This window comes from Novosphingobium sp. BL-S-24 (assembly GCF_055521575.1).
In genome coordinates, this window is record NZ_CM145488.1 from 1579884 (window position 1) to 1636176 (window position 56293).

Annotated in this window: 52 protein-coding genes and 2 tRNA genes (2 of these 54 only partly in view); 26 read left to right on the forward strand and 28 right to left on the reverse strand. The window is 64.1% G+C overall.

Annotated features, from left to right (window positions below):
* A protein-coding gene (locus ACZ1JM_RS12870) for a sensor histidine kinase (protein WP_465132788.1) crosses the window boundary here: on the forward strand, positions 1 to 1316 show its 3' portion. The gene continues 28 nt to the left of window position 1, outside the view; 1316 of the gene's 1344 nt are visible here — the last part of the coding sequence; its start codon lies off the left edge, out of view; the stop codon is at positions 1314 to 1316.
* Positions 1317 to 1352: 36 nt separating this feature from the next.
* Here the strand turns inward: ACZ1JM_RS12870 and ACZ1JM_RS12875 are convergent.
* Positions 1353 to 1426: transfer RNA gene (locus ACZ1JM_RS12875), tRNA-Gly, on the reverse strand.
* Positions 1427 to 1669: 243 nt separating this feature from the next.
* Here ACZ1JM_RS12875 and ACZ1JM_RS12880 point away from each other — a divergent pair.
* Positions 1670 to 3028, forward strand: a complete 1359-nt coding sequence (locus ACZ1JM_RS12880; RefSeq protein ID WP_465132789.1) for a malonyl-CoA decarboxylase domain-containing protein — start codon at positions 1670 to 1672, stop codon at positions 3026 to 3028.
* Positions 3029 to 3169: 141 nt separating this feature from the next.
* On the opposite strand, the gene ACZ1JM_RS12885 is transcribed toward ACZ1JM_RS12880, so the two are convergent.
* The 4 genes from ACZ1JM_RS12885 to petA form a co-directional block, all read right to left on the reverse strand.
* Entirely contained in the window at positions 3170 to 3706 is a 537-nt protein-coding gene (locus ACZ1JM_RS12885) for an adenine phosphoribosyltransferase (protein ID WP_465132790.1), read from the reverse strand.
* Positions 3707 to 3805: 99 nt separating this feature from the next.
* Positions 3806 to 4645, reverse strand: a complete 840-nt coding sequence (locus ACZ1JM_RS12890; protein ID WP_465132791.1) for a cytochrome c1 — start codon at positions 4643 to 4645, stop codon at positions 3806 to 3808.
* A gap of 28 nt (positions 4646 to 4673) precedes the next feature.
* Positions 4674 to 5963: a cytochrome b gene (locus ACZ1JM_RS12895; protein WP_465132792.1), complete on the reverse strand. Its 1290-nt coding sequence runs from the start codon at positions 5961 to 5963 to the stop codon at positions 4674 to 4676.
* A gap of 23 nt (positions 5964 to 5986) precedes the next feature.
* On the reverse strand, positions 5987 to 6520 hold the full coding sequence (petA, locus tag ACZ1JM_RS12900; RefSeq protein WP_465135064.1) for a ubiquinol-cytochrome c reductase iron-sulfur subunit: 534 nt from the start codon (positions 6518 to 6520) through the stop codon (positions 5987 to 5989).
* Positions 6521 to 6728: 208 nt separating this feature from the next.
* On the opposite strand from petA, the gene ACZ1JM_RS12905 reads away from it, so the two are divergent.
* The gene (locus tag ACZ1JM_RS12905; protein WP_465132793.1) at positions 6729 to 6950 is read left to right on the forward strand and encodes a hypothetical protein; all 222 of its coding nucleotides are present in this window, start codon (positions 6729 to 6731) and stop codon (positions 6948 to 6950) included.
* 51 nt (positions 6951 to 7001) lie between these two features.
* On the opposite strand, the gene ACZ1JM_RS12910 is transcribed toward ACZ1JM_RS12905, so the two are convergent.
* The 3 genes from ACZ1JM_RS12910 to pepN all read right to left on the reverse strand — a co-directional run bounded on the left by ACZ1JM_RS12910 (position 7002) and on the right by pepN (position 11250).
* Entirely contained in the window at positions 7002 to 7613 is a 612-nt protein-coding gene (locus tag ACZ1JM_RS12910; RefSeq protein ID WP_465132794.1) for an outer membrane protein, read from the reverse strand.
* A gap of 219 nt (positions 7614 to 7832) precedes the next feature.
* The gene (gene pgeF / locus ACZ1JM_RS12915; protein WP_465132795.1) at positions 7833 to 8603 is read right to left on the reverse strand and encodes a peptidoglycan editing factor PgeF; all 771 of its coding nucleotides are present in this window, start codon (positions 8601 to 8603) and stop codon (positions 7833 to 7835) included.
* The gene (gene pepN, locus ACZ1JM_RS12920) at positions 8596 to 11250 is read right to left on the reverse strand and encodes an aminopeptidase N (protein WP_465132796.1); all 2655 of its coding nucleotides are present in this window, start codon (positions 11248 to 11250) and stop codon (positions 8596 to 8598) included. Before pepN ends, pgeF begins: the two co-directional genes overlap by 8 nt.
* A gap of 118 nt (positions 11251 to 11368) precedes the next feature.
* Here pepN and ACZ1JM_RS12925 point away from each other — a divergent pair, with 118 nt between their 5' ends.
* Positions 11369 to 12214 (forward strand): Rossmann-fold NAD(P)-binding domain-containing protein, encoded by an 846-nt coding sequence (locus tag ACZ1JM_RS12925; RefSeq protein WP_465132797.1) that lies wholly within the window; start codon positions 11369 to 11371, stop codon positions 12212 to 12214.
* On the opposite strand, the gene ACZ1JM_RS12930 is transcribed toward ACZ1JM_RS12925, so the two are convergent.
* Together ACZ1JM_RS12930 and ACZ1JM_RS12935 are read right to left on the reverse strand one after the other, a co-directional pair.
* Positions 12124 to 13047 carry a DMT family transporter gene (locus tag ACZ1JM_RS12930; protein ID WP_465132798.1) on the reverse strand — a complete coding sequence of 308 codons (924 nt, stop codon included), beginning with the start codon at positions 13045 to 13047 and terminating at the stop codon, positions 12124 to 12126. The two genes, ACZ1JM_RS12925 and ACZ1JM_RS12930, sit on opposite strands and share 91 nt — an antisense overlap.
* Positions 13044 to 14039 carry a threonine aldolase family protein gene (locus ACZ1JM_RS12935; protein WP_465132799.1) on the reverse strand — a complete coding sequence of 332 codons (996 nt, stop codon included), beginning with the start codon at positions 14037 to 14039 and terminating at the stop codon, positions 13044 to 13046. Before ACZ1JM_RS12935 ends, ACZ1JM_RS12930 begins: the two co-directional genes overlap by 4 nt.
* Positions 14040 to 14110: 71 nt before the next feature.
* Between ACZ1JM_RS12935 and ACZ1JM_RS12940 the strand changes: the two genes are divergently transcribed.
* Entirely contained in the window at positions 14111 to 14401 is a 291-nt protein-coding gene (locus tag ACZ1JM_RS12940) for a GNAT family N-acetyltransferase (protein WP_465132800.1), read from the forward strand.
* Positions 14402 to 14546: 145 nt separating this feature from the next.
* On the opposite strand, the gene ACZ1JM_RS12945 is transcribed toward ACZ1JM_RS12940, so the two are convergent.
* Positions 14547 to 15791 (reverse strand): M20 metallopeptidase family protein, encoded by a 1245-nt coding sequence (locus ACZ1JM_RS12945; RefSeq protein WP_465132801.1) that lies wholly within the window; start codon positions 15789 to 15791, stop codon positions 14547 to 14549.
* A gap of 40 nt (positions 15792 to 15831) precedes the next feature.
* Complete coding sequence (locus ACZ1JM_RS12950; RefSeq protein ID WP_465132802.1) at positions 15832 to 17187, reverse strand: lipopolysaccharide biosynthesis protein; 1356 nt, start codon at positions 17185 to 17187, stop codon at positions 15832 to 15834.
* 163 nt (positions 17188 to 17350) lie between these two features.
* Here ACZ1JM_RS12950 and ACZ1JM_RS12955 point away from each other — a divergent pair, with 163 nt between their 5' ends.
* The gene (locus tag ACZ1JM_RS12955; protein WP_465132803.1) at positions 17351 to 18109 is read left to right on the forward strand and encodes a phosphocholine cytidylyltransferase family protein; all 759 of its coding nucleotides are present in this window, start codon (positions 17351 to 17353) and stop codon (positions 18107 to 18109) included.
* Positions 18110 to 18119: 10 nt separating this feature from the next.
* On the opposite strand, the gene ACZ1JM_RS12960 is transcribed toward ACZ1JM_RS12955, so the two are convergent.
* Positions 18120 to 18548: an HIT family protein gene (locus ACZ1JM_RS12960; RefSeq protein WP_465132804.1), complete on the reverse strand. Its 429-nt coding sequence runs from the start codon at positions 18546 to 18548 to the stop codon at positions 18120 to 18122.
* A gap of 4 nt (positions 18549 to 18552) precedes the next feature.
* Positions 18553 to 19686, reverse strand: coding sequence for a CDP-alcohol phosphatidyltransferase family protein (locus ACZ1JM_RS12965; protein ID WP_465132805.1), 1134 nt, complete (start codon positions 19684 to 19686; stop codon positions 18553 to 18555).
* Between the two features lie 151 nt (positions 19687 to 19837).
* Between ACZ1JM_RS12965 and ACZ1JM_RS12970 the strand changes: the two genes are divergently transcribed.
* From ACZ1JM_RS12970 to ACZ1JM_RS12980, 3 genes are all read left to right on the forward strand, one after another.
* Positions 19838 to 20881 (forward strand): diacylglycerol kinase family protein, encoded by a 1044-nt coding sequence (locus tag ACZ1JM_RS12970; protein WP_465132806.1) that lies wholly within the window; start codon positions 19838 to 19840, stop codon positions 20879 to 20881.
* 63 nt (positions 20882 to 20944) lie between these two features.
* A complete protein-coding gene (locus tag ACZ1JM_RS12975; RefSeq protein WP_465132807.1) occupies positions 20945 to 21862 on the forward strand; it encodes a hypothetical protein in 918 nt (305 codons plus the stop codon).
* Entirely contained in the window at positions 21859 to 22611 is a 753-nt protein-coding gene (locus ACZ1JM_RS12980; RefSeq protein ID WP_465132808.1) for an NTP transferase domain-containing protein, read from the forward strand. The genes ACZ1JM_RS12975 and ACZ1JM_RS12980 overlap by 4 nt, the downstream gene beginning before the upstream one ends.
* A 6-nt stretch (positions 22612 to 22617) precedes the next feature.
* Here the strand turns inward: ACZ1JM_RS12980 and ACZ1JM_RS12985 are convergent, their stop codons facing one another.
* Positions 22618 to 23157 carry a DUF2141 domain-containing protein gene (locus ACZ1JM_RS12985; protein WP_465132809.1) on the reverse strand — a complete coding sequence of 180 codons (540 nt, stop codon included), beginning with the start codon at positions 23155 to 23157 and terminating at the stop codon, positions 22618 to 22620.
* Between the two features lie 288 nt (positions 23158 to 23445).
* Here ACZ1JM_RS12985 and rpe point away from each other — a divergent pair, with 288 nt between their 5' ends.
* The 7 genes from rpe (at position 23446) to dxs (ending at position 31630) form a co-directional block, all read left to right on the forward strand.
* A complete protein-coding gene (gene rpe / locus ACZ1JM_RS12990; RefSeq protein ID WP_465132810.1) occupies positions 23446 to 24108 on the forward strand; it encodes a ribulose-phosphate 3-epimerase in 663 nt (220 codons plus the stop codon).
* Position 24109: 1 nt separating this feature from the next.
* Entirely contained in the window at positions 24110 to 26035 is a 1926-nt protein-coding gene (locus ACZ1JM_RS12995) for a heparinase II/III family protein (protein WP_465132811.1), read from the forward strand.
* Positions 26036 to 26484: 449 nt separating this feature from the next.
* Positions 26485 to 28077 (forward strand): bifunctional phosphoribosylaminoimidazolecarboxamide formyltransferase/IMP cyclohydrolase, encoded by a 1593-nt coding sequence (purH, locus tag ACZ1JM_RS13000; RefSeq protein WP_465132812.1) that lies wholly within the window; start codon positions 26485 to 26487, stop codon positions 28075 to 28077.
* Between the two features lie 41 nt (positions 28078 to 28118).
* Complete coding sequence (locus tag ACZ1JM_RS13005; protein ID WP_465132813.1) at positions 28119 to 28718, forward strand: hypothetical protein; 600 nt, start codon at positions 28119 to 28121, stop codon at positions 28716 to 28718.
* A 172-nt stretch (positions 28719 to 28890) separates the two neighbouring features.
* The gene (locus ACZ1JM_RS13010) at positions 28891 to 29040 is read left to right on the forward strand and encodes a hypothetical protein (RefSeq protein WP_465132814.1); all 150 of its coding nucleotides are present in this window, start codon (positions 28891 to 28893) and stop codon (positions 29038 to 29040) included.
* 71 nt (positions 29041 to 29111) lie between these two features.
* Entirely contained in the window at positions 29112 to 29573 is a 462-nt protein-coding gene (locus ACZ1JM_RS13015) for a Fur family transcriptional regulator (protein ID WP_465135065.1), read from the forward strand.
* 134 nt (positions 29574 to 29707) lie between these two features.
* Entirely contained in the window at positions 29708 to 31630 is a 1923-nt protein-coding gene (gene dxs / locus ACZ1JM_RS13020; RefSeq protein ID WP_465132815.1) for a 1-deoxy-D-xylulose-5-phosphate synthase, read from the forward strand.
* Between the two features lie 556 nt (positions 31631 to 32186).
* Here dxs and ACZ1JM_RS13025 read toward each other — a convergent pair.
* Positions 32187 to 33839: a peptide MFS transporter gene (locus tag ACZ1JM_RS13025; protein ID WP_465132816.1), complete on the reverse strand. Its 1653-nt coding sequence runs from the start codon at positions 33837 to 33839 to the stop codon at positions 32187 to 32189.
* Between the two features lie 282 nt (positions 33840 to 34121).
* Between ACZ1JM_RS13025 and ACZ1JM_RS13030 the strand changes: the two genes are divergently transcribed.
* The 3 genes from ACZ1JM_RS13030 (at position 34122) to ACZ1JM_RS13040 (ending at position 35411) form a co-directional block, all read left to right on the forward strand.
* Complete coding sequence (locus tag ACZ1JM_RS13030) at positions 34122 to 34403, forward strand: integration host factor subunit beta (RefSeq protein ID WP_465132817.1); 282 nt, start codon at positions 34122 to 34124, stop codon at positions 34401 to 34403.
* Between the two features lie 132 nt (positions 34404 to 34535).
* A tRNA-Leu gene (locus ACZ1JM_RS13035) sits at positions 34536 to 34619 on the forward strand.
* Between the two features lie 183 nt (positions 34620 to 34802).
* Positions 34803 to 35411 carry a PilZ domain-containing protein gene (locus tag ACZ1JM_RS13040; protein WP_465132818.1) on the forward strand — a complete coding sequence of 203 codons (609 nt, stop codon included), beginning with the start codon at positions 34803 to 34805 and terminating at the stop codon, positions 35409 to 35411.
* Positions 35412 to 35418: 7 nt separating this feature from the next.
* Here ACZ1JM_RS13040 and msrB read toward each other — a convergent pair whose 3' ends face one another.
* From msrB to ACZ1JM_RS13055, 3 genes are all read right to left on the reverse strand, one after another.
* Positions 35419 to 35910, reverse strand: coding sequence for a peptide-methionine (R)-S-oxide reductase MsrB (gene msrB / locus ACZ1JM_RS13045; RefSeq protein ID WP_465132819.1), 492 nt, complete (start codon positions 35908 to 35910; stop codon positions 35419 to 35421).
* A gap of 73 nt (positions 35911 to 35983) precedes the next feature.
* A complete protein-coding gene (locus ACZ1JM_RS13050) occupies positions 35984 to 37240 on the reverse strand; it encodes an ABC transporter permease (RefSeq protein WP_465132820.1) in 1257 nt (418 codons plus the stop codon).
* Positions 37240 to 38145, reverse strand: coding sequence for an ABC transporter ATP-binding protein (locus ACZ1JM_RS13055; RefSeq protein WP_465135066.1), 906 nt, complete (start codon positions 38143 to 38145; stop codon positions 37240 to 37242). The genes ACZ1JM_RS13050 and ACZ1JM_RS13055 overlap by 1 nt, the downstream gene beginning before the upstream one ends.
* A 181-nt stretch (positions 38146 to 38326) precedes the next feature.
* Between ACZ1JM_RS13055 and queG the strand changes: the two genes are divergently transcribed.
* Positions 38327 to 39391, forward strand: a complete 1065-nt coding sequence (gene queG / locus ACZ1JM_RS13060) for a tRNA epoxyqueuosine(34) reductase QueG (protein WP_465135067.1) — start codon at positions 38327 to 38329, stop codon at positions 39389 to 39391.
* On the opposite strand, the gene ACZ1JM_RS13065 is transcribed toward queG, so the two are convergent.
* The 4 genes from ACZ1JM_RS13065 to ACZ1JM_RS13080 form a co-directional block, all read right to left on the reverse strand.
* Positions 39392 to 40621 (reverse strand): NAD(P)/FAD-dependent oxidoreductase, encoded by a 1230-nt coding sequence (locus ACZ1JM_RS13065; RefSeq protein WP_465132821.1) that lies wholly within the window; start codon positions 40619 to 40621, stop codon positions 39392 to 39394.
* A 77-nt stretch (positions 40622 to 40698) separates the two neighbouring features.
* Positions 40699 to 41697, reverse strand: a complete 999-nt coding sequence (locus tag ACZ1JM_RS13070; RefSeq protein WP_465132822.1) for an LLM class flavin-dependent oxidoreductase — start codon at positions 41695 to 41697, stop codon at positions 40699 to 40701.
* Entirely contained in the window at positions 41694 to 42584 is an 891-nt protein-coding gene (locus ACZ1JM_RS13075; RefSeq protein WP_465132823.1) for a tetratricopeptide repeat protein, read from the reverse strand. Before ACZ1JM_RS13075 ends, ACZ1JM_RS13070 begins: the two co-directional genes overlap by 4 nt.
* A 3-nt stretch (positions 42585 to 42587) precedes the next feature.
* Entirely contained in the window at positions 42588 to 43352 is a 765-nt protein-coding gene (locus tag ACZ1JM_RS13080; RefSeq protein ID WP_465132824.1) for an alpha/beta fold hydrolase, read from the reverse strand.
* Positions 43353 to 43497: 145 nt separating this feature from the next.
* Between ACZ1JM_RS13080 and ACZ1JM_RS13085 the strand changes: the two genes are divergently transcribed.
* The 3 genes from ACZ1JM_RS13085 to ACZ1JM_RS13095 all read left to right on the forward strand — a co-directional run bounded on the left by ACZ1JM_RS13085 (position 43498) and on the right by ACZ1JM_RS13095 (position 47787).
* Positions 43498 to 44835 carry a glycosyl transferase gene (locus tag ACZ1JM_RS13085; protein WP_465132825.1) on the forward strand — a complete coding sequence of 446 codons (1338 nt, stop codon included), beginning with the start codon at positions 43498 to 43500 and terminating at the stop codon, positions 44833 to 44835.
* Positions 44836 to 45118: 283 nt separating this feature from the next.
* Positions 45119 to 47113 (forward strand): threonine--tRNA ligase, encoded by a 1995-nt coding sequence (gene thrS / locus ACZ1JM_RS13090; protein ID WP_465132826.1) that lies wholly within the window; start codon positions 45119 to 45121, stop codon positions 47111 to 47113.
* Complete coding sequence (locus ACZ1JM_RS13095) at positions 47110 to 47787, forward strand: spermine/spermidine synthase domain-containing protein (RefSeq protein ID WP_465132827.1); 678 nt, start codon at positions 47110 to 47112, stop codon at positions 47785 to 47787. Before thrS ends, ACZ1JM_RS13095 begins: the two co-directional genes overlap by 4 nt.
* Before the next feature lie 7 nt (positions 47788 to 47794).
* Here the strand turns inward: ACZ1JM_RS13095 and ACZ1JM_RS13100 are convergent, their stop codons facing one another.
* From ACZ1JM_RS13100 to ACZ1JM_RS13120, 5 genes are all read right to left on the reverse strand, one after another.
* Positions 47795 to 48145 carry a hypothetical protein gene (locus ACZ1JM_RS13100; protein ID WP_465132828.1) on the reverse strand — a complete coding sequence of 117 codons (351 nt, stop codon included), beginning with the start codon at positions 48143 to 48145 and terminating at the stop codon, positions 47795 to 47797.
* A gap of 38 nt (positions 48146 to 48183) precedes the next feature.
* Positions 48184 to 49071: a bestrophin family protein gene (locus ACZ1JM_RS13105; protein WP_465132829.1), complete on the reverse strand. Its 888-nt coding sequence runs from the start codon at positions 49069 to 49071 to the stop codon at positions 48184 to 48186.
* Positions 49068 to 49325 (reverse strand): hypothetical protein, encoded by a 258-nt coding sequence (locus tag ACZ1JM_RS13110; protein WP_465132830.1) that lies wholly within the window; start codon positions 49323 to 49325, stop codon positions 49068 to 49070. The genes ACZ1JM_RS13105 and ACZ1JM_RS13110 overlap by 4 nt, the downstream gene beginning before the upstream one ends.
* Positions 49326 to 49694: 369 nt before the next feature.
* Complete coding sequence (locus tag ACZ1JM_RS13115) at positions 49695 to 50702, reverse strand: agmatine deiminase family protein (RefSeq protein ID WP_465132831.1); 1008 nt, start codon at positions 50700 to 50702, stop codon at positions 49695 to 49697.
* Positions 50687 to 52399, reverse strand: coding sequence for a M28 family metallopeptidase (locus ACZ1JM_RS13120; protein ID WP_465132832.1), 1713 nt, complete (start codon positions 52397 to 52399; stop codon positions 50687 to 50689). Before ACZ1JM_RS13120 ends, ACZ1JM_RS13115 begins: the two co-directional genes overlap by 16 nt.
* Positions 52400 to 52554: 155 nt before the next feature.
* On the opposite strand from ACZ1JM_RS13120, the gene ACZ1JM_RS13125 reads away from it, so the two are divergent.
* The 3 genes in view from ACZ1JM_RS13125 to ACZ1JM_RS13135 are tightly spaced (at most 14 nt apart) and all read left to right on the forward strand, a layout consistent with a single transcriptional unit that may run on beyond the window.
* Positions 52555 to 55275: a bifunctional [glutamine synthetase] adenylyltransferase/[glutamine synthetase]-adenylyl-L-tyrosine phosphorylase gene (locus tag ACZ1JM_RS13125; protein ID WP_465132833.1), complete on the forward strand. Its 2721-nt coding sequence runs from the start codon at positions 52555 to 52557 to the stop codon at positions 55273 to 55275.
* The gene (locus ACZ1JM_RS13130) at positions 55275 to 55757 is read left to right on the forward strand and encodes a peroxiredoxin (RefSeq protein WP_465132834.1); all 483 of its coding nucleotides are present in this window, start codon (positions 55275 to 55277) and stop codon (positions 55755 to 55757) included. The genes ACZ1JM_RS13125 and ACZ1JM_RS13130 overlap by 1 nt, the downstream gene beginning before the upstream one ends.
* Positions 55758 to 55771: 14 nt before the next feature.
* Positions 55772 to 56293 carry the 5' portion of a ferritin-like domain-containing protein gene (locus ACZ1JM_RS13135; protein ID WP_465132835.1) on the forward strand. The gene runs 321 nt beyond the window's last position, so only the first 522 of its 843 coding nucleotides appear in the window; the start codon lies at positions 55772 to 55774; its stop codon lies beyond the right edge, outside the window.

The following is a 56293-nucleotide window of genomic DNA, read 5'->3' on the forward strand; positions in this document are numbered from 1 at the left end:
TGCGCATGCTGGCCCTGTCGCTGATCGCCATGGTGGTGGCGCTGGTGGTGTCGGGTTGGGCGATGACCACCGTGCTCGAACGTTTCGTCATCAGCGGCCTGGATCAACGCCTCGATGCCGAGATCGCCCTGCTCGCCAGCACCGTCGATAAAAACGGCCATGTCGATCGAAGCGAGATCGAACGCAGGCTGGGCGCATTCGAATCGGGTCGAGGCTGGCACTGGCGCATCGCCGGACCTGACGGCGCCATTGCCTCTGCCGATTTTCCGGCGCTGGCGGCAGGCCCTCCGGGGCCACCGCCGCCCCCTCCCGGGGGGCCTGAAGCGATCGCCCCCCATCCCCGCCCCCTCGACGGCGCGCGGGACCAGGATCGCGACGTTCATGCCCGCACGCTGACCATCCAGACTGGGCGCGGACCTGTGACCCTTACCGCCGCCGCACCGAAGGAACTGGTCAGCCGACCGATACTGGAGGCGCGCGTTCCACTGTTGATGATCCTCGCCTGTCTGGCGGTGCTGCTGGGCGCGGCGACCCTGATTCAGCTGCGCCTTGGACTGCAGCCGATCCGGACACTGCGCCAGCAAGTCGCGGAGATCCGGCGGGGCGCTCGGCAGAGTGTGGACGAGGATCTGGCAAGCGAGCTGCAGCCGCTGGCGCTTGAACTCAACGCGCTGGCGCAGGACAATGACCGCACCCTCACGACAGCACGGCAGTCTGCCGCCAACCTTGCCCATGCCCTGAAAACGCCGGTCGCCACGCTGGCCCTGGGCCTGCGCAATCAGCCGAAGCAGGCAGCGCAGGTCGAGCGGATCGACGCCATCATCCGGCACCATCTTGCCCGCGCTCGCCTGCAGGCCACCGATCGCCGCGTTGCGACTCCGCTTGCGTCGTTGATCGCCGATCTGCTTGCCACCGTTCAGGCGATCCACCTCGACAAAGGCCTCCTCACCGCAGCGGATATTGACAGCGGCCTGTTGGTCGCGATGGACGAACAGGATGCGCAGGAGCTGGTCGGCAACCTGCTCGACAACGCCGCCCGCCATGGGCGAACGCGGATCGGGGTGCGTGGTGGGCGCGATCCGGCAGACCCGCGCAACGTGCTCATCGAGGTTACCGACGATGGTCCCGGCATCCCGCTTGCGGAGCGCACCCGGATGACTCTTCCCGGCACGCGCCTGGACGAACAAGGGGACGGTCATGGATTCGGGCTGTCGATCGTCCGTGAACTGGCCGCGCTCTATGGCGGCTACCTCCGACTGGAAGAGGCGTCCACAGGCGGACTGCGCGCGATCCTGACCGTACCGGCTGCGATCTAGGACCTGCTGCCATCGAGGATGCGAGCGATTTCGGACTGGAGCGGGTAGCGGGAATCGAACCCGCATAGCCAGCTTGGAAGGCTGGAGCTTTACCACTAAGCTATACCCGCTCACGCAGTCGTCGTTGCGGCCAACGTGGTGTCACGGCCGCATCGTGGAAGGCCGCTTGCCACGGGCGAGGCACTCTCGTCAACGACTCTCTTTCGGGAAAATTGCGTCGACCCCGGTTGCGATCGGGCGGTTGGGACGTATCTTTTGAAGAAGCAGACCGACGAACGGATGCGCCAAATCGACGCGGGCCTACCCGCCCGCCCTTCCACGGCCCCATCCATGGCAAAGGAACGATCGTCTCCATGAACGCCCCTTCGATCCCCGCAACCGCCGAATCCGGTGCAACCTCGCGCCGACGCAATCCTCTCGACCTGCTGATGGCTACCGGCGTCGGCAAGCTGCTGCGCGGCATCGGCATCGGCCCCGGAAAGGATGGCGGGGAGAGCCTGCTCGATCTGGCGGACGCCCTGCTGTCGCTACGCGGACGCGCATCCGGCCCTGCGCTCGCGTCGGCATTCTTCGATCTATATGAGGCAAGCGATCTTGCCACGCGGCAGGACTTTCTCGGCAAGGTTCACGATCTTCACCCCGCCGACACCAAAGCGATCGACAAGGCGGTGGCGCAGTGGATCGACAGGCGTGACGAAGCATCGGCCCTGGCGCTGAACGTTGCCAGCAAGTCCCCCAGTCGCCGCCTGATCAATCAACTCAACCTCGCCCCGCAAGGCACGCAGCGGCTGATCAGCCTGCGCGAGGATCTGCTGGCCGTTCCCCGCGCCGCATCGACGCCGGGCCTTGCCGCGCTGGACCGCGAGCTCGAAAATGCCTTCACCGCCTGGTTCAACGCGGGCTTCCTTGAACTGCGGCGCATCGGCTGGGACAGCTCGGCCCTGCTGCTCGAACGCATCATCCGGTACGAGGCGGTCCACCAGATCAAGGGCTGGGACGATCTGCGCCGCCGGGTGGAGCCGGGCGACCGGCGCTGCTACGGCTTTTTCCATCCGCAAATGCCCGACGACCCGCTGATCTTCGTCGAAGTCGCGCTGACCGCCACGGTCCCCGGCGCGATCCACGAAGTGATCGCCCAGGACCGCGAAGCGATCGATCCGCGCGATGCGGCCTGCGCGATCTTCTATTCCATCAGCAATTGTCAGGTCGGATTGAAAGGCATCCCTTTCGGCAATCACCTCATCAAGCGCGTGGTCGGGCTGCTGAAGGAGGACCTGCCTCACCTCAAGACGTTCGCCACCTTGTCCCCCGTCCCGGGCTTTGCAAAGTGGCTGGCGAAGGAACAGCCGTCCGATACCGCGACCCCGAACGGCAAGGAGTTGCAGCGCCTGACGGCGCGCTATCTGGTGCAGGCCAAGGGCAAGGGCGGCCAGCCGGCTGACCCGGTGGCCCGTTTCCACCTGGGTAATGGCGCCCGGCTCGACGCCATCCACGCCAACGCAGACCTCTCACCCAATGGGCAGAAGCAATCGCACGGAGTGATGGTGAATTACCTCTACGATCTCGCCGACATCGAAGCGAACTTCTTCGCGCTGACCGAGCTTGGAACGGTCGCGACATCCAAGGCGGTGCAGTCCCTGCTGGAAGACAAGGAAGCGCCGAAGAAGGAGAAGGCGAAAGCAAAGAAGGCGTCCGTGGCGGAGCAAGGCTAGTTATGCGACGCGGAAGCGCGGAGATCAGGGCGAGCCCTGTAATGCCGTAGGCCGAACATCCTCATGGTTCCGGGAAGGATGGCCAAGGCGACCTCCCCCCCCTCATCTTCGCGCCTTCTCGTGATACCGAATGTCCGACCCTCAATGCCCCGCGAATGTGAGCAAGGCATCGCTGGGCACCCCGGCATCGCGCAGCTTCTGCGCACCCGCAAGGTCAGGCAGATCGATCGCGAACAGCGCCTGCACCACGTTCCCCCCTGCCCGGCGCAGCAGCTCGACAGATGCGAGAGCGGTGCCGCCGGTAGCGATCAGATCGTCGACAACCACGACGCGCGCGCCTGGCCGGACCGCGCCGGGATCGACTTCGAGCGTATCGGTCCCGTATTCCAGCGCATAGTCGATTGCCAGCACCGGCACCGGCAGCTTGCCGGGCTTGCGCACCGGGATGAACGGCAGCGCCAACCGCGCCGCGATCGCCGCACCGAAGATGAACCCGCGCGCCTCGATCCCGGCGATTACCTCTCCGTTGGCCGCCTTCACCCGCTCGGCCATGTGATCCACGGCGGCGGCGAAGCCTGGGCCATCGCTCATCAGCGTGGTCACGTCGCGGAACAGGATGCCGGGCTTCGGAAAATCGGGGACGGTCCGCACCAAGGCGCGCAATTCATCGAGGGTCACTGGCCCATTCTCCGTTGACGCCGGCATCGAAAAGCGAAGCGCCCCGCCATCGTGGAGATGGCGGGGCGCGATGCGTTCAACCGAAAGCCGGACGTGTCGTCAGTGCTTCTTGCCGGCCCAGATGTTCCGGTACGACATGTAGCCCAGAACCGTGGCGAACAGCAGGAACAGGGTGACGGCCAGGCCGGTCTGCTTGCGCTTTTCCAGCTTTGGCTCGGCAGTCCAGGTCAGGAACGCGGATACATCCTGCGCCATCTGATCGACAGACGCCTTGGGGTTGCCCGGCGCGTATTCGACTTGTCCTGGACCGGTCAGCGGCGGCGCCATCGCGAGGTTGAGGTTCGCGAAGTACGGGTTGTAGTGCAGGCCATCCGGGGTCTTGGAATCCGGGAACTTCTTCAGAAGTTCGGCGGGCTGCGCTTGATACCCCGTCAGCAACGAGTAGACGTAGGCCGGACCATCGTGACGCGCCTTGGTCATCAGCGATAGATCAGGCGGCACGGCGTTGTTGTTGGCAGCGCGTGCGGCGATGTCGTTGGCGAACGGCTTGGGGAAGTAGTCCGTCGGCATGCCGGGGCGCAGGTTCGCCTCACCCGTGGTAGCGTCCGTGCCCGGGACCTGGAAGCCGGCGGCGATCGCCTTTACCTGGCCTTCGGAATACCCGAGCTGCTCCAGATCGCGGAAAGCGACGTGGCTGAGCGAATGGCAGGCAGAGCAGACTTCCTTGTAGATCTGGAAGCCGCGCTGCAGCTGCTGCTTGTCGAACTTGCCGAATGCGCCATCGCTGGCGAGGTGCAGTTCCTTGGGGTGGCGGTGGAACTCGTGCTCGGCCGTGGGCGATGCCGGGTCGGTGGCCCAGGTATACAGACCCAGGCCGAACGACCACGCCAGCGCGACTGTGAAGAACAGCCCGACGAGGATCGAGAGAATGCGTGCCATGTCTTTCGTCTTCCGTTCTAGCTGTTGATCACGCGTGCGCCGAGGGGGCGAGCTGTGCGGCGTCATCCTTGCCGAGGACAGCCTCGGTGATGGAATAAGGCAGCGGCAGCGGCTTCTCGATCGCGGAAACGATCGGCAACACGATCAGGAAGTGAGCGAAGTAGTACAACGCGGCCAGCTGGCTGAACATCACGTAGGGTTCTTCAGCCGGCGCGCCGCCGCAGTAGAACAGCACCGCCATCGTCGGGATCAGGCCGAACCAGAAGAACTTCTTGTACAGCGGGCGATACGAGCCGGAACGAACCGGCGAACGATCGAGCCACGGCAGGAAGAACCACACCAGGATCGCACCGAACATGGCGAGCACGCCCATCAGCTTGGCCGGGATGATGAAGAAGTCCTGAGTGAAGGCGCGAAGGATCGCGTAGAACGGCCAGAAGTACCATTCGGGGACGATGTGCGCCGGCGTGCTCATCGGGTTGGCCGGAATGTAGTTGTCCGGGTGACCCAGCGAGTTCGGAAAGTAGAACAGCAACAGGCTGAACACGATCGCGAACACGCCGATGAACCAGCCGTCCTTCGCCACGTAATAGGGGTAGAAGGGAACGGTGTCGCTCTCTGCCTTCACTTCGACGCCCGTGGGGTTCGACGATCCGGGGATGTGGAGTGCCCAGATATGCAGGATCACCACGCCCACGATCACGAACGGCAGCAGATAGTGGAGCGAGAAGAAGCGATTGAGCGCGGCGTTGTCGGGCGCGAAACCGCCCAGCAGCCACTGCTGCAAGGGCTCACCCACGAAGGGAATCGCGCCGAACAGGCCGGTGATCACCTTGGCGCCCCAGAAGCTCATCTGCCCCCAGGGAAGCACATAGCCCATGAAGGCGGTCGCCATCATCAGCAGGAAGATCACGACGCCCAGCAGCCACACCATTTCGCGCGGCGCCTTGTACGATCCGTAATAGAACCCGCGGAAGATGTGGACGTAGATGACGATGAAGAACATCGAGGCGCCGTTGGCGTGCGCATAGCGCATCATCCAGCCCCAGTTCACGTCGCGCACGGTCATTTCGATCGTGTCGAACGCCACCGCGGTGTTGGCCGCATAGTGCATGGCCATGACGATGCCGGTGACGATCTGGATGATCAGACACAGCGCCGCCAGGAAACCGAAGTTCCAGAAGTAGTTGAGGTTGCGCGGAACCGGATAGCCGCCGCCGACCGAATTGTAGATCAGGCGCGGCAGGGGCAGCCGTTCGTCCATCCACTGCGTGAACGGGTTACCCGGCTTGTATTCGTTGGCCCAGGGAAAGCTCATGTTCGTGATCCTCTCTCTTGGCCTCAACCGATCTTGACGACGGTATCTGAAGAAAATGCGTATTCCGGAACTTCGAGGTTCTTGGGCGCGGGGCCCTTACGGATACGGGCGGCAGTGTCGTAGGACGAACCGTGGCAGGGGCAGAAGTACCCGCCGAACTCACCCTTGATCTCTCCCTCGCCGGCGCCAAGCGGCACGCAGCCCAGGTGGGTGCAGACACCCATGGTGATGAGCCAGTTTTCCTTGCCTTCCTTGGTCCGCTCGGCAAGCGTCTGCGGATCGCGCAGCGTGTCAGCCGCCACCGCGTTCGCTTCCTCGATCTCCTTGGGAGTGAGGTTGCGCACAAAAACCGGCTGTTTGCGGAAGATCGCCTTGATCGCCTGCCCCGGCTGGATCGCGGAAATGTCGATCTCGGTCGAGGAGGCCGCAAGCACGTCCGCCGAAGCCGACATCTGGCTGATCAGCGGGATGACGATCCCCACGCCCGCGACACCCGCGGCGCTCACTGCGGCGATATTGATGAAATCGCGCCGCCGCACGCCCTCTGTTTCTGCCATGTCTGCCCTTGCCTTGCTTTCGACAACCCACTGCCGGGGGACCGACAGGAAGTTGATCTTGACCAACGGTATCCTGGTTTTCCCCCGTGCCGGCGCGAGCGCCGGACACAGCCCGGCTCTCTCCCGACTTTGGCGGCCTGATATACACGAATGGCCATCGTGCCAACCGCCTTTTTGGCCGCTGGTCAACCAGCCCTAACGTGCTGAGGTGATTGGGCTGGCGACAGGATCGGATGGCTTTGCGCGCGGCCCAGGCGCTCGCGGCCCGGCCATCGACGCACGATCACGGATTACCGGCCACGTCGAGACCTGCGGCGTCATCCGCGCGCTGGCGATCATCAGGAAAAGGAAAAGCGAGCCCGGCACCCCGTTGACGATGCGGATCGTGGTGGCTGCCACTGCGCCCGGTGGCGCACGGATGGCAGCGTAGAAGGAGATCCGCCCCTCCGGACCGAAGTCCGGAAAGGGCGGTAAACCAGTATCAGAAGCGGTAGCCGAGCATCGCGGCAACCTGGTGACGCTCCGGACGAATGCCGGTGCCTTCGTAGTTGCCGTAGTCCGAGAAGCGGTATTCAACGCGGGCCAGGAAGCCCGACACGTTGGTTTCCACGCCCGCGCCCAGACGGTAGCCGTCCAGCTTGTCGCTGCCGCTGATCACGTCGACGCCATCGGTGTACGAAGCCTTGAACTTGGCGTTGGTGTAACCGCCCTTGGCGTAAACAAGCACGCCGGGGACGATTTCGCCACCCAGACGGCCGCCGACGTACAAGTCACGGCCGGTCTTGAGCGAAGCGCGGTCGCCGGTTGCGAACACGTCAGCCACGGTCTCCTTGGTGTTCGAATCGGCGTATTCGCCTTCGATACCCAGGACCACGCCGTTGATGTTCTTGTCGAAACCGATGACGCCGCCAAACAGCACGCCATCGTCGCTGCCCTTGCTGCCGTCCGGCAGTTCGACATGGACCTTGTCGTAGCCGGCCATCGCCGCAACGTAAGGACCATCGAATGCCACGCCTGCATCCTGCGCCATGGCGGGAGCGGCGACAGTCAGGCCGAGGGCGAGGGCCGAGACGGCGGTGAATTTGTTGATCATAAAAACTTCCTGTTTATTCAAATATTGCCGAAGCAGGGCCCCTTTAGCCGCCTGTCGGACAATAAAAACCGTTTTTATGTCACAAAAGGTTCATTGATGAACGCTGTGGTAAAAAGGCACCACAGTGTGTCAGCGCGGTGTCCCGATGCAATGGCTCGGTTGCTCGCAAGATTGCCGGGGCGGTGTTCGCCCGGCTCCGGCAGACCCGCCGAAGAAATTTCAGCCCAATCCGATGAGCGAAACCTGCCGTCCATACGTCGCTTCACCGGCATGAGTTGCACGGCGGAAGGAGAAGAAGCGTTGGGGCTGACCGTATGTATCCAGCCTTAACCCTTCCGCGCGAGCGATCCCGGCGCCGCGCAGCCGGGAGAGGACATAGCCTTCCAGATCGAACTGGTGATGCCCTTCCCGCCCGGCCTCGAAATGGACCGCGTTATCTTGGGATTGCGCGAGAAAACGCTCGCGAAAGCCCTCATCCACTTCATAGGACGCCTGGGAGATACATGGCCCCACGGCGGCGACGATGTCGACCCGGCGCGCTCCGAGTTGCTCCATCGCGGCGATCGTCGCGTCGGTGACGCCGGCGATCGCGCCTTTCCACCCGGCATGGGCAGCACCAATCACGCCCGCCCGTCGATCCGCGAACAGCACCGGCGCGCAATCGGCGGTGAGGATGCCCAGCAGGACGCCAGGACGGTCCGTCACCAGCGCATCGGCATGGGGACGTCCGGCGTCGGGCCATGGGTCTTCGGGGACGATCACGCAATCCGCCGAATGGACCTGATAGACGGTCGTCAGCCTGCCGCCCGGCATGATCGCGGCCGCCGCCAGTGCGCGGTTGCGTGCGATCGCTTCGGGATCATCCCCCGATCCCAGTCCGACGTTGAGCCCGGCGACGTCGCCCGTGCTCACCCCGCCGCGACGACCGAGGAAGCCATGGGGCAGATCGCCCAGCACCTCGGCCCGGTTGACTTCGACAGTGTCAGCCAAGGCTTTTGGTCACCTGTTCGCGCACGTCGCGTGAAAGCGACGGTTCGGCAGCGATGCGTTCGAGTTCGGCACGCATCAGCGCGGCGCGGCCCGCTTCGATCCGCTGCCAGCGACCCAGCGGCGGCACGAACCGCGCGGCAGTGTGGGGGTTGAGCGGATCAAGCCTGCGGATCACGTCACCGATCATGCGATACCCCTCACCACTGGCGTCATGGAAGGCGAACGGGTTCGACGCGGCGGTCATGTAGAGCGCGCGCACCCGGTTGGGATTGTTCATGGTGAAGTCGGCATGGCCCGCCAGCGCCCGGATATGTTCCAGCACGTTCGGGTGGAAGGAACCGGCCTGCAGTGAGAACCATTTGTCGATCACCAGCGCGTTGCCGGAATAACGCTGATGGAAATCGGCCAGCGCCTCGGCCCGCTGCGGTGCGTCCAGATTGCACAGGACCATCAGCGCGCCCTGCCGGTCGGTCATCGTCCGGGCGGACTGGTACTGCGCAAATGCCCGCGCCGCCCCGTCCTGCGGATCGCCCGCCGCGATCAGGGTGAGGGCCTGCGTCTTGATCTTGCGAGCGCCGCGCGCAGTCGCATCGCGGCCGTAGGGGACGGCGCTTGCGCGGTCGTGCAGGGCCTTCAACGCGACTGCACATTCACCGCCCAGCCACGCCTTCAGCGCCTGACGCTCGGCATGGATCGCGCCCGGATCGGCGACCCGGAACTGTTCGACCAAATAGGACTGAGCGGGCAGAATCATCAGTTCGCCGCGCATCAGATCGTCTAGCGCGGGATCGGCCAGGATCGCCCCGAAGGCAGTGCCGATGGCCGCACGGCCCGCCGCCCGCGCGGCATCGTCCAGCCGGCCGCCTGCCCCGGCGACAAGGTGCTGCACCATCAGCCCCTGCATCGCTTCGTACCGGGCGAAGGGATCGTCATCGTGCGCGGCCAGGAACACCAGATCCTCGTCCGGGCGGGCGAATTCGATGGCGACGGGGGCGGAAAATCCCCGGTTGATCGACAGCACCGGCGCGGCGGCGAAGCCATCGAACGTGAAGCTGTCAGTGTCCTTGTCCAGCACGATGAGCTGCTCACCGCCGTGCCTGCCCGTCTCGCGATCGAACAGGGCGATGCGCAAGGGGATAGGCATCGCCTGCTTTTCGGGCTGGCTGGGCGTGGCGGGGACAGTCTGCGTCAGTGTCAGGGTGGCGCGGCCATCGCGATGGTCAAGCTCCGCCGCGACGTTCGGCGTCCCGGCCTGCGAGTACCACAGGCGGAACTGCGCAAGGTCCAGCCCCGCGCCATCCTCTATCGCCTTGACGAAATTCTCGCACGTCGCCGCTTCGCCATCGTGGCGATCGAAATAGAGGTCGGTGCCCCGGCGAAACCGCTCCGGCCCGGCCATGGTGCGCATCATGCGGATTACCTCGGCGCCCTTGTTGTAGACGGTGGAGGTGTAGAAGTTGTTGATTTCCTGATAGGAATCGGGCCGGATCGGATGGGCGAGCGGACCGGAATCCTCGGGGAACTGGCCGGTTCGCAGCACACGCACGTCCTCGATCCGCTTCACCGCCTCGCTGCCCATCGCGGCGCTGAACAACTGGTCCCGCAGGACCGTGAAGCCTTCCTTGAGGCTAAGCTGGAACCAGTCCCGGCAGGTCACGCGGTTGCCCGACCAGTTGTGGAAGTATTCGTGCCCGATCACGCCCTCGACCGCATCATAGTCCGCATCGGTGGCAGTTTCCGGGTCCGCGAGCACGTAGCGCGTGTTGAAGACGTTGAGGCCCTTGTTCTCCATCGCGCCCATGTTGAAGTCGGCGACGGCGACGATGTTGTAGAGGTCGAGGTCGTATTCGCGGCCAAACGCCTCCTCGTCCCACTTCATCGAATTGATGAGCGAATCCATCGCGTGCTGGGTGCGGTCCTCGTCCCCCGGACGCACCCAGATGTTAAGGTCAACCTGCCGCCCGCCCATGGTGGTGAAAGTGGCGTGGTTGGCCACCAGATCGCCCGCCACCAGCGCGAAGAGATAGCTCGGCTTGGGCCAGGGATCGTGCCATTCGGCCCAGTGAGTGCCATCGGCGTCCTCACCCGTGGCGGTGCAGTTGCCGTTCGCCAGCAGGATCGGGAAGGCGGCCTTGTCCCCGCTCATGCGCACTGCATACGTGGACAGCACATCAGGGCGATCGGGGAAGAAAGTGATCCGGCGAAAGCCTTCCGCCTCGCACTGGGTGCACAGCATTCCGTTGGATGCGTACAGACCCATCAGCTGGCTGTTGGCCGCCGGGTTGACGGTCGTCTCGATCTCGAGTCGGTGGGCGTCGCCGGTCAGTTCGATCAGGAGGTCCGGCCCGTCCATGCGCCAGTCGTTGATCTCCCGCCCATCGACTTTCACGCCCTGCGCGGTGATCTGATCGCCGTTGAGGCGCAGCGTATCGGTGCCGTTGCCGGCGGGATTGCGCTGTACCGAAAGGGTTGAGACGACGCGCGTGGCCTCCGCGCTAAGGCGGAAGTCGAGCGATACCTCGGGCACCAGCCACGCGGGCGGCAGATAATCTTCGCGCCGGATGACCGGGGGCGCATTCGGCGGCGAGGCCGCGTCCGCCATTTCAGGGTTTGCATTCGGTTCGGCGGGCGTGGTGGCGATGTCCATGCTCGCATACTTAGAGCGTAAACCCGCGATTGCCAGCAGCGGGGGTGATTTCGATGTCCGCTTCGGGGCTTGGGATGCGTGCTTGCACCCGGACGCCGGGGTGCATAGGTCATTTCTCATGCGCCGCCTGTTCATCTTCGGTCTGGGCTATACCGCCCGCCACATCGCCGCCCGTTTCACCGCTGCGGGGTGGGAAGTGATCTCAACCGGCAGCCAGGGCACCCTGCCGTTCGAGGATGAGGGCAACGTGCGGCTGGCCCTTGCCGATGCGGACCATGTGCTGTCCTCCGTCCCGCCGGGGCGAGAGGCGCGAGGCGAGCCGGTCGATCCGGTGCTGGACCGCTACGGCGATGCGCTGGCCGGCAAGGCGATGTCGTATCTCTCCTCCACCGGGGTCTACGGCGATACCGGCGGCGCGTGGGTGGACGAAAGCGCGCCCACCGGCACCGGTCGGCGCACCGCCCGGGCAGAAGCGGACGCGGCGTGGCTGGCGCGCGGGGCGCGGGTTTATCGCCTGCCGGGGATCTATGGCCCGGGCCGCTCTATCTTCGACCGGCTGGCAGAGGGCCGTGCCCACCGCATCGACCTGCCCGATCAGGTGTTCAGCCGCGTTCATGTCGAGGATATCGTGGCGGGCGTCCACGCCGGGATCGCCGCCCCCGCCGGAGCCTACAATCTTGCCGACGATCGCCCCACGTCGCAAAACCTGCTGGTGGAGGAAGCCTGTCGCCTTGCCGGCATCGCCCCGCCGCCGCTGCAATCGCTGGACGAGGCGAACCTGTCCGCCATGGCGCGCGGGTTTTATGCGGAGAACCGCCGCGTCGCCAATGGCAAGGCGAAGGCGGTGCTGGGCTGGCGCCCCAGCTATCCCACTTACGTCGAGGGCCTGCGCGCGCTGAGGGCGACAACCAGCCCCGCCGTCGCCAGCACGGCTCCCGCCCCTGCGAGCAGCGACCAGCGATAGCCTTCGAGCACGGTGGAAATGATCATCGCGATCACCACCACCGCCACGCCGTTGTAAGCCGCCTTCCCCGCGCCGAGCTTGCGCACCAGATTATAGTAGAGCGGAAAGGTGACGACCGAACCGACGATCGCCAGATAGGCCGTGCCCAGCCAATAGACGCCGCTGCTAGGCAGGACGGGCGGCCCGGACATGATCCATGCCAGACCCGCATCGCAAAAAGCGCCATAGAGCATGGCCCACGCCAGCAGCGGGATCATGGGCAGGCGCTTGCCGACGTCGTTGGCCTGGATGACGTTCGCGATCGACGCGCAAAGCATTCCTGCGAGAGCGAGCGCCACGCCCAGCAACACTTTGCCGCCCAGCGGGGCGACGCGCGATTCGTTGAGCAGCAGCAGTGCGATCCCGGCGATGGCGATGGCGCTGCCCACCGCGAAGCGGGGACGGATCGGCTGGTTCAGCAGCACCCGCGCCAGCACCGCGTTGGGGACCAGCATCAGAGAGATCATCAGCGCGACGATGCCCGATGTCAGGTACGCTTCCGACCGGTAGACGAACTGGTAATTGCCACAGAACTGGGTCAGCCCCATCAGGAATGCCAGCCAGTGGCCGTCCCTGCCGATCCGCAAGGGCAGGCGTATGATGGCCGCCAAAGCGAACATGGCCGGGGTCGCCAGAACGAAGCGCCACGTCACCGACCATGCTGCAGGCACCGAATCGATCTGGCCGGTGATGACCCACCAGGTCGATCCCCAGATCAGCGCGACCACCAGGAAAGGCAGTGCCACCGCCGGACGCAGCAGCGATTGATCGCCCTCCGGTGCCGACGCGCTCATAGCCCTGCCAATGCCGTGCTCAGCGCTTCGACATGATCGTCCCGCGCGTCCCACGATGTGACCAGCCGCGCGCCGTCATGGCCCCAGTCGTAAAACGCGAACCCTTGCGCGCGAAGGGCTTCCCGCTCGGCAGCAGTGCAGGTCAGAAAGATCTCGTTGGCCTCTACGGGGTGCTGCAGACGGTCCGGCGCAGCGCTGGCGATCTGCGCGGCGGCGGCGTTGGCCGCCCGTGCGTTGGCCAGCCACACATCGTTTTCCAACATCGCCAGAATTTGCGCCGCCAGGAACCGCCCCTTGGATTGCAGGTGCCCGGCGCGCTTGCGGCGATAGCGGATGGTGCGCGCCGCCTCGGGATCGAAGAACACGATCGCTTCGGCCCCCAGCCCGCCGTTCTTGACGAACCCGAAGCTCAGGGCATCGACAGCGCCCGCCGCCTGCGCCGGGGAACAGCCCAGCCACGCCACGGCATTGGCAAAGCGCGCACCGTCCATGTGCAGGCCAAGCCCGCGCTCTTTGGCGAAAGCGGCGATCGCGGATACTTCCTCCGGGCGATAGACGCAGCCGTACTCGCTCGCCTGAGTGATCGAGATCGCATGCGGCTGAACCTGATGGACATCGTCGCGAATCGGATCGATCACCGCCGCCAGCGTTTGCGGGGTGACTTTGGCGCTGTGCCCGTCGGCCAGCAGCAGTTTGGCGCCGTGCAGAAAAAACCCCGGCGCGCCCGCCTCGTCCATCTCGATATGCGCCTCTCGGTGACAGACGACGCCCCCGTGCGGCTGCACCAGAGCCGCAAGCGCAAGGCAGTTGGCCGCCGTTCCCGTTGCCACCCACAGCACCGCGCACTCCCGCCCGAACAGGTCGGTGAATGCTGCATCCAACCGGCGGCTCAGGGTGTCACCATCGTAAGGCGCATCGGGCGCATCGGCGGCCATCATCGCTTTCCACACGGCGGGATGGACGGCGGCGGCATTGTCTGAGGTGAACTGCATGGCCATATTCCCCTGTAAGGACGTACCTCTGGCGTCAAGCGCCCGCAAACAAACGAGAAGGAGAACCGCCCATGGTCGGCGTCACCATCACCAAGCACGAAACCGGATCGAGCGGCGAATACCACGCCCATGTGGCGGATAGCGAGCATATCGGCCGCCTGACATGGTCGGAACGGGGCGGCGTGCGCTACGCTGAACATACACTGGTGCCTCCGCAGATCGGCGGCCAGGGCGTGGCCGCGCGGCTGGTGGAGGCGATGGTCGCCGACGCTCGCGAAAACGGGTTCAAGATCGGCCCGGTCTGCAGCTACGTTGATGTCGCCTTCCAGCGCCATCCGGACTGGGCTGACGTAAAGGCCTGAACGGACGAACGCAGGCAGCGGCGATTTTCCTACATCGCCGCTGCCTGCTACAGTCGCGTCGGCTCTTTCATACCGTCGATTCCGCCGCCCGGTCGATCGCTTGCACGAAGCACGCCGCGCATGTGTTTCATCAACTAAACCGGGATCAGTCCCAGCCGCGCTCCAGAAAGCGGCGGGCGAGACCGGCCAGAAACGCCGCGCCGCGCGGCATGGCGGTTTCATCCACCATCATTTTGGTGGAGTGAATGCCGCAGCACTGGCTCCAGTCATCGCCTTCATGGGCGACACCCAGGAAGAACATCGCGCCCGGTACTTTTTCCAGGACATAGGCGAAATCCTCCGCCCCCATGATCGGATCGGGCAGCCGCAGGAAAGCCCCCTCCCCCAGCATGTCGGTAGCCACTCGCTGGCCGAAATCGACAGCCCCGGCATCGCAGACGGTGACCGGGAAACCCTCCAGGATCGTCGCTTCGGCAGTCAGCCCATGCGCTGCCGCGATCCCGGCAGCCAGCTTGGGAACCTCCTCCCGCAGCCGCGCCCGATTCTTGGCGGAAAGCGACCGCATGGTGCCGGTAAGGATCGCGGTGTCGGGGATCACGTTATGCGCCGTCCCCGCCTCGATCCGGGCAATGGTGACGACGACCGGATCGAAGACGCTGAACCGGCGGGCGACCATCGTCTGAATCGCGCCCACGATCTCACAGGCGATGGGCATGGGATCAAGCGTGTCGTGCGGCATGGAAGCATGGCCGCCGCGCCCGGTGACGGTGATCTTGAGCTGATCCGCCGCCGCCAGCAGCGGCCCCGCCCGCCCGCCGATCAGTCCATGCGGCGCGTTGGGCATGACATGGAGGGCAAAGGCCGCATCGGGCAGGGGCTGGTCGAAACCCTCCCCACCCAGCAGCCCGTCCTCCAGCATGAAGCGCGCGCCGTGGTACCCTTCCTCGCCCGGCTGAAACATGAAGCGCACATCACCCGGCAGCGTCTCTGCCTGCGCCGCCAGCAGCTCCACCGCCCCGGCCAGCATCGCCACATGCGCATCGTGACCGCAGGCATGCATCAGACCCGGGTTCTGAGAGGCGAATTCCAGGCCGGTCTCCTCCGGCATCGGCAGCGCATCCGTATCGCCGCGAAGCAGGACGCTGCGCCGTGAGCCCGACCCGGATGGCCCCGATCCAACTGGCCCGGCCCCGCCCTTCAGCGTGGCGATCAGGCCGGTGGTGGAAGGGCCTTCCGACCATTTCAGCGGCAGATGATCAAGTGCGGTGCGGATCTTGTCACGGGTGCGTGGGGTATGCAGACCGATCTCGGGATCGGCATGCACCGCACGGCGCAGCGCGATTAGACGGTCGGAAATGGCGGTGGCTTCGGCGACGAGGGATAATGACATGGCCCCATGATACCGGGCCTGTCCTGCGTGTCGAGCCGGGTTACTCGGCTCCGTCGTCGGGAACGCCAACGGCGATGCGCCCGCCTTCGACCATCCGCAAAGTGCGCCACGCCATCACGCCCATGGCCAGGTAGGAAACCGCCCCTGCCAACGCGACGGCCCAGGCGGCGCCACTGGGTCCAAGCGGGATGAACTCCCACAGGCCGATGCCCAGCGCGACTAGCGCGATCAGCCGCGCCAGCAGCGACAGTTGCGCGCGGCCGGTAGAATGAAGCACCGGCTCGAACGCCACGCTCGCAAGATCAAAACTGGCTGCAATCGCCAGCGGCACCAGGATCGACGCGCCACTTTCAAACGCCTTGCCCCCGATCATCGCCAGCAGCCACTCTCCCGCGACGACCGCGACCACCACCACCGCCACGCCTGCCAGCCCGGCGATCAGGCTGGTCTGGAGCGCGAGCTTGCGAAACTCCGCCGCCTTGGACGCCACCCGCACTCGCGCGACTTCGGCATAGACCGAGCGGGTCAGCAGCGTTGATAGCTTGCTCAATGCCTGCGAAAGCTGGGACGCCAACCGATAGAGGCCCGCCGCTCGCGTTCCAACCCAGCCGCCGACCACCAGAAGCGGCCCGTTCTTCATCGCCGCGTCGATGGTCGACCCAGCGTACGTGACAAGGAAGAACCTTGCCAGCCCGGGATTTTCTTCCAAGGCAAGGCGCCACTTGAACAGGTTGGCAATGCGCACTGCCTTGGGGCTCAACCGCCGGGCCGTGATCCAGTAAAGGATCGCCTCAAGGATATCGACGGCCGCCCATGCCGCCAGAAAGCGACCCACGGTGGGACCCGTCCACCAGATCAGCAGCGCGGCGACCAGACGCCCGCTCGGCACGATCGCTTCGACGTAGACGGCCATGTCAAAACGATTGAGAGCGCGCACGATACCGGTCGGAGCCGAAACCAGCGCCCACAAAGATGCACAGCAGAACCAGAACGCGACGTTGATATAGGCCGGGTTAAGTTCAAGGATATGAGCGAAGCCATAGATCAGCACCGCCGCCAACGCGCACCCGAAGATGGCGCCGACTGCGTCGAGCATGCCGCACAGCATGCCCAATCGGCCGAACTTGTCCCAATCCTGATTGTGAAGATGCTCCGTGCCGTAGCGGACGACGACGCGCCAGGTCTCAAACCCTGCCAATGCAGTCAACGCCTGCGCAGTGCCGAAAATCAGCGAAAAGTGGCCAAAATCCTTGAGGCCCAGCGTGCGAGTGAGAATGGCAAGATAGGCCAGGCCACACACGGCGCCGAACCCCTTGCCGCCCAGCAGCCAGGCCGTATTCTGAAGTATCCGCCCTAGGGGAGAAGCGGTCTCCCGGCGGTCGCGTTTAGCGGGCATTGCGGTGCATTTGAACGAGGGTGCGGCCACTTGCAAGGGATCACTATCGCTTCGGCAAGGATCGTCGATCGGTCAGAGTGATCCAGCGCACCGACGCTTTCCCTTTCGCACGCCTTTCGCTAGACGCCGCCGCTTCTCCCCAGCGGCTCCGGCAGAGTAACCCATGATCGAACACGCCATCCTCCTCAGCGCCGGCCAAGGCTCTCGCCTGCTGCCCCTCACCGCGGAGCGCCCGAAATGCCTGATCGATTTTTCCGGCCGATCGCTGATCGAATGGCAGATAGAGATGCTCGCACGCGGCGGAGTGAAGCGGATCGACGTGGTGACCGGCTTCATGACCGACATGCTGGAAGACCACCTGAACGCCATCCGCGATCCACGCGTGGAGATCACCATCCGTTTCAATCCGTTTTTCAAGGTGGCTGATAACCTTGGCTCCTGCTGGATCGCGCGCGAGGCTATGAAGGGGGATTTCCTCATCCTCAACGGCGATACGCTGGTTTCTGAAGAGATCGTGCGGCAAGTGCAGCAGGGTGCGGTCGGACCGGACGGCAAACCCTGGCCGATCACCGTAACCGTTGACGCGAAGCCGGACGGTTATGACAGCGATGACATGAAGGTGGAGCGGCAGAGCGGCGGGCGCCTTGTCCACATCGGCAAGACGCTCACTGCCGCGCAGTCCAACGCGGAGTCGATCGGCTTCCTCGCCTTCCGCGGTGAAGGGGCGGACCTGTTTCGCGAGGCCGTACGGCAGGCAATGCGCACGCCGGAAGGCGTACAACACTGGTACCTCAAGGTCATTGATTCCATCGCCCCTACCGGCAAAGTCGGAACCGTGTCGATCGAAGGGATGGACTGGGCCGAAGTCGACTTCCTGAACGACATCGAGGTCGCCACAAGGCTTACCGACACCTGGGCCTAAGCCGCGCTCCTCAGGCGAAGTGGTCCTTCAGCCAGGCTGTCAGTGAATCCAGAGCGGCAGGCTGCAGCGTAACCGCCTGAGCAAGATCCGGCGCCTTGGGCCAGCCTGCGTCAGCAAACCGGTGACCTTGCCAGTCACGATCGCCTTCGTAGCGTGGGATCACATGGAAATGGACATGCGGGTCCACCATCATCAGCATCAGGTAATTCAGTTTGGCATAGTCAACGGCAGCAGCCAGCGCGCCTTCGATGGCGGTGGATACGGTCTTCAACTCGGCGTGCGCCTCGCCTTCGAGATCACCGAAGGCGGCTGCGTCGCTTTTCGCTGCAAGAACCAGCGAGCCGAGAGTGGGTTGCGCGGGCCGGGTCAATACGACCCAATGTTTGAATTCGGCCACCGTCGTTGCCGGCCAGCCGAATTTTTCCATGGTCGCGTTCACTTGCTCAACCCTCCGATAGCCATGAGGTGATCGTACCGCCTCGCGCCCGAACCAGCCAAGCCTGCACCAGCCGAATGGCATGGATCACACAAGATAGTGCGGTCCACCAGGCAACCGCGATCAGGCCGATGTCGGGGCGAGCGAAAACCATGCTGACGAACAGGATCACCATGTTGGGATTGCGCCGCGCGGTGAACAGGCGAAACCAGCTGTCGAAACGGCGCCATACGTGAATGTGCATTCCGTTCTGGGCGATGAACGCGCCCTCGATCAACCTCTGCACCAGATAGCCGCCCTGTATTGCGGCCTGCACCCACCAGAAAGTGGCCGTGTCATACGCAAGCCCCCAAGTGGCGAGGCCGGTCGCCCAGAACCACCACCAGAACGGCGGATGCACCAGATCCATGCCATGATCGAAAACGTTACCCCATGCAGACGAGGTGATGGTGCACCGAGCCAGCTTTCCGTCCACGGTATCGAGCACCATGAACACAAGGCCGGCTGCCATGCCCGCCCAGTAATGTCCGTAGGCGAACAGGATCGTGGCCACCACGCAAAACACGGCACCTACCGAGGTGACCATATTGGGGGTGATCCCGAACCGGGCGCAGATGCGGGTTAGAACCAACGCCCACTCGGGCCACAGATACTTGGTCAGGACATCGGTGACGCCCTTATAGGCACCGAAATAGCTAGCGCGCTCGATCGTGGGGACGGTTTCGGATGTGAGCGCGATCAGAAACGGTGTTTCACGCTTGCGTAGCTGCTTGTGCTCGATCGTCGGCCCATCCTCGAACGCGATGACGTCCAGCCCCGCAGCATCCTGCAATGCCATGCCGCTGGCCATCGCGTGAGCGATTCGGGCCACCTGGTTACCGTCTGCAGCATTTGCCAGGGCCGGAACGCCCCCAATCGTCAGCACCGTTCCCGGACGGCCAGTGATGTTCGCAAACCACGCGGGGTCCCAGGCATTCGCCGTGTTGGAAAGAATCGCCGGCCCGTCCGGTGCGCGATCGACCACGGTATGGCCGGCGGCGCGGGCGATCCGCTCAACGCGCTGCCGCATCGTCAACCCCCACAGCTTCACGGGGTTGTCGCCCATCGTCAGGACGGGGGTGGCCTTGGCTTCGTGCGTCATGCCGCCCGCCCGTAAAGACTGCGACGCATAGAGGCAATCATGCGGATGTTTTGGTTGCCGACGGGCAACAGCCGACATCGAACTGTAACCTCTATGTGTCACCGCATGTTTTGGGGTGATTTCTGGCGCAGGCGGCATTACATAGCTGTCCGTGCACGGAAGCATTTACGAATTTGAAACGCTGCCGACCTTCGGCAAGCATGGCCCGCTTCAGGGTCACACGGTGGTGCAACCTGCCCGTCGTGGCCGTGCCGTTCCCCTCGTCGGGATCGTGCGCAATCCCCGCAGCCATCGCAACAAGGGATCGAACCCCGAACTTGCGGATTGCTCCAACATCCTGACGCAGACGCCTGGTACGCGGGAGGAATTGCATTACACGTTGGCGGAGTTCGCACGTCGCGGGATCGACTATCTGGTGGTCGATGGCGGCGATGGCACCGTGCGCGACGTGCTGTCTTGCGGCGCCGATATTTTTGGGAATGACTGGCCCACCCTGATGGTTCTGCCCAAGGGCAAGACCAACGCGCTGGCGGTCGATCTCGGCTTGCCGAATCACTGGTCGCTCGCAGAGGCGATGGCCGCCGGGCATCGCGGCAAGACGATCGCCCGTCGCCCCTTACGGATGACGCCTGCGCAAGGCGAAGGCCGCTGCGTCCAGGGCTTCGTGCTTGGCACCGGCATTTTTTCGCTCGCTACCGAGGCGGGGCAGGAAGCGCACCGTCGCGGCGCGTTCAACAGTTTTGCCGTTGGCCTCTCCATCTTGGCGGCCATCATCGGTGCCCTGTTCGGTCGTGCCGGTAATGTCTGGCGCGCGTGTGTCCCCACCCGCATCGTCGATCGCAACAGCGGGCGCCATTTGCCCTATGATGGCCGCGGCGATCCGGACACCCGGTTCATGACGTTCGCTACCACGTTTGAGCGTTTCCCGTTGGGCGCCTGTCCATTCGGCAAGAATCCTTCACCGGGCCTGAAGCTGGCGGTCATCGATTCGCCAGTGCGCTGGATCGTGGCGTTGCTGCCGGCGATCATGTTTGGTCTTCAGGGCAAGTTCCTGACGCGCAACGGTGCCAAGCGCTTTGCCGCCAGCGACATCGAACTCGACATCGGCGGCACCTTCATCCTCGATGGGGAAGCCTTCCCCGCAGGCAGCTATGTGCTGGACGAAGGCCCGCAGATCAACTTCGTCGTACCCTGATCCCCACCTCCGTTTACGGCTGCAGGCTTGAAATTGCCGCAGTCGTAGTCGATGCAGCCGGGCATGAGCGAATTGCCCCTGGATAATCGGATCGCGTCCGCCCTCTCCCGGTCGGTCGAACCCGAAGTGCGCGCGTTCGCGCAGCGTCTGGCAGAAAACTCAGGCGCGCTGGGCGTGCTCTTCTACGGCTCGAACCTGAGGACCCACTCGCTGGAGGGTGTGCTCGATTTCTACGTGCTGCTGCCCGGCCATCAGATCGAAAGGATCTGGCCGCGCGTCAGCTATCATGAATGGGATCACGAAGGGACACCGCTGCGCGCCAAAGTGGCGACCATGGCACTTGAAACCTTCCGGTCTGCTGCCGCCGGGGAAAAGATCGACACCACGATCTGGGCGCGCTTCGTCCAGCCCAGCGCCCTTGCATGGTGCCGTGACGACGACGCAGAGCGGCAGATCGTCGCCGCCATCGCCCTCGCCGCACGAACTGCCGCTCGCCTCGCCGTTTCGCTCGGGCCGGATGCAGGCACCCCGCAGGATTACTGGCGTGCCTTGTTTCGCGCCACCTACGCCGCTGAATTTCGCGTGGAGAAAGCGGGCCGTGAGGATTCGATTCTCGCCGCCAATCAGGCGCATTTCGATGGCTTGCTCGCGCAGGCGCTTGAAGCGGAAGGCATCGCTTTCGCGCGAGAGGCCGATGGCCGCCTTCGCCCCCAGCTTTCGCCCGCCTTCCGCGCACGGACGCTCAGGTGGTGGAAGCGTCGCCAGCGGCTCGGCAAGCCCTACAATGTCCTGCGTCTGCTCAAGGCATCGACCACGTTCGAAGGCGCGGCCCGCTACGCTGCCTGGAAGATCGAGCGGCATACCGGTGTCGCCGTAGCGATGACCCCATGGCGCGAACGGCACCCGGTGCTGGCCGCGCCGGGTGTGCTGCTGCAGGTCTGGCGCGGTCGCAAGGCGCTGGCTCGGCAGGCCAGCACATGACGCCCGCCGCGCTCATCCTCGCCGGCTCCCGCCCGGGCGCTATCGATCCCGTCGCCGCCGCTGAGGGGGTGGCGCACAAGTCGCTGGTCGAACTGGCCGGGCGGCCGATGCTGTCGCTCGTCGTCACCGCCCTGCGAGCTGCCGGGATCGAGCGGATCGCGGTTTCCGCCAACGACAAGCAAGTGCGCGATCTGGCGCTGCGGCTGGGGTGCGAGGTGCTCGCCACCGGCCCCGGCCCCAGCGCCAGCGTGGCGATCGGCCTTGATGCACTTGGCGCTCCGCTTCTGGTCACCACGAGCGATCATGCGCTGCTGAAGCCAGAATGGGTGCGCGATTTTGTTGAGGATACGCCGCCGGAAAGCGACGTCGCCATCCTGCTGGCGCGCCGTCAGGAGATCGAGGCGGCAGTGCCGGGCAGCAAGCGTACGTACTTGCGCTTTGCCGACGGCCACTGGTCCGGCTGCAATTTGTTTCTGCTGGCGACCGACAACGCCGGACGGGCGATCGACACCTGGAAAATGGTGGAGGCGGATCGCAAACGTCCGTGGCGGATCGCCGCCCGGCTCGGGCTGGGGATGCTGGCGGGCTATGCCTTCGGACGCCTTACCCTCGCCGATGCGATCGCGCGGCTCGGCCGCCGAATTGGCGTAAGCGCCGCACTTGTTCCCGCGCGCGACGGCCTTGCAGCGGTGGACGTCGACAAACCTTCAGACCTGGCGGACGCTCGCGCGATCATCGCCGCGCGCTGACTGCCCTTACATCATGTACTTCATCTGCACCCGGATCGACTTCACGCCGCTGCCGACTGGCACGCCGACTTTGGTGTAGCTTGGCTTGCCCAGGTTGAAGATGCTGATAGCCGGGTTGTTCGACATCGCTCCACCATCGGTGCGTATGTCCGTGCCGCCATTGCCATTCACGTCATGACGCACGGCAATGCCATACGTGCCCGATGCCGGGAGGGGGACGCAGAACGTCATCGATCCGGCCTTTGCCGGCTCTTCGATGCGCGACAGCCACCGACCCTTGGCGAGCCAGTCTTCTGACGTGGCGCGATAGGATTGCACGCGCACCTTACCGGAGGACGACTTCACGCCATCGATCGTGACCAGAATGGCCGGTCCGCGATCGGCGGTGCAACGGCGCACATCGTTGCGGATCTCATTGCGATACTCCGCACGCGGCTCTGCATGGAGGGCCGCAGGCACGGCCACGCATGTCAGGGCAGCTCCGGTCAGAATAGCAAAGGTGCGATGGGACATGGCGATAAGCCCCCTGCGATTGGTTTTAGTCATTCAGCTTCCATGTAGCGTTCGTGATCGCCCCATGCATGTGACAATGGCATCAGCCACGCCCGAAGCAGAGGGACGATCCTGTTCATTCCGATTTGCCTGATCGGCTGTTAATGACGACTGAACTTGTCGTTTGGCCTCTTGCAAGCCTCATCTTGCCGATAATCGCAATCTTTCGGTTAATTGTTGCGATTGACCCAATATCGCGTGTGGAAAACGGTGTATCCCGCGCTTGTGGCCCCAAGATATGGTGGCGTATCCGTCGCGGCGAGGAGCGCTCGTTACTTAACCATGACCATTCCCCTTATTTCCCCCTCGATCCTGTCGGCGGACTTCGCCCGTCTGGGCGAGGAAGTGCGCGCGATCGATGAAGCGGGTGCAGACTGGATCCATGTCGATGTGATGGACGGCCATTTCGTGCCCAACATCACCATCGGTCCCGCCGTGGTAAAGGCCCTGCGCCCCCATTCGGCCAAGACCTTCGACGTCCACCTGATGATCTCGCCGATCGACAGCTACCTGGAAGCGTTTGCGGATGCCGGGGCGGACATCATCACCGTCCATCCCGAAGCTGGGCCACATATTCACCGCACGGTGCAAACGATCCGCAATCTGGGCAAGAAGGCCGGCATCTCGCTGAACCCTGCGACGCCTGCCAAGATGCTCGACTATCTGATCGACGACATCGACCTCGTCCTGATCATGAGCGTGAACCCCGGTTTCGGCGGGCAGAGCTTCATTTCCAGCCAGCTTCGCAAGATCGAGGCGGTGCGCAAGATGATCGAGAAGTCGGGCCGCGACATCCGGCTGGAGGTGGACGGCGGCGTCGATGCCAAGACCGCGCCGATGTGCGTTTCCGCCGGAGCCGATGTGCTGGTTGCCGGATCGGCTACCTTCCGCGGCGGTCCTTCGCAGTACGCCGCCAACATCAAGACCCTCAAGGGTCTGGAATAGAGTGAACCTTGGCACTCCCCTGCGCCCCGCGACGCGGAACCCGGACCCTTCCCGGGACATTCCCCTGTCGCCGGCGGTGGAGGAGCATGCCGTGAACAACGATCCCGACGCTGCGGAAGATAGCGTGGCCGATGCCGTGCCGCCGATCCGCCATGCTCCCCTGCCCCAGGCAGAAGTAATCGAGCCGGGGCACATCGAACCGGGCCGTGCTCTGGCTTTGGTGGACTTTTCTCCGCCCACCGCCAGCGTTTCGGAAAAGCTGATCCGCATGGCCTACCGCTTCGGCGTGCCGGGGTCGATGCTGTCCGCGCCCATGGGGAAGAAAGCGCGCACTCGCCTATTGGCGACGGTGAACAACACCCTCCCCGGCAATCGCGCGGCGGGCACGGCGATCAGAGCAGGCCATTTTCTGGTGCATGGCGCCAAGACCCCGGTCGCTCAGGTCGATTACGCCGGGGCGCAGCGAGTCACACCGCCGCTGGAAAAGGTCGTACACTCGTTTTCGTGGCTCACCGATCTGGAAGCATGCGCCGCGCGTGAACAGGGTGCACCGGTAGCCGAGCGTATCCTCACCTCATGGCTGCAGGCGAACCCCAAGCCCCCGGCCAAGCCTGGCAAGGGACCGGCTTGGAGCGTCGGCAATACCGGCGCGCGGCTGGCGAACTGGTTGGCCCATGCACCGCTGATCCTGTCGGGCGACAAGGCCCTGCGCGTCCGCACTCTCACCCACATCGCCGCAACCGCGCGCTGGCTTGATCGTCATGTGGGCCATGCCGAGGACGGGCTGGCTGAACTGGCCGGATGGTGCGGCATCGTCGCAGCCGGGCTGCTTCTCCCCGATGGCCGCCCGCGCCGCTTGTTCGGTGAAGCGGGCCTGATCAAGGCGCTTGGCGAACTGATGGGCGACGATGGCGGCGTATTGTCGCGCAGCCCGCTCGCCCAGATGGAGGCGATCGCGCTGCTGGTGCGGCTGCGCAACTGCTATAACGCGACGCGTCGGGATGCTCCACCGTCGATGGAACGCGTGGTGGAATTGCTGGTGCCGCCGCTGCTGGCCCTGACCCACGGCGATGGCGGCCTCGGCTCCTGGCAAGGTGGATGGGCCGTCAGTGCGGAGGATGTCGAGGCTCTGGTCAAGGCCAGCGGCGTGCGCACCCGCCCCTTACGCGACGTGCGGCAGTGGGGATACCAACGGGTGGTGGCGCACAAGTCTATCCTGCAGTTCGACACTGCCCCGCCGCCAATGCCCGCCCATGCCCGGTTTGGCTGTGCGTCCACGCTGGCGTTCGAGCTTTCCCACGGTCCACATCGCCTGATCGTCAACTGCGGCGGCGCGGCAAGCGGCGGCGGGCTGGTTCCGGTCCGGCTGGAGCAAGGCCTCCGCGCAACGGCGGCGCACTCCACGCTGGCGCTGGACGATGCCAATTCCACGGCGATCCTGATCGGCGGAATGATTGGATCGGGCGTCACCGAAGTGGCGATCGACCGCAAGACTCTGCCGCAGGAAAACGGGTCCACGGCCACCCGTCTGGACGGCAGCCATAACGGCTATGCCGCCCGCTATGGCCTGACGCATCAGCGCATTCTCCTGCTGCGCGACGATGGCAGTGAGTTGCGCGGCGAAGACCTGCTGCTGCCCTCGGGCCGCAAGGGCAAGCGCGGCAAAGTCGGCTTCGCGATCCGCTTCCACCTTGGTCCTGACGTCGATGTCAGCGTGACCGACGATGGCCAGGGCGCGGCGCTGTCGCTACCGGACGGATCGTACTGGCAGTTCCGCTCCGGCGCCAAGGACGCCGACGTATCGCTCGAGGATTCGTTATGGGTCGATGGTCAGGGCCGCCCGCAGGCGACGCAGCAGCTGGTGATCCAGGGCCTCGTCTCGCGCGGGGGCGGCACTTTCGGCTGGCTGCTGAAGAAGATGAACTGACCGTATGCGGCAGACCATCCGGTTGATTATCGCTTACATCGATGTTATCTAAGGTGCGTCAAGTTCATCTTTGATCACTTCCAAGAGGCGCGCTATGCCAGTAGCGCGCCTCTTACCGTTTGGGTGACAGGTGCCAGCCCATCCCCCGCCCGTGATCACTTGGGCCGCGTCATTTCCACGATCTTGAGAACAAGCGTCGTGAAAGCGAAGCACGCCATGATGATCATGAGTGTCAATTCCATCTTTATATCAATCACCTCCTAGTCGCAGCGTAATTTCGGACTTTGTCCGAACTGCTCCGCGCGCTTAACTAACGGCGGCGACCGCGTCACCCCTTTTGCCTCCAACCTCGACGGTTGGACCGTCACTGCCCTTGCCCCCATGCGCCCGCCGTCCTAAGGGCGCGCGCAACAATCCCGCCATCCGCCATACGTCAAGGAAGCCGCCCGATGACCGATACCGTCCAGATCCGCCGCGCCCTGCTTTCGGTTTCAGACAAGACCGGTCTGGCGGAACTGGGCAAAGTGCTGAGCGATCGCGGCGTCGAACTGGTATCGACCGGCGGCACCGCCAAGGCGCTGCGCGAGGCGGGGCTGACGGTGAAAGACATTTCCGAGATCACCGGCTTTCCCGAGATGATGGACGGCCGCGTGAAGACCCTGCACCCGATCGTGCACGGCGGCCTACTGGCGGTGCGAGACAATGCCGAACATGCCGCCGCGATGGCCGAGCACGCGATCGGCGCCATCGATCTTGTCGTCGTCAATCTCTATCCGTTCGAAGCGACGGTGGCGAAAGGCGCGGACCGGGACGAGGTGATTGAAAACATCGACATCGGCGGCCCGTCGATGGTGCGCTCGGCCGCCAAGAACCACGCCTACGTCACCATCGTCACCAATCCGGCGGACTATGAAGGGCTGCTGGTCGAACTGGAAGCGACCGATGGCTGCACCACGCTGGGCTTCCGCAAACTGATGGCCGCGCGCGCCTTCGCCCAGACCGCCGCATACGATTCGATGATCGCGCAGTGGTTCGCCCAAATCGATCAAGGGCTTGAGTTCCCCGAGATGCTCAGCGTCAACGGACGCATTGCCACCCAGCTTCGCTATGGAGAGAACCCGCACCAGAAGGCGGCGCTCTACACCCCGGTCGGACCGTTCATCAAGGGGTTGGCCCAGGCCGAACAGATCCAGGGCAAGGAACTGTCCTACAACAACTACAACGATGCCGATGCCGCCTTCGAATTGGCGGCTGAATTCAAAGGCCAGAAGCCGGCGGTCGTTATCGTCAAGCACGCCAACCCTTGCGGCGTCGCGCAAGCAGATTCGTTGCTCGAAGCATGGCAGGGCGCGCTGGCATGTGACGACGTCTCTGCCTTCGGCGGGATCGTCGCCGTCAATACGCTGCTGGATGGTCCCACGGCGGAAGCGATCTGCCAGATCTTCACCGAAGTCGTGGTCGCGCCCGATGCGGACGACGATGCACGCGCCTTCTTCGCCAAGAAGAAGAACCTGCGTCTGCTGCTGACCGGCGAACTGCCCGATCCGCGCCGTTCGGGTCTGACGGTGAAGCCAATCACCGGTGGTCTGCTGGTGCAGGGCCGTGACGCAGGTGCCATCGGTTTTGACGATCTAAAGGTCGTGACCAAGCGCGCGCCGACCGATCGTGAACTGGCCGACTGCCTGTTTGCCTGGACCGTGGCACGCCACGTCAAGTCCAATGCCATCGTCTACGCCAAGGACGGGGTGACCGCCGGGATCGGCGCCGGGCAGATGAACCGCCGCGATTCCTCGCGCATCGCCGCGATGAAGGCGGCCGAAGCTGCCGGGAAGTTCGGCTGGGATGCGGCACGCACGGTCGGGTCTGCGGTTGCGTCGGACGCGTTCTTCCCGTTTGCCGATGGCCTGCTTGCCGCTGCAGAGGCCGGGGCCACCGCCGTGATCCAACCCGGCGGCTCGATCCGCGACGATGAAGTGATCGCCGCTGCTGACGAGGCGGGCTTGGCCATGGTCTTCACCGGGATGCGCCACTTCAAGCACTGACCGGTCCTGCGCCGGCGCCAGGAAAGGAAGGATCGACGACCATGTGGGTGATCTGGTTCGGCCCGATGGTCGTCGTTGCATTTCTGGCCGGACTGACCATCGCGGCGGTGCTCTTGCGCCTTGGCAAGCTGCGTTCCCCGCGAAGGGCGTTGGCAGCGGCCGCGCTGCCTTTCGCGTTTGCCGCGCTGCCGGTGCTGATCCTGTCGCTCGTCTCGCTGGGCGCATCGGCGTTTTCGCCCGATGACAGGGCGCTCTATACCGAATTGTTCGGCCCCGGTCCGACGCCAGCGCCGAGCAAGATTCTCGCCGAAGGCTATGGGAAAGGCGCATCGCGCGAAATCCTGCTCAGCTGGAATGCCAGCGCGACGGAGCGTGATCGCCTGTTGCACCTGCCCGGCCTCACCCGCGCCACCACGACACCGGAGGATTTCGCGGTGCGCGGGATTCGTCGCGGCCTCGATGCATGGTGGATGCGGCCATCGGTACCTGGAGCGATCAAGCGAGCACCGGGCGTCGACTGCCTGTCGCCCACCATCTATCAGGCCGACCGCTTCAACGGCTGGCGGGATGTGCGCATCGCCGTTTGCGCAATGGATCGCGGAGATCGCCCTCCGGTCTTTGTTGCAGCTTATGGTCATTGACGGATTTGGTTGCCGCCACTGACCGCCTGCGACGAACCGTTCATCGCAAAGGCGAGTAGTGGTGTCTTCTGTTCACTAGACGGCAAGACTGTTTTCGCCATTTGGGCCTGACGCATTTTCCTCGACAGGCGAAAGGGTCTGTCACTCGCAGAGATTGACGAAGGCAATTGTTATGGGACTGTTCAAAGCCGACTTTTACCGTTTCTTCGCGCTGGGCTTTGCCGGCGGAGCGGCAGTAGTGCTGGGCGTGATGGGTCTCGGCACGATGGAGCCGCTTTCGAACACTATCGTGCCGCCTGCTCAGGCCGCCACCAGCGAATGAACTTATAGCCAATCTGGCGCGCGCTGCCGCGCCAGATTGCGCAGCAGGGCGCAAAGCCCCATATGGGCACCATGTCCGCCCATCACGATCACCACGAACATTCCGGCGCGAATCTCGTCAACGAAGCCCGCACGGCACTGGTCGATGCGGGCGAACAGTGGACCGAGATGCGCGCCGATGTCTTTTCGGCCCTCGCTGAAAGAGACCGCCCGGCGTCCGCATACGATCTGGCGGAATCGGTATCGAGCCTGCGCGGAAAGCGCGTTGCACCCAACAGCGTCTATCGCATCCTCGATTTGTTCGTTCGCACAAACTTGGCGCGGCGGGTGGAGAGCGCCAATGCTTATGTCGCCAACAGCCACCCCGGCTGCCAGCACGATTGCATCTTCCTCATCTGCGACAGCTGCGGTCAGGCCGTTCACATCGATGACGACAAGCTGACCGGCGCGCTCGTCACTGCAGCGCGAAGCGCCGGATTTGCAGACGTTCGCCCCGTCGTGGAACTGCGCGGCACCTGCGCCGGTTGCAGCTAGACCAGCTACCTGCATGGTCGGCAGGGACGTCGTCCAGGTTGCATGAAATTCTTGTGCAGCCTTGCAGCGGCGGCCCGATTGGCTATTCGGCGCGTTAATCGACATCAAAGTCACAAGCGTGTAAGGCCCGATCAATGAATGCCACCCCGGCCACGCCCCTGCTCGATACGGTTCCCACCCCTGAGGCCCTGCGCACGCTCAAGCCCGCACAATTGCGCCAGCTTGCAGACGAACTGCGCAGCGAGATGATTTCCGCCGTCGGCCAGACCGGCGGCCATCTCGGTTCCGGCCTGGGCGTAGTCGAACTGACCGTCGCCATCCATTACGTGTTCAACACGCCGGACGATCGCCTTATCTGGGACGTGGGTCACCAGGCCTATCCCCACAAGATCCTGACGGGCCGCCGCGATCGTATCCGCACCTTGCGCCAGGGCGGTGGTCTGTCAGGCTTCACCAAGCGGTCGGAAAGCGAATACGATCCGTTCGGTACGGCGCACAGCTCCACCTCTATTTCGGCGGCCCTGGGCTTTGCCATCGCCAACAAAATCAAGGGCACCCCGGGGCGCGGGATCGCCGTGATCGGTGACGGCGCGATGAGCGCGGGCATGGCCTATGAGGCGATGAACAATGCGCGCGAAGCGGGCAACCGCCTCGTCGTGATCCTCAATGACAATGATATGTCGATCGCGCCGCCGGTAGGCGGCCTGTCGGCCTATCTGGCGCGACTGGTGTCCTCGGGCAAGTTTCTGGGCCTGCGCGAACTGGCGCGCAAGTTCGCCCGCCGCCTGCCCCGCCCCTTGCATGTCGCCGCCAAGAAAACAGACGAATTCGCGCGCGGCATGGCGATGGGCGGCACTTTGTTCGAAGAGCTTGGCTTCTACTATGTCGGCCCGCTGGACGGGCACGATCTGGAAGCGCTGGTGCCGGTTCTGGAAAACGTGCGCGATGCGGCGGAAGGGCCGATCCTGATCCATGTCGTGACGCAAAAGGGCAAGGGTTACGTCCCGGCCGAAGAAGCAGCCGACAAGTATCATGGAGTACAGAAGTTCAACGTCGTGACGGGCGAACAAGCCAAGGCTCCGGCCGGCCCGCCCAGCTACACCGGAGTCTTCGCCAAGGCGCTGACAGCGGAAGCCACTCGCGATCCCACGATCTGCGCGATCACGGCGGCGATGCCATCGGGCACCGGGCTGGACAAGTTCGCCGCCCAGTTCCCGAATCGCAGCTTCGATGTCGGCATTGCCGAGCAGCATGCGGTTACGTTCGCAGCAGGACTGGCCGCGCAGGGGATGCGGCCGTTCTGCGCGATCTATTCCACCTTCCTGCAGCGCGCGTTCGACCAGGTGGTCCATGACGTGGCGATCCAGAACCTGCCGGTGCGCTTCGCGATCGACCGCGCCGGGCTGGTCGGCGCGGATGGCGCGACGCATGCCGGATCGTTCGATGTTACCTATTTGGCGACACTGCCCAATCTGGTGGTGATGGCTGCGGCGGATGAGGCGGAACTGGTCCACATGGTCCACACGGCCGCGCTGCACGATTCGGGCCCGATCGCCTTTCGCTATCCGCGCGGCAACGGCGAAGGCGTGGCGCTTCCCGAGGTTCCGCAGGCGCTTGAAATCGGCAAGGGCCGCGTCGTCCGCGAAGGCAGCAAAGTGGCGCTGCTCTCGCTCGGTACTCGCTTGGGTGAGGCCCTCAAAGCCGCCGACCAGTTGGAAGCCAAGGGCCTGTCCACCACGGTGGCCGACTTGCGGTTTGTCAAACCGCTCGACACCGACCTGATCCGGCGCCTGATGCTGAGCCACGAAGTGATCGTCACGGTGGAGGAAGGATCGATCGGCGGTCTTGGCGCTCACGTCCTGACGATGGCGAGCGATGAAGGGCTGACCGATGCGGGCCTCAAGATTCGTACCATGCGCCTGCCCGATGTCTTCCAGGACCACGATAAGCCCGAAGCGCAGTATGACGAAGCGGGGCTCAATGCCCCGCAGATCATCGACACGGTGCTGAAGGCCCTGCGGCACAACAGCGCGGGCGTGGATCAAGCGCGAGCTTGACTTTAATAACCAAATAGGTTATATGCCGCACCATCTGCCGGGTCTGCCGTACACAGGCTCCGGTGGTGTTTCGGGTCGGCGTCGTGGGCCGGGGTTGCGTCTCGTCAGTCGTGATCACGCCATCCATGCGCCCTTATTGCCCGGATCGATCCATCGTGGCCTTCGGCACTCCTGTTCCCGCTAAGGAGCAGGTACTCCGATCCGTCCCCTCAGCCTGCACCCGTTGCGAGCACGAAGCGGCAGGCGAAGCGATCGGTCCTTAAAATACCCAGCCGAGCCGGGCTGTCTTTGCCCCTACCCGGCCATTCGCACGAGAAGGCAAACATCCAGCGCGCCCCAGCATGGGCGCCCACAACGCCGGCCCGATGTTGCCCCCAATGTCGCCTTTGCGTTTTCAGATGGCGTTAGCTCCGCACTCGCCAGCGGAGGATGACGCGTGCCTGCGGGCGCTTTTTTGGCGTTGTGGAGGGACTGTCGTTATTCGACCCGTTACCCTGAACTGAGTTAGGGTGGCGATAGCGAGGGGGCATACCCCCCTGCACACCCCCGCCCCCCGTCAGTCCCGCTTGGCCGGGTGCATGCCCGCTTCCTGCGCTTCCAGTCCCAGCCCGGCTTCCCCGGCAAGGTCATGGTCGCTCATGCGGTCGCCCAGGGTGCCAAGGTGCATCCAGCGCTTCACCAGTGGCGACAGGGCGAGAACCACCACGGCAACGCCCACGGTGACCCAACCGATCTTGGAGTAGATCTCCAGCGTCAGGTCCTTGCTCATCACGCCGCCCTCGCCGCCGGTCGCCTCGCCGATCTTGCCCGCCACGAAGTTGCCGACCGCCGTCATGTAGAACCACGCGCCCATGATGAAGCTGCCGAGGTGGACCGGCGATAGGCGCGTCATTGCCGACAGGCCCACGGGCGACAGGCAAAGCTCGCCGGTCGTGTGAAGGGCGTAGATCAGGAACACGAAAAGGACCGACGTCATCGCGGTGGGATCACCGCTTTTCGCACCCCAGACGAAGACCAGGAAGCCCAGGCCGACCTGAACCAGCGCCAGACCGAACTTGGCCGGTGCCGACGGCTCGATGCCTCTCTTGCCCAGATACTGCCACAGGGCTGCGAACAGCGGACCGAACAGGACGATGTAGATCGGGTTGATTGACTGGAAGAGGCTGGTCGGTACGCCGCCACGGTCCACGAACTTGTCGGTGTAGAGGCTCAGCGATCCGCCGGCCTGTTCGAACAGGCCCCAGAAGATCGGGTTAAGGGCGATCAGGAACAGGATGGCGAACATCCGCTCGCGCGGTTCCTTCGGCAGCTTGAAGGCCTCCTTGAGGGTGTAGGCCAGCATCAGCACGCCCGATACGATGAGCAGGTTCTGGATCACCGACACGTATTGGATCAGGAACCAGATTACCGCCACCGCTGCCGCGCCCGTGGCGTACAGCATGATCTCGCGGTTCTTCGCCAGCACCTTGGGTGGCTCGCCCCGACCCTGAAGAGCGGGACGTCCGACGACGAAGATGATGAGGCCGAGCACCATGCCGATGCCCGCCAGCCCGAAGCCCCACGACCAGCCGATGGTTTCACCCAGATAGCCGACCAGGATCGTGCCCAGCGCGGCGCCTGTGTTCACGCCCATGTAGAAGATCGTGTACGCCGCATCGCGCCGCGTATCGGTCATCTTGTAGAGCTGGCCGACGATGACCGAGATGTTCGCTTTCAGAAAGCCCGAACCCACGATGATCAGCGACAGCGCCAGCCAGAACACGTTGATCGCCGGGTCTGCTTGCTTCACTGCCGGGTCGGCAACGCCCTGCAAGCCTTCGTAAGCCATGAACAGATGTCCCAGCGCCAGGACGATGCCACCGAACAGCACCGCCTTGCGCTGCCCCAGCCAGCGGTCGGCCAAGTACCCCCCGAGCACCGGGGTGATGTACACCAGGCTGGTGTAAGCGCCGTAGATCAGGTTCGACGGTCCGTCCGAGAACAACCAGAACTTGGTGAGGTACAGGATCAGCAGCGCCCGCATGCCGTAGTAGGAAAAACGCTCCCACATCTCGGCGTAGAAGAGGACGAAAAGGCCGCGGGGATGACCGACGAATTCCTCGCTCTTACGCGTGGCGATGACTCCGCCGATCGCCAGCACCGCGAACAGGAAAATCGCCCCGATCGCAGCGATCCAATCCCCTTCATTCCAAAGCGCCATGTCCTTCATGCCGTTCCTGCCCTTGCTTATTTGCTTTTTGGACCCGCATCCGAAGGCAGCATTCGCTGGCTTCGGTGCAAAAAGAGGAGGTTAGCGCACATTTTGGCGCTGTAAATGGGCGGATGCCCGCGCTTTTTTGCTGAGCCTCTTGCCGGAATGTCCAATTTAACACAGGTAAACCCGCCCATTGCGCAGAGTCGCGCTTGGTGGCATTTTCAAGCCGGACGGGGACGGTGCCGCGCAACTTTATTTGCCGATGCGGCTCGGCGTTTTTTTCGGGGGAATTTTGGGATGATCAGGTCCGAATTGCTGCAGGCACTGGCCAAGGACAATCCCGAATTGCGCGCTGAGGATGTGGAGCGCGTGGTCGACACCTTTTTCGACGAGATCGGACAGCGTCTGGCCGATGGCGGCCGGGTTGAACTGCGAGGGTTTGGCGCATTCTCCACCCGTCATCGCGACGGTCGCAAAGGCCGCAACCCTCGGACCGGCGAAAGCGTGGAAGTTCCAGAAAAGCGTGTTCCCTACTTCAAGCCGGGCAAGGAAATGCGAGTCCGCCTGAACGTGGAATGAGTTTTGCAGGCTCACCAGAACAACAAGAACCGCTTCGGCACCAATTTCTGCTATCGACGATGATACTGCCATCCCGGATTGCACCGACGAAAACGGGACGCTAGGGAACGCAAATCCTAGGCAGTTGCTCGTGCGGGCGTGGCGGAATGGTAGACGCTGCGGACTTAAAATCCGTTTGGGATTCCAGTGCGGGTTCGAGTCCCGCCGCCCGCACCAAACTATTGGCATCATGCAGTACTTGCGCCGATCTCGCTTCAGTTTATCCTGAGAAGTCAGCTGTGTTTAGGTTCAGGTAACTTGCGCCGGGTTATCTCATTCAGCACACGCCTGCCGCGCGATGACTGTAATAGTATTGCGCCGCCATATGTTCAGGGGCGTATCGAAGGGGCAGCTTGCGTCATGATTCTAACGGACCGCCAGTCCGCCCAGAGTGTACAATCTGTAGAAGACCTGCGCGCGACCCCGCGTTTCGCCCTGCTGCTACGCGCCGCCAAGTTGGTGGGCCCAAACGGTGAATACTTGTGCATCGTGCGTGACATCTCGGAAACGGGAGTACGTCTGCGCCTGTTCCATTCACTGGCTGGATTGCGCCACCTCGCTCTCGAAAGTGCCACGGGCGAATGCTTCGGCGTCGATCTCGTGTGGGAACGCGATGGCGAGGCTGGTTTCCGGTTCATCCAGCCGATCGACGTACATCGCTTTATCGCCGAAGTCGGACCTTATCCCAAGCGTCCGATCCGGGTGACGGTGGACAATCCCGTTCGCATCACCGTCTCCGGTACGATCACGCCGGCTCGTCTGTGCAATCTGTCACGGCAGGGCGCCCGGATAGAAACCGACGTCCATCTGGCGATCGGGCAGCAGTTACGAATCGACGGAGATGAACTGCCAACGTTCGAGGCCACGATCTGCTGGCGCGACCAGCCTGCATACGGAATGGTCTTCCGCCAGGTTATGAGCCTGGACGAACTTGCGCAGCGTGTGTTTCGCATGCAGCCGCAGCTGTAGGCTGCCGCTACGCCGCGCGGAACTCCATGGCATCGCCGTTCATGCAGTACCGCTTGCCCGTAGGCGGCGGGCCGTCGTCAAAGACGTGGCCCAGATGCCCTCCGCAGCGACCGCAGTGAACTTCCGTCCGCGTCATGCCAAGGGTCGAATCGCGCGAAGTGCCTACGCCTCCGGGCAGCGGTCTAAAAAAACTGGGCCAGCCCGTACCGCTTTCAAATTTGGTGCGTGAGGAAAAGAGCGGATTGCCATCGGCAGCGCACACGAAGGTGCCCGCTCGGTGCTCCTTGTTCAAGGGAGAGGTGTAGGCACGCTCCGTCCCTTCCTGTCGCAGGATGCGGTATTGCGCCGGGGTCAGTCGGCGACGCCACTCTGCATCCGAGAAGCTGACCGGATACACCTTTGCCTTTGCATGGCCGCTTCCGCAGGCAGAGAGGACAGGAAGCGCAGCGCCCGCGCCAAGCCAGGCGAGCAGCATGCGGCGAGTGGTGGGTAAGGACATGACGCAAGGCTCCTATGCGATAGACTGATGTGGCTATGGCGCGCCGTTATTCAATCACTGGACTGCGTTTGACTTAACCTTCACCGCGCTTGCGCAACGGGTTCCAATTCCGTCCCGATCCGCCCTGCCCGCCTGACTTCATCACCCGCTTGCGGAACAGGCCAGAGCCCATCCGAACGAGGATGACGACCCACAGGCCCTGCCATACCAGAGCCAACATATGGACGATGATCGAGGGATTCTGTGCAGCCCGCGCCAGCATCGCAAACGGCGAACTGAAGGGAAAGATCGCTGCCGTAATTTCAATTGCGCTGCCCGGCTGGGTCATGGCGAACGTCGCGAAGAAGAACAGGACCAGCTGCATCATCGTCACCGGCATGGACAGTGTCTGCACCTCGCGCACCGTGCTTGCCAGCGAGCCGACCGACAGGAACACCGATCCGAGCAGCAGATAGGCCATCGCGAAATAGAGAATGCCAAGCCCGATCAGCATGGGCCAGCCCACAGCGGGACTGGGCAGCGTCGGGATCTCCGATCCGGCGGCAAGATAGATCGCACCGCCCACCGCCCCCCATGCCGAGATACCGACGAGCGACACGCCGAGCATCGCGAAAAGCTTGCCGAAGAATACCGCCTCCATCGGGATCGCGGCGGCCAGCACTTCGATGATCTTGTTGCCCTTTTCCTCGACCAGATTGGACAGCACCATGCCCGCCAGCATCATCGTTAGCAGGAACAGCAGCGTCTGCGCGGCCTGAGCAGTACGCAGCTGGCTCTTGTGATCCTTCACTTGGCTGGTGGCGGTCGCCTCCACCCGGACGTTGGGCCAGTCGGACAGCTGCCCATCGCGCGCGTGGGCCGCGATCATGGCGATGTCGCCTTTCCAAGCAGCAGTCTGGTCACGCGGCCCGGTAAGCACCGGTGCTGCGGTTGTGCCGGACAGTACCGCCGCGACATTGCCCCCCGCCTGCGCCATGATCCGCGCTGGATCGACCGCTTCGCCCGCTTCCAGTCGGCGAATGACGACCAGGTTGGGCAGGCCCTGCCCGAGCCGTTCGGCCAGGTCCTTACGCGTCCGGATCATCGCCTCGGCATCGGGCGCGGTCATGACGATGCCCACTTCCGGTCGGTCCACCGATTGCTCCACCCGGTTCCCCACGCTGCCCGCCAATGCACCGACGACGATGGGAAACAGCGGCCCCAGCAAGAAAAAGAAAAAGGAGCGCGAAAACAGGATCGCTGTGAAATCTCGCCGCGCCACTACCCAGGCAGCCGCCAGCGTCGACAATCGCCCGCGATGCGGAGCCTGATACGATGCGTCAGGATTCATCAGCGCGGCTCCTCCGGCTTTTCTTCATTGAGCGCACGAGCGGCGGCCTCCCCCGCGATGGCGACGAAGGCATCGTGCAGCCCGGCCCGCTCGATCGAGAGGGAAAGGATCCCTGCCTCGCCCTCGATCAGGGCGCGCAACAAAGGTTCTATGCCGGAAGGCGGCAGGGCAAACAGCCAGAACTGCCCTTCACGCCGGGCGTCAACCGGGAGCGCTGCCCGCCATGCCCCCTCCGTTGCCCGGGTTTCTAGGCGCACCTGCGGCGCGATCCGATCGCGTGCGACATCGACCGGCCCCGCGAACGGCACTTTGCCGCCAGCAATGATCGCCACTTCGTCACACAAGCGCTCGGCATGGGCGATGACATGGGTGGAGAAGATGACGGTGGTGCCATCGTCGGCCAACCCGCGCATCATCGTCTCCAGCTTGCCTTGGTTGAGCGCATCGAGGCCGGAAAACGGCTCGTCGAAGATCACCAGCTTCGGACGGTGGACCAGCGTGCCGAGGATCTGCACCTGTTGCGCCATGCCTTTGGACAGCTTGCGGATCTGCCGGTCAGCGGCATAGCCAAGCCCATGCCGCTCCAGCATTTCATGGGCTCGGCGCCGACCTTCATTAAGCGGCAGGCCGCGCAACGCGCCCAGAAACGCGATCGCTTCGGTCGCCTTCATGGCAGGGTAAAGCCCGCGCTCCTCCGGCAGATAGCCGATCGAATGGGCCACGGCATGGGGACGGTCCGCACCCAGAATCCGGCGGTATCCGGCATCGGGCTCGATGATCCCCAAAAGCATCCGCAAGGTAGTGGTCTTCCCCGCACCGTTGGGGCCGAGGATGCCGTAGATCGACCCGACGGGCACGGACAGGTCGACACCATCGACGGCCGTGAAATCGTCGAATCGCTTCATCAGACCGCGCGCTTCGATCGCCAGTGGGCGGGCCGCGTCGGGGGGTGAGGATGAATGCGATGGATTGCCGGTCAACCTGGGATCTCCTACTTGCGCATTCATGACGGTCCCCGGCTCTAGCACGAGCGCCCTTGATGGCGCAGACCTGGTTAAGGGCGAGCTAAGCGAATTTGTGGAGCAGATGGAGCGTGAGGCGCGCGCGCTTGGGTTCTGCGCGTTCGGGATCGCGTCGGCGCAGACGGACGATGCGCGGGCGGCCCGGCTTGAGGCATGGCTGGCGGCGGGCATGCACGGGACGATGGGCTGGATGGAAGAGCGCGCCCATCATCGCCGTAGCCCTCAAGGGTTGTGGCCGGAAACGGGCAGCGTAATTGCATTGGGCATGAGCTACGCCCCCGCCGCCGACCCGCTGCGATTAGAAGCGCATGCCGAGATCGGGCGCATTTCCACTTATGCGCAGGGTGCGGACTATCACGATGTCGTGAAAAAGGCCCTGAAGCATCTCGCGCGCTGGATCGTGAACGAAGGAGACAAGCGCGGATTGGGCGCGGCGCAGGGCGGCGTCGGCGTCAAAGTCTTCACCGACACTGCACCGGTCATGGAAAAGCCCCTTGCTGCGGCAGCCGGGCTTGGCTGGCAGGGGAAACATACGAACGTCGTCAGCCGCGATCATGGCAGCTGGCTGTTCCTGGGCGAAATCTACACTACGTTGCCACTGGCCCCGTCGACTCCGGGCCGCGATCGCTGCGGATCGTGCCGGGCCTGTCAGGACGCCTGCCCGACCGGCGCATTCCCCGCGCCCTATCGCCTGGATGCCCGGCGCTGCGTCAGCTATCTTACCATCGAGCACAAGGGGCCAGTGCCGGAGGATTTGCGATCGGGGCTGGGAAACCGGATCTACGGGTGCGACGATTGCCTTGCGGTGTGCCCTTGGAACAAGTTCGCCCAGCAGGCGCACACCATGCAGGCATTCCTGCCGCGGGCCGAACTCACCGCGCCCAATCTGGCCGACCTAATGACGCTGGACGATGCGGCGTTTCGGACACTCTTTTCAGGCAGCCCGGTCAAGCGGATCGGTCGCAACCGTTTCGTCCGCAATTGCCTCTATGCGGCAGGCAACAGCAGCCAGCCGGAACTGCTTTCGCAGGTCGAGCCGCTGTGCGACGATGCCGATCCGGTCGTTGCCGACGCCGCCCGCTGGGCGCGCGATCGGCTGGAACAGGATCGCCGCACGGTCAGCGGCTGATCAGGGCACCAGTTCCTTCAACGGAGTGGCCGGATCAGCGAGCGCGTCCTGATCGGGGCTGGCGCCCGCTTCCACCAGCTTGCGCCCCTGCACGTAGTCCTTGACCATGTTTACGCAATCGAGCGCAACGACACGGCCTTCCTTGAGGTAGACGACCGAGAAGCTGCGATCATCGGGATTGCCGCGTACGATCGTCTTGTCGAACCCGACATTGATGCCGGCGGTCTGCAGCTTCAGGTCATACTGGTTGGACCAGAACCACGGGAAGGCCTTGTACGGCTTCTCATCGCCGCAGATCGCCTTTGCAACGCAGGTCGCCATGTCGTTGGCGTTCTGCACGGATTCCACCCGCATGACCGTGCCGCCCGCATAGTCGCAGGCGAACGCGGCACAGTCACCGATCGCATAGACATCAGGCAGTGACGTACGGCAGAATTCGTCGACATCCACGCCATTGGCGCCCGAAGCCCCCGCCATGATCAGTGGGCCTACCGCCGGAACGATGCCGATGCCCACGATCACCGCTTCGGCCGGGATCACTTCGCCATCGGCCAACTTGACGCCGGTAACCCGGTGGCCGTCGCCTTCCAGGCAATCCACCGCGACGCCGGTCCGCAGATCGACGCCGTGGCCACGATGCTGGTCCTGGTAGAAGGCGGAAAGCTCTTCACCGGCAACGCGCGCCAATACGCGGGGCAGCGCTTCCAGCAGGGTGACGTTGAGCTTGAGCTTGGAGAGGACCGCTGCGGCTTCCATTCCGATGTAGCCGCCACCGATGACAACGATATTCCTGGTCCCGGCGTCGACTTCCGCCATCAGGGTATCGCAATCCTCGCGTGTGCGCACTGCGTGAACCCCGGCCAGGTCCGCACCGCCGCAGGAAAGCCGGCGCGGATCGCCGCCTGTTGCCCAAACCAGCTTGCCGTACTCCAGGCTCGATCCGTTGGAGAGGGTCAGTTCCTTTGTCTTGGCGTCAACTTTGGTCACTTCGGTGCTGAGGCGGAAGGTCACTTCCTTTTCCGCCCAGAACGTCGGTGGCCGGATGTAAAGCCGGTCGAACGTCTTCTCCCGCGCGAAGTATTCCTTGGAGAGGGGCGGGCGTTCGTACGGATACTCCGCTTCTCGTCCGATGACGGTGATGGTTCCGGTGAACCCGTTCTGGCGAAGGGCGAGCGCGCACTGCGCTCCGCCATGTCCCGCTCCCACGATGACGACGTCTGATTTTTCCATGGCGGGGAATTCCAGCAATTTTATCGTCGGGTCAATGCCTGTCGCGATACGATATTGCGATCATCGCCTATCGCACCTCACGCCATCACAGCGGTGCGGCCCAGTGATTCCATCGTCAATTCCAGCGAACGAAGCTGCGCCGCAGGGTCGTAGGTGGCGATGCTGACGATCAACTCGTCGGCCTGGGTGCGGGCGACGAACTCCTCGATCCCCGCCCGAACCGTCTGCGGGCTGCCGATGGCGCTTACCGAGCGGACCTGCTCCAGCATCGCCCGCGCGGCAGCGGGAATGCTGTCGCGATACCCTCGAACGGGCGGCAGCAAGCGACCCGGATTGCCCGTGCGCAAGGCGACGAAGCTCTGGTCGGTAGAAGATGAAAGGTACATCGCCTCTTCATCGGTATCGGCCGCCACCACGTTGATCGCAGCCATGAAGTGAGGGCGATCCAGCGTCTCGGAAGGTTGGAAGCGCTCGCGGTAGACGCGGGCGGCCTCTTCCAGCGCGGCGGGCGCGAAGTGGGAAGCAAAGGCGTAAGGCATGCCCAGCATCGCCGCCAGCTGCGCTCCGAACAGGCTGGAGCCAAGGATCCACATCTGCACATCGGCGCCCGCTGCCTGAGGCGATGCCACACCGCCTGCAGCCTGCCCGGCAAAGCGTGCCTGCAATTCCACCACGTCGTTCGGAAACCGCTCCGCCGCCGCGTGGATATCCTTGCGCAGCGCCTGCGCCAGCCTGCCGTCGGCACCCGGCGCACGGCCCAGTCCCAGATCGACGCGGCCCGGAAACAGGGCCGCCAGCGTGCCGAACTGCTCGGCGATCACATAAGGGGTGTGGTTGGGCAGCATGATCCCGCCCGATCCGATGCGGATCTTAGAGGTCGCATTGCCGAGATGAGCCAGCACCACCGATGTGGCGCCGCCCGCGATCCCGTCCATGCCGTGATGTTCCGCCACCCAATATCGCTTGTACCCCGCGCGTTCAGCTGCCTGTGCGGTGGCAACGGAAATGTCGAGGGCTTGGGCGACAGTGCCACCTTCACGGACCGATACGAGGTCGAGGACGGAGATAGGGATCATGGCGTAGCCTTGGTTTTTGCCTGCTCGGGGCCGAGCTGGGCGAGGTATTTCCTGGCGGTGGCGGCGGCATCGCTGTCTGGTCCGGCCGCCAAGACGGAATTCCAGCTGCGACGAGCGGCTGTTTCGTTGCCGGACAGCATGGCGATGACGCCCGCCTCCAGCCCGATTTCGGGATCTTGCGGGGAGAGCGTGGCCGCCTTTTCGATCTGGGTCTGGGCCAGCGTCAGGTCGTTCTGTCGACGGGCGAGCGTGGCGGACAGCAGCCAGGCCTGCGCGTTGTCCGGCTGAGCGGCCCGCGCTTCGGCCAATGCGGCGGCTGCCTCACCCGGCTGCTTTACGGACACCAGCGCCCGTGCGCGGTCCAGCGCGATCGACGCGGTAAGGTCCGCATCGCCAACGATCTTCGCCTCGGTAGCAGCCGGACCCAGCAGCGCAAGTGCCTCGCCCGCCTGACCGTTCGCCAGCGCCGCATTGCCCGCCATCGCTCCCAACCGCGCGCGGCTGGCGTGATCGGCTGCGTCGGCCGCGTCGCGTGCGTTGGTGAATGCGCTGCGCGCCTCGTCCCAGCGATCGAGTGTGCTCAACGCCACTCCAAGGCACAGGCCCGCGCGCACCCGTTCACGGCCGATGGCGTCGTTCAACGCACTGCGCGCCAGCTCGGCGGATTTCTCAGCGTTTGCTTCCACGGCGCTCATGCAGCCACCGGATGCCTGTGAGGAAGGCAGCGCCACGTTCTGCGCCTCGCGAGCGCGCTTCGCCGCTTCGTCCTGCTTCTTTTCGATAATCTCCAGCGGCAGCGAGGAGGCATAGGGATTACGCATGCTCGGCAGGGCAGAGGCCGGGCCGACCTGGGCGAGCAGCGGGAGGAGGATGGTCAGCAGGGGCATGGATCAGGACTCCGATGAATCCACCGCGCGGGGCAGCACCAGTTCGGCAACCGTGCGCAGCAGCAGGCGGATGTCGGAATCGCGTGACAGGCGGTGATCGCCATCCTTGATCAGCGTGACCTGCACGTCGGCTGAACGCAGATGCTCGGCCAATTGCAAGGATATGTCGAACGGCACATCGGCATCGCGTTGGCCGTGGATCAGCCTCACCGGCGCATCGATAGCGATTTCCCGCTCCAGCAGCAGGTTCGCCTGCCCATCGGCCCAGAATCCGGGATGGGTCGGCGTCGGTTCGGGGCCGTAGGAATTGTCTTCGAAGATGGTTTCGCCATCGGCCAGAAGCGCCTTGTCCATTTGCGCGATGCCCCAGTCGGTGAAGTCGGGCGCCGCCGCGATGCCGACCAGACCGGCCAGCCGCTCCTTCAGCGCCAGCCCCGCCAGCAACATCACCCAGCCACCCATCGACGATCCGACCAGCACGATCTTCTCATCGTTTTCAAGCGCGGCGATCAGGGAAAGGACTTCGCCCGTCCAGCGCGACAGCGTGCCTTCGCCGAAGTATCCGGGGCTTTCGCCGCACCCCGAGTAGTCGAACAGGAGGCACGGCAGGCCGCTTGCCTGCGCCATTTCGAACAGCGCGGTGGCCTTGGACCCCGCCATGTCGGACATGTAGCCCGGCAGGAACACGATGACCGGTCCGGTCCCGGGAGTGAAGCGATAGGCGAGGGACCGTCCGTCCGGCAGATCGAGAAAACGCGTCGATGTCATCCCCCGTTAGTGGGAACGCATCGCGCCAAGGGCAAGCGCGATCCAACAAAGACTCCCTTTGCGACGGTAAAGGCAAAGCCATCATTCGACTGGACGACGATTGCATAATGCGATCTTAAGCCTGCGCAGCTAGAGGTCCGCTTCCATGAGCGCCAAGGTCATCCATTTCCCCTCCCGCCCGTCCCGCCTCGCCCTGCGGCTGGAGTGGTTCGCCACCGACAAGTCCGTGCTGCTGGGCATCTGGGCCGTCTATTTCGCGCTGCGAGCGGCGGTACTGCTGATCGACGTGGCGCCGACCTCCGATGCCGAGTGGTACTATTTGCGGGCCGCAAGCCTGGCGGCGGGGCAAGGCTATCTCGACAATGCCGGGTCGCCGACCGCGTTCTGGCCGGCGGGGTGGCCAATCGCCCTCTCGCTGGTGTTCGCGCAGTTCGGCGCTTCGCTGGTGACTCTCGGCCTGTTCAATCTGGTCAGCGCGATGCTGATCGGCGTGGCGACGCTGGCGCTGGGACGGCGTCTGTTCGGTTCCGAGGCGGCGGCTCGCGCCGGGCTGCTACTGCTGGCGGTCTATCCGAATGCCATCGGCTACGTCCCGCTGGCGCTGACCGAAGTTTTCTACACAGCGCTGCTGATGGCGGGATGCTGGGTGATCGTGACGCGCACGCACCGCTGGCAGTTGGTCAGCGCAGGCGTGCTGTTCGGCATCGCCACGCTGGTAAAGGCGCAGACGCTGGTGGTCGTGCCGCTGCTCTTTGCGATCGAGTGGCTGCGCACAGGCAACCTCTGGCGCCGCCTGCCGGGGCTGCTGGGTGAAGGGCTGCTGGTCGTCGCCCTCGCAGCGCTGACGGTGTTGCCGTGGACAATCCGCAATCATTCGCAGCTGGGCCACTGGGTCGCGGTTTCCACCAACGGCGGCTACACTCTGCTGACAGGAAACCACGACACCGCGACAGGCGATTATTCGCCCGACGCCCCGGTTGTGAAGGAACTGATGGCGCGACCCGGTCTGGACGAAGTCGCCCGCGATGCCGAAGCCCGGCGGCTGGCGATAGAATGGATCACCACCCATCCGGATCGCTTCGTGAAGCTGATTCCCAAGAAGCTGATGCGCCTGTGGTTGCCCGATGGCGAGGCGGAGTGGGCGTATCAGGGCGGCGCCCCCGGTTACGCGCGGTTCGAACTGGTCTATCGCGCGTTCAGGATCGTCAATCAGGGGTATTATGTGCTGCTGATGCTGGCTTTCGCCGCAGCCTTCTTCGTCATGATCGCGCGACGCCGCCGCGACGGGCAACGCTGGATCGGCTGGTGGCTGCTGCCTTATGGCATCGCCGTCTATCCGACGCTGATCTGCATCGTCTTTTCCGGCCAGTCGCGGTTTCACTATCCGGTCATGCCGTGGGTCTGCATGACGGCGGGGTGGCTGACGATCACCGTGTTGGGACGCTTGGCCGAACGGCGATCACCGCCTCCCACGCTGCATTGAGGCTGGCAATGCGACGGACCTCGACTCGTCCGCAGCGAATCGCTACATCGGCGTCATGACGCATGGTGCGACAACGACCACTACCAAGACTACCCGGCCAGCCCGGGCACGGTCGGTCGCGTCCTGAGGACGACAGCCACCGTCGCCCGGGTTTCGGGCGAGGCGGCGTCACTTTCCCGAAACGAAGCCATTTAACAGACGCCGACGCTTCACCAGCGCGCGCGCCTGTGCCATGGCCCGCGCGATAGTCCGGCAACGCCGGGAACAGGAAAGACGAGCTTCGATGTCCCAGATGTTCAAGATCAGCCTGCCCGATGGTTCGGTCCGCGAAATGCCAGAGGGATCGACCCCGGCAGACGTGGCTGCCGCCATCGGACCCGGTCTGGCGAAGGCGGCGCTGGCCGCGCGGATCGATGGCGATCTGGTCGATCTCAGCCTTCCTTTCACGGGCGATGCGCAACTGGCCCTCGTCACCAGCAGGGACGAGGCGGACGCGCTTGAACTCGCGCGGCACGATTTCGCGCATATCTTGGCCGAAGCGGTACAGGCGCTGTTCTCGGGTACGCAGATCACCTTCGGCCCTTCGACCGACGACGGCTTCTACTACGACTTCGCCCCCAGGGACCGGCCTTTTACCGACGAAGACCTGCCCGCGATCGAGGCGGAAATGCGCAGGATCATCGCCGCCGACAAACCGCTGCGCCGCGAGGTGTGGGACCGCGAGCAGCTGATCAGCCGCTGGAAGCAGCAGGGTGAAAACTTCAAGGCCGAATGGGCCGCCGAACTGCCCGGTGATGAACCCCTGACGGTCTACTGGTCCGGTGAGGACTGGTTGGACATGTGCCGCGGCCCGCACCTGCCCTCTACCGGCAAGCTGGATCCCGCCGCCTTCAAACTGACCCGCGTGTCCGGCGCCTACTGGCGCGGTGACCAGAAGAACGCGATGCTCAGCCGCATCTACGGCACCGGATGGCTGAACAAGAAGCAGCTGAACGCCCACCTGACGCGGCTGGAAGAGGCAGCCAAGCGCGACCACCGCAAGCTGGGCAACGAGATGGACCTGTTCCACCTTCAAGCGGAAGCTCATGGATCGGTATTCTGGCACCCGCGCGGCTACGTGATCTGGCGCGAGCTGGAAGCCTACATGCGCCGCGCCATCGATGATGCCGGTTACCGCGAGATCAAGACCCCGCAGGTCATGGATGCCCGCCAGTGGGAGCAATCCGGCCACTGGGGCAAGTACCGCGAAAACATGTTCGTCATCCCCGACGAAGTGCCGAACGTCGACGATGAAGGCCCGATCGTTTCGAACGAGGCGGAATGGATGGCGCTGAAGCCCATGAACTGCCCCGCGCACGTTCTGGTCTTCCGTCAGGGCATCAAGTCGTACCGTGACCTGCCCCTGCGCCTCTACGAGAACGGCTGCTGCCACCGTAACGAACCGCACGGCGCTCTCCACGGCCTGATGCGGGTGCGGCAGTTCACGCAGGACGACGCGCATATTTTCTGCCGCGAAGACCAGATCGTAACCGAAGTGCAGGCGTTCTGCGAACTGGCGGACCGAATCTACAAGGACTTCGGCTTCACGTACTCAATCAAGCTCGCCCTGCGCCCCGAAAAGCGCTTCGGCAGCGAAGAGATGTGGGACAAGGCTGAAAACGAGCTGCGCGACGCCGTCGTCAAGGCGGGTCTGGCGACTGCCGAGTACGGCTGGGAAGAACTCCCCGGCGAAGGCGCTTTCTACGCACCCAAGCTGGAATGGCACCTGACCGACGCGATCGGCCGCACCTGGCAGGTGGGCACGATCCAGTCCGACCGCGTGCTGCCTGAACGGCTCGATGCCCATTACATCGGCGAGGATGGCGAAAAGCACCGTCCCGTCATGCTGCACCGGGCGATTTTCGGGTCGTACGAGCGGTTCATCGGCATCCTGATCGAACACTTTGCGGGCAAGCTGCCGGTATGGCTCGCCCCGGTTCAGGCCGTCGTCGCAACGATCGTGTCCGACGCCGATGCCTATGCCACCGACGTCGCCGCAAAGCTGAAGGCGGCCGGAGTGCGCGTGGAAACCGATCTGCGCAACGAGAAGATCAACTACAAGGTGCGCGACAATTCGATGAAGAAGGTTCCTCACCTCCTCGTCGTCGGCAAGCGTGAAGCGGAGGAAGGCACTGTGGCCCTGCGCACGCTGGGGTCCGAGCACCAGAAGATGCTGTCGCTGGACGATGCGATCGCCCTGCTCAAAGCGGAAGCCACCGCACCGGACCTGCGGTCATGATCCAGCGCGAGCTTCTCGACACCGCGTGGATCCCGGATGGGGAGAAGCTCGAACTCTATCGGCATGACAAGGACTTCATGATCGTCCTTGGCCACAACGAACTGATGAGCAGCCGCAAATGGGGCTCGGAAGAAGCGCTGGCGACGATGGCGTACGATCGCGTGAAGGGATCGCGCAGCCCGCACTTGCTGATTGGCGGTTACGGCATGGGTTTTACTCTACGCGCGGCGCTACGGGTACTGCCGCAGAACGCCAAGGTGACGGTGGTCGAGCTCGTGCCAGAGATCATCCAGTGGGCGCGAGGCCCGATGGCGCACATGACACTGGATCATCTGGAAGATCCTCGGGTCAATCTGGTGATGGGGGACGTTGCTCACGTAATCGAAGGAGGTCACGGCGATTACGACGCGATCCTGCTCGACGTGGACAACGGGCCTGACGGGCTGGTCCGTGAAGACAACAACGTCATCTATTCAAAGGTAGGGCTGCGATCAGCCAAGCGTGCGCTGACACCCGATGGAGTGCTGGCCGTGTGGTCGGCCGGCCCCGACCCCGCGTTCAATCGGCGTCTGGAGCGGGCCGGCTTTGCGGTGGACGAACTGAAAGTCCACGCTCGCAGCAATGGCAAGGGCCCGAAGCACGTCATCTGGTTCGCGTCCAAGCGAGAAGACTGAACGCCGGTCAGGATCGACGTTCAGGTTCGCCTAGTCGGTCCAGCCAGGCACGCGCCTGCTTGGGTTCGCCGACGTCGTGCGACTTGACCGGCTTACGCTGGGCCAGGAATTCCCGGTGAAGATCGAAAGGCTCCATGCCTAGCCGATCGCGGAGGTCGTCGATTTCGGCTGCCTGATCGACAAGCCCCTGCACCGTTGGCTCCACTTTCGCGCGGGCGACCTTGTCCGAATTGTGATCGAACAGCCCCCACGTCCCGGCCGCCGTCGCGCGCAACGCCGCCACCAAGGCGGCGCGGTATTCCGCTTCAAGGTCCACCCGCAGGTTTTCCATCCGTTCAAGTCTGTCGGCTCTGGCCATACCCTGCCTTGATCGCTGCGGGCGACCGGGTCAACCGATCACCACAGGATGCCTTCCTTGTCCGGACCAACCGGCGCGGGCGCCTCCATCCCGATCGACTGCAGCAGGTCGATCTCGATCGTACGGCACATGGCATTCAGCGGCAAATCGTGAATGCCGTTCGCGAACGGATCCACCAGATCGTCGCCGATCGTCAGAACCGCCAGGAACATCAGCCCCGCAAGCGTCGACCCGAGCGGCGTCGCGAACTGCAGCGTTTCGACCAGACCGATCGGCAGCAGGACGCAGAACAGGTGGGTGAAAAGCATGGGCAGGAACCGGTACTGAAACGGCAGCGGCGTGTTCTTCAGGCGCTCCATCCCCCCTTGCGCATTGGCGATGTCAACCAAAACGGCTTCCATCTGAGCCTGTTGGATGGTGTCGATCCATCCGTTGCGACGCGCTTCGTCGATGCGGCGGCCGGTATCGTCCAGGATGCCGTTCGCCACGTTCGTTCGCGTCAGCGCCAGGTCGGCATCGTGCCGCGGCAGCAGCCTGAGCACTTCTTCGTCAGGCGGCAACCGCCTGAGCTGGCATCGCAGCGCATTCACGTAAGCGATCTGCCGCATCACGATGCGTCGTTTGTAATCCGACGCTTCTGGATCGGGCATGAAGTTGCGCACCGAACGTGCGATGTTGCGGCTGGCGTTGATCATCAGGCCCCACAGCCCGCGCCCTTCCCACCAGCGTTGGTAGGCTGAATTGCTGCGAAAGCCCAGGAAGAGGCCCAGCACGGTGCCGAACAAGGTCACCGGCAGAGCCGGCGCCTTGAAGGGGAGGACGTAGTACGTGATGGTGACCACCACGTCCCAGATGAACAATACGGTAAGCGGCTTCCAGACTTCCCGGACTACGCGGGTCGGATTCGGGAAATTGCTGACGATCATTGGGGAAGTGCAGTCTCCGGTCGCGGCTTCTGCGCCAGCTTGACGGCGTAACGCGTCTGGCCAGAGTCCTCAGGTTTTTCCGTCGAACGAGCCATGGCGATCGATGTTCCGGTGGCGGGGCGAATGGAGAACCAGTTCACCCGGTCTGCCGCGATGAGAAACGCCAGCACACCACAACCGAAGAGAAAGAGAAGGCCATTGCCTACCAGCGATTCGCGCAAACGGGTGCGCTCTGCATCTGTCATACTGCGCATAGGAAACTCCAAAATCAGGTTCGCGTCCTAATTGGGGGAGCGTGATTTCAATTGCATCAGCCGTTTGCAACGAATCTTTGCTGCAACGCATCATGAAGGTGTGCGGTGCAACATCATAGACAGGATGCAGAATTCTGCGGTTTCGCAACGGAAATATTTGGAAAAATTAGAGAGACCCTAGTCGGGTCGTGCTCAGAACGGCAGCGGAGTGCGCGCCAGAATAAGCGCCAGAGCGCAACCGCACACAATCATCGGTCGCACGATCGCATCGCCTATTGGCAGCTGCATATGTCGAGCGCGAGCGAGGATCCGAGCCATGACCATGGCAATCGCATGGTAATGGTTGCCGAACCGTTAAATAGGGTCAGTTCAGGTTGCTTTGATAGATGCAGGCATCTGCTGGCTCGAACAGTGGAACGATCCACCGCCAGCCAGCACAGCATCCGCAAGCACGCCCACCACATCCCGGTCGGGGAACAGCGCGGCAATCGCCGCGACGCCATCTTCATCATGCGCGGTACCGTAGGTTGGCACGACCACCAGCCGGGAGGTGATTGCGAAGTTCATGTAGCTCGCAGGCTCCACCCGGCCGCCGTCACTTTCCAGTCGGCCCGGAGACGGCACATCGGCCACGGTTACGCCCATGGCCTTGGCTCGCGCCGCCGCATCGGCGTAGATTGCGGCATTCGGATCTTCGGCTCCAGTTGCACGAGGTACCGCGAGCACGTTGGTGCTAACGAACCGGGCAAGATTGTCGACATGCCCGTCGGTATGGTCGTTGATCAGGCCATCGCCGAGCCACAATACGCGATCGTACCCGAGATCACGCTGCAGCCGCATTTCCAGATCGGCACGAGTGAGATGCGCGTTGCGATTAGGATTGAGCAGGCATTGCTCGGTCGTCGCGACAAGGCCGGTGCCGTCGCCATCCAGCGCACCGCCTTCGAGTATCCAGTCGGCCAGTTCGACATCGAGGCCAGCTTCTCGCGCCAATTCCTCGCCGATTTCCTGATCGCCATCCATCAGGTACTTGCCGCCCCATCCGTTGAAGCCGAAGCGCATCGCCTTTCGGGTACCGTGCTGGTCCGCCACCACCAGCGGGCCGGTATCCCGTAACCAGACATCACCATAGCGCCGGGTTTCGAGGATGACCTTGTCCGAAACAAGTGCCGAGGCGCGCGCACGATTGGCCTCGTCCCGCACGAGCAGCCGCACTTCCTGCCCGCTATCGGCGACGGCGTTGGCGAACGCGGCCATCTGCTCCTGCGCCCGTTCAAGGAAACCGGGCCACTCGACCGGATCATGCGGAAAGCCGATCCAGATCCAGTCCTGCGGGTGCCATTCGGGGGGCAGGGCAAACGTCACTTGGGGCTGCATCCCTTTGTTGCGGCGGCACAGGCCTTGTCGCGGATAGCGCGAAATTCGTCGCCCCTGCGCCAGTTCGGCCATGTCGAACCATCTGCGAGTTCACGGCCCAGATCGTATAGCAGCGCCGTATCCTGAGCGATGCCGCTCCAATCCCAGTCATCGGCATATTCGTCCGCAGGGGCGTGATAGCGATTGTCGGTATAGTCCTGCGCGGCCTTTTCACCTGCTGCCTTGCCGCCCGTCACCAGATCGTTACTGCGTTCGATATTGAACATCGGCACGCCCCGCTTGGCGAGGCTGAAGTGGTCCGACCGGTAATAGCCACCGCGTTCGGGGTGATCCTCCGGCACATCGGTAAGCCCGCGTGCGGTCAGAGCCTTGATGTATATGTCGCCGAGTTCCGATTTGTCGCCGCCGATGGACGTGTAGGATCGCGCTGGTCCGGTCGGCAGCAGCGCGTCCATGTTCACCCCGCCCACCGTGTGATCAAGCGGATAAATCGGGTTCTGGGCATAGAATTCCGAACCCAGCAGGCCGGATTCCTCAAGCGTGAGGGCGACGAAAACCTGGCTGCGCTCGGCTGGGCCGGCTTCGGCGTTCATCTTGGCGATGCCGGTCATCACGGCGACGCCGGTCGCGTTATCGACCGCGCCGTTGCAGATGTCGTCTCCGGTTGCATCGGCGGTGCAGCGTCCCAGATGGTCCCAGTGCGCGGAATAGAGCACGTACTCACCCGGTCGCGTCTTGCCCGGAAGAATGCCGACGACGTTGTTGGACGTTGAGCGGCGCACGGCGTTGTCGAACCCGAAGCTCACCTTCAGTCCCAGCGGCTGCGCCTTGAAGCCCTTTTTCTGGGCGGCGGCCGTTAGCGTCGTAAGATCCTTGCCCGCCGCCTTGAGCATGGCTTCGGCGACCGGCTTCTGGACCCAGCCGTTGGCGACCGTCTGGTCCATGCCGTTGTCGGGTTTCTGGACGTAATACTGCGCGCCGGTCCAACTGGAATTGACGACCTTCCAGCCATAAGCGGCAGGGAACGTGTCGTGCACGATCAGCGCAGCAGTGGCACCCTGCCGTGCCGCTTCCTCGAACTTGTAGGTCCAGCGACCGTAGTAGGTCATCCGGCGCCCCTTGAAGATGCCTGTTTTACCCTCCTGCGCGTAATCCGGGTCGTTGACGAGGATGACGGCCGTCTTCCCCTTCATGTCGATGCCCGCGTAGTCGTTCCAGCCAAGTTCTGGTGCGTTGATGCCGTAGCCGACGAACACCAGTTCGCTGTCCTTGACCTGGCTGGCCGGCGTGACACGATAGCTGGCAGCGACATAGTCCTCGCCCGGCTTGAAAGAAAGCGTCGTCCCGCGGCCGGATATGGTGAGCGGCGTGTAATTGCTCCCGGTGATCTCGACTGTCGGGACCGGCTGCAGCCATTTCCCCTTGTTGCCGGGCTGCAGCCCCGCCTTGCGGAATTGCTCGACTATATAGTCCAGCACTTTGGGTTCGACCGCCGTGCTGGGTGCGCGGCCTTCGAAGTCGTTGGCGGACAGGCGCTTGGTGATTTCCTGCATCAACGGAACCGGCGCGTCTGGCTGGGCGCCCGCGTCCTTGGGCGGTGGCAGCGCGGTTCCCTTGGGCAACGGGCCGTCCTGCGCCGTGGCGACCGTGCAGACACCCAGCGCCAGAACGGCGGCGGCCGACAGGAAATGTTTCATCGAGAGCACCTTACGCCAACAATGCCCGCACAGGTGCCAGAGCGGGCAGCGGCGCACAAGGCCCCGGCGATACGGGTTGTCCTTTAGCGCCGAAATGCCTTCCTACTGCTGGGCATCTCTTGCACCCCGCCCCCGACACGGGCAGGAACCAGCGTATGAGTGCGGACTGGACTGAAGCGATCAACCGGGCGCGGCTCCACGCGCCTTACCTCGCCGGGGCGCTGAACCGCCTGCCCGCGTTGACGGACTTGCTCGCGGCGGGCGACAGTGCGGGGGCACTGGCCTACGCCAATCAGGCCGGAGCAGGCGCGCCCGACACCGGGGCGCGGCTGCGACGAGAGAAACAGGCGCTTTCGCTCGCGCTGGCAATCGGCGATCTGGCGGGGGAGTTCCCGTTGCTCGACGTCACCGGTGCGCTATCGTCCTTTGCGGACCGCGCGCTCGACGCCGCGATCGTGGAGGGCATCCAGCGGCGCGTTCCCGATTTCGATCCGGCTGTCGCGACCACCGGCGTGATCGCCCTGGCGCTTGGCAAGCACGGGGCGGGCGAGTTGAACTACAGCTCCGACATCGACCCGATCCTGCTGTTCGACCCCGACCTGCTCCCCAGGCGCGAACGGGACGAACCCGGAGAAGCGGCGCAACGCATGGCCCGCACGGTGGTGGAGACTTTGTCGCGCGTCGATCGTGAGGGGTATGTCTTCCGCGTCGATCTGCGCCTGCGCCCGGCATCCGAAGTCAGCCCGCTCGCAATTTCGGTGAACGCGGCGCTGACGCACTACGAATCCTCCGCCCTCACTTGGGAGCGGGCCGCCTTTATCCGTGCACGGGCCTGTGCCGGCGACGTGGCTGCGGGCGAAGCGTTTCTCAATGCGATCCGTCCTTTCGTCTGGCGACGCAGTCTCGATTTCGGGGCGATTGCCGAGATCGGACGCCTGACCGCCCAGATCCGCGCCAGCACGCGCGGTGGCCCCACGGTCGGGCCGGGCTTCGACCTCAAGAAAGGTCGCGGCGGAATCCGGGAGATCGAGTTCTACGCCCAGACCCATCAGCTGATTCACGGCGGGCGCAACCCTCATCTGCGCCTTCGCGGAACGCGCGCAACGCTGGATGCCCTGGCCTCCGCCGAACTGATTTCCATGGATGAGGCGCAGATGCTCGGCAACAGCTACGACCGCCTGCGCACGATCGAGCACCGCTTGCAGATGATGCAGGACCAGCAGACACACATCCTTCCCAAGACCTCCGAAGCCATCGATGCCGTCGCCCGCCTGGACGGTCTGCCGGATGGAGCGACGTTGCTGCGCGAACTGACTGACATCACCGAAGCGGTGGGTGCTCGTTACGATGCCCTGATCATGGCCAACACCCCGCAGGGCAGCGTTCAGGTGGCCGTGCCCGATCAGTCGTCACTCTCCGAAGAACTGGAAGCCCTGGGATTCGCCGATCCCATTGCCCTGTCCGAAAGGATCGGCGGATGGCTCGACGGCAAGGTACGCGCCCTGCGTTCGGACGCGGCGCGCAACGCCTTCGGGGTGATCCGGCACGACCTGCTCGCTGCGCTTGCCGCCGCCCCCGAACCGGAACGGGCGCTGGCGCGATGGGAGGAACTGCTTGGCAATCTGCCGAGCGCGATCAACCTGTTCAACCTGCTGGAAGCGCGCCCTGCGCTGATCGACCAGTTGGCACGTATCCTGGGGCTGGCGCCGCCGCTGGCCGATGCACTGGCTCGGCGGGCGGACCTTCTGGATCCCCTTATCGACGCCAGCGCGTTCGACCTACCCGGCTCGATCGAGGAGTTGGTGGCTGACTTCGCGCGATTCGAGCGCGGCGACGATTACGAACGCAAGCTCGACGCCGGACGCCGAAAGGTCGGCGAACTGCGCTTCAGGCTCGGCGTTCAGCTAATCGAAGGCGCCAGCGATCCCATCGAAGTCGGCAAGGGCCTGTCGCGGATCGCCGAGGCGGCGCTTGTCGTGCTGACTGATGCTGCAGTGGAGGAGTTCCAGTTGGCCCATGGCAAAGTGCCGTCCAGCGAATTGCTGGTGCTCGGTCTGGGCCGGATGGGCGGCGGGGTTCTGACCCACGCCTCGGACCTCGACCTGATCTACCTGTTCGACGGCGATTTTCATGCCGAATCCGATGGCCCCCGTCCCCTTGGAGCCACGCATTACTACAATCGCCTGTCGCAACGGGCCATTTCAGCCCTCTCAGTCGCGACTGCACAGGGTGCGCTTTTCGAAGTCGACACCCGGCTGCGCCCATCCGGGGAGCAGGGACCGCCCGCCGCCAGCGTTGACAGCTTCGAGCGTTACCAGCGCGAACAGGCCTGGACCTGGGAGCACATGGCTCTGTGCCGGGCACGACCACTGTATGGATCGGCCCCGTCGCGCGAAGCACTACAACGCATCGTCCACGCGGCTCTCACCGCCCCTCGCGATACGGAAAAATTGCGAGCCGACGTGATCGAAATGCGCGCCAAGATGGCCAGCCACAAGCCGCCTCGCGGGCCTTTGGACGTGAAGCTCGCGCGCGGCGGACTGGTCGACCTGGAGTTCCTGATCCACTTCGTGCAACTGCGGGAGCGCGGCCCCGGCCTCTCCCCTGATCTTGGCGACGCGGTGCGAACGATCGTTGCAACAGGCTTGCTGCCTGAACCGCTGATCGATGCGCATGATGCGCTGACGCGGTTGCTGGTCGCCGGGCGGCTGCTGGCACCCGATAACCGGCTTCCCGGTCCGGCCGCCCGCTTGGCGCTTGTTCGCGCCTGTGGCTATGAGGATTGGGAAGCGCTGGAACGTTCGCTAGCGCAAGCCCGCTCGGACGTGGCTGATGCCTGGCGCAACGCCTTTGGTGAAACACTGGAGATAGACTGATGACCGCCCCTGCCGCCCGCCCTCACGTTGGTGACGCCTTTCCCGACATCGCCTTGGAGACACCGGAGGGCGGCACCGTCAAGGCATCCGACTTTGCCGGCAAGAAGCTGGTGGTGTTCTTCTATCCCAAGGATGCGACGCCCGGCTGCACCACTGAAAACATCGAATTTTCCGCGCTCAAGCCTCAGTTCGACGCGGCGGGTGTCGCCCTTCTTGGCGTCAGCAAGGACTCGGCGAAAAAGCATCAGAGCTTTATCGCCAAGCACGACCTGAAGGCCCCGCTCGCGACAGATGCGGAGGAAAATGGCCTTTCCGACGCCCTTGGTATCTGGACCGAAAAGCAGAATTACGGCCGCACGTACATGGGCATGGTCCGCACGACCTATCTGGTCGGGACCGATGGCAGGATCGCGCAGGTCTGGGACAAGGTGAAAGTAAAGGACCACGCCGCCAAGGTCCTTGAGGTGGCTAAAGCGCTTTGACACCGTCGTCCAGCTTGGCCGTCGCCATCCGTTCGGCGCTGGAAGAGTGCGACGTCCGCGCCAAAGTGATGTCAGCCCGCAAGGTCGCGCTTGATTGGCGGGGCGGAAGACTGGCGTTCAGTTTCGACGTGCCGATGCCCGACACGCCAGGCCGCCCGGACGCGCCGGAATTGCTGCCTCCCGCCCGGATGCCCCGGCGCGGGAAGGCGGGATCGGAGCGCGGACGCATCGCCCTGTGGCATTCGCTCGCGCACATCGAATTCGTCGCCATCGATCTCGCGCTCGACATGGCTGGCCGGTTCGGGGAGCAGATGGGGCCGGAATTCGTAAGCGACTTTCTCTCGGTCGCGGCGGACGAGGCGATGCACTTCGTCCTCATCGACCGCCACTTGCGCATGATGGGAAGTCACTATGGCGCGATGCCGGCGCACGATGGTTTGTGGGGCGCTGCCAGCGAGACGAGCCATGATGTCGCCGCCAGGCTGGCCGTGGTACCGATGGTGCTGGAAGCGAGAGGTCTGGACGTGACTCCTGGC

Excerpts from the sequence above, each read along its gene's own strand:
- queG (WP_465135067.1), top strand. The coding sequence starts at position 38,327 with ATGGAGCGTGAGGCGCGCGCGCTTGGGTTCTGCGCGTTCGGGATCGCG.
- rpe (WP_465132810.1), top strand. The coding sequence starts at position 23,446 with ATGACCATTCCCCTTATTTCCCCCTCGATCCTGTCGGCGGACTTCGCC.
- ACZ1JM_RS12895 (WP_465132792.1), bottom strand. The coding sequence starts at position 5,963 with ATGAGCTTTCCCTGGGCCAACGAATACAAGCCGGGTAACCCGTTCACG.
- ACZ1JM_RS12975 (WP_465132807.1), top strand. The coding sequence starts at position 20,945 with ATGAGCGAATTGCCCCTGGATAATCGGATCGCGTCCGCCCTCTCCCGG.
- ACZ1JM_RS12930 (WP_465132798.1), bottom strand. The coding sequence starts at position 13,047 with ATGAGCGCGTCGGCACCGGAGGGCGATCAATCGCTGCTGCGTCCGGCG.
- ACZ1JM_RS13015 (WP_465135065.1), top strand. The coding sequence starts at position 29,112 with ATGTCCGCCCATCACGATCACCACGAACATTCCGGCGCGAATCTCGTC.
- ACZ1JM_RS13050 (WP_465132820.1), bottom strand. The coding sequence starts at position 37,240 with ATGAATCCTGACGCATCGTATCAGGCTCCGCATCGCGGGCGATTGTCG.
- ACZ1JM_RS12980 (WP_465132808.1), top strand. The coding sequence starts at position 21,859 with ATGACGCCCGCCGCGCTCATCCTCGCCGGCTCCCGCCCGGGCGCTATC.
- ACZ1JM_RS13085 (WP_465132825.1), top strand. The coding sequence starts at position 43,498 with ATGAGCGCCAAGGTCATCCATTTCCCCTCCCGCCCGTCCCGCCTCGCC.
- ACZ1JM_RS13030 (WP_465132817.1), top strand. The coding sequence starts at position 34,122 with ATGATCAGGTCCGAATTGCTGCAGGCACTGGCCAAGGACAATCCCGAA.
- ACZ1JM_RS12950 (WP_465132802.1), bottom strand. The coding sequence starts at position 17,187 with ATGCCCGCTAAACGCGACCGCCGGGAGACCGCTTCTCCCCTAGGGCGG.
- ACZ1JM_RS12955 (WP_465132803.1), top strand. The coding sequence starts at position 17,351 with ATGATCGAACACGCCATCCTCCTCAGCGCCGGCCAAGGCTCTCGCCTG.
- ACZ1JM_RS12945 (WP_465132801.1), bottom strand. The coding sequence starts at position 15,791 with ATGTCATTATCCCTCGTCGCCGAAGCCACCGCCATTTCCGACCGTCTA.
- ACZ1JM_RS12890 (WP_465132791.1), bottom strand. The coding sequence starts at position 4,645 with ATGGCACGCATTCTCTCGATCCTCGTCGGGCTGTTCTTCACAGTCGCG.
- ACZ1JM_RS13080 (WP_465132824.1), bottom strand. The coding sequence starts at position 43,352 with ATGACATCGACGCGTTTTCTCGATCTGCCGGACGGACGGTCCCTCGCC.
- ACZ1JM_RS13095 (WP_465132827.1), top strand. The coding sequence starts at position 47,110 with ATGATCCAGCGCGAGCTTCTCGACACCGCGTGGATCCCGGATGGGGAG.
- purH (WP_465132812.1), top strand. The coding sequence starts at position 26,485 with ATGACCGATACCGTCCAGATCCGCCGCGCCCTGCTTTCGGTTTCAGAC.
- ACZ1JM_RS13120 (WP_465132832.1), bottom strand. The coding sequence starts at position 52,399 with ATGAAACATTTCCTGTCGGCCGCCGCCGTTCTGGCGCTGGGTGTCTGC.
- ACZ1JM_RS13075 (WP_465132823.1), bottom strand. The coding sequence starts at position 42,584 with ATGCCCCTGCTGACCATCCTCCTCCCGCTGCTCGCCCAGGTCGGCCCG.
- petA (WP_465135064.1), bottom strand. The coding sequence starts at position 6,520 with ATGGCAGAAACAGAGGGCGTGCGGCGGCGCGATTTCATCAATATCGCC.
- ACZ1JM_RS12985 (WP_465132809.1), bottom strand. The coding sequence starts at position 23,157 with ATGACTAAAACCAATCGCAGGGGGCTTATCGCCATGTCCCATCGCACC.
- ACZ1JM_RS13125 (WP_465132833.1), top strand. The coding sequence starts at position 52,555 with ATGAGTGCGGACTGGACTGAAGCGATCAACCGGGCGCGGCTCCACGCG.
- ACZ1JM_RS13070 (WP_465132822.1), bottom strand. The coding sequence starts at position 41,697 with ATGATCCCTATCTCCGTCCTCGACCTCGTATCGGTCCGTGAAGGTGGC.
- pepN (WP_465132796.1), bottom strand. The coding sequence starts at position 11,250 with ATGGACATCGCCACCACGCCCGCCGAACCGAATGCAAACCCTGAAATG.
- ACZ1JM_RS12965 (WP_465132805.1), bottom strand. The coding sequence starts at position 19,686 with ATGACGCACGAAGCCAAGGCCACCCCCGTCCTGACGATGGGCGACAAC.
- ACZ1JM_RS13010 (WP_465132814.1), top strand. The coding sequence starts at position 28,891 with ATGGGACTGTTCAAAGCCGACTTTTACCGTTTCTTCGCGCTGGGCTTT.
- ACZ1JM_RS13055 (WP_465135066.1), bottom strand. The coding sequence starts at position 38,145 with ATGAAGCGATTCGACGATTTCACGGCCGTCGATGGTGTCGACCTGTCC.
- ACZ1JM_RS12925 (WP_465132797.1), top strand. The coding sequence starts at position 11,369 with ATGCGCCGCCTGTTCATCTTCGGTCTGGGCTATACCGCCCGCCACATC.
- ACZ1JM_RS13025 (WP_465132816.1), bottom strand. The coding sequence starts at position 33,839 with ATGAAGGACATGGCGCTTTGGAATGAAGGGGATTGGATCGCTGCGATC.
- dxs (WP_465132815.1), top strand. The coding sequence starts at position 29,708 with ATGAATGCCACCCCGGCCACGCCCCTGCTCGATACGGTTCCCACCCCT.
- ACZ1JM_RS12935 (WP_465132799.1), bottom strand. The coding sequence starts at position 14,039 with ATGCAGTTCACCTCAGACAATGCCGCCGCCGTCCATCCCGCCGTGTGG.
- ACZ1JM_RS13110 (WP_465132830.1), bottom strand. The coding sequence starts at position 49,325 with ATGCGCAGTATGACAGATGCAGAGCGCACCCGTTTGCGCGAATCGCTG.
- ACZ1JM_RS13005 (WP_465132813.1), top strand. The coding sequence starts at position 28,119 with ATGTGGGTGATCTGGTTCGGCCCGATGGTCGTCGTTGCATTTCTGGCC.
- msrB (WP_465132819.1), bottom strand. The coding sequence starts at position 35,910 with ATGTCCTTACCCACCACTCGCCGCATGCTGCTCGCCTGGCTTGGCGCG.
- ACZ1JM_RS13115 (WP_465132831.1), bottom strand. The coding sequence starts at position 50,702 with ATGCAGCCCCAAGTGACGTTTGCCCTGCCCCCCGAATGGCACCCGCAG.
- ACZ1JM_RS13065 (WP_465132821.1), bottom strand. The coding sequence starts at position 40,621 with ATGGAAAAATCAGACGTCGTCATCGTGGGAGCGGGACATGGCGGAGCG.
- ACZ1JM_RS12940 (WP_465132800.1), top strand. The coding sequence starts at position 14,111 with ATGGTCGGCGTCACCATCACCAAGCACGAAACCGGATCGAGCGGCGAA.
- ACZ1JM_RS12910 (WP_465132794.1), bottom strand. The coding sequence starts at position 7,613 with ATGATCAACAAATTCACCGCCGTCTCGGCCCTCGCCCTCGGCCTGACT.
- ACZ1JM_RS13130 (WP_465132834.1), top strand. The coding sequence starts at position 55,275 with ATGACCGCCCCTGCCGCCCGCCCTCACGTTGGTGACGCCTTTCCCGAC.
- ACZ1JM_RS13105 (WP_465132829.1), bottom strand. The coding sequence starts at position 49,071 with ATGATCGTCAGCAATTTCCCGAATCCGACCCGCGTAGTCCGGGAAGTC.
- ACZ1JM_RS13040 (WP_465132818.1), top strand. The coding sequence starts at position 34,803 with ATGATTCTAACGGACCGCCAGTCCGCCCAGAGTGTACAATCTGTAGAA.
- ACZ1JM_RS13100 (WP_465132828.1), bottom strand. The coding sequence starts at position 48,145 with ATGGCCAGAGCCGACAGACTTGAACGGATGGAAAACCTGCGGGTGGAC.
- thrS (WP_465132826.1), top strand. The coding sequence starts at position 45,119 with ATGTCCCAGATGTTCAAGATCAGCCTGCCCGATGGTTCGGTCCGCGAA.
- ACZ1JM_RS12880 (WP_465132789.1), top strand. The coding sequence starts at position 1,670 with ATGAACGCCCCTTCGATCCCCGCAACCGCCGAATCCGGTGCAACCTCG.